Annotated in this window: 49 protein-coding genes and 1 tRNA gene; 31 read left to right on the top strand and 19 right to left on the bottom strand. The window is 62.0% G+C overall.

Annotation, left to right across the window (positions count from 1 at the left end):
• Nucleotides 1-16: 16 nt before the first annotated feature.
• The 7 genes from KHO31_RS15855 to KHO31_RS15885 form a co-directional block, all read right to left on the bottom strand.
• Complete coding sequence (locus KHO31_RS15855; RefSeq protein WP_211623688.1) at nucleotides 17-637, bottom strand: histone H1-like DNA-binding protein; 621 nt, start codon at nucleotides 635-637, stop codon at nucleotides 17-19.
• Nucleotides 638-667: 30 nt separating this feature from the next.
• A complete protein-coding gene (locus KHO31_RS15860) occupies nucleotides 668-994 on the bottom strand; it encodes a hypothetical protein (protein ID WP_201139215.1) in 327 nt (108 codons plus the stop codon).
• Nucleotides 995-1,079: 85 nt separating this feature from the next.
• The gene (locus tag KHO31_RS15865; protein WP_074282160.1) at nucleotides 1,080-2,312 is read right to left on the bottom strand and encodes a ribonucleotide-diphosphate reductase subunit beta; all 1,233 of its coding nucleotides are present in this window, start codon (nucleotides 2,310-2,312) and stop codon (nucleotides 1,080-1,082) included.
• Nucleotides 2,313-3,001: 689 nt separating this feature from the next.
• Nucleotides 3,002-5,998, bottom strand: coding sequence for a ribonucleoside-diphosphate reductase subunit alpha (locus KHO31_RS15870; protein ID WP_211623690.1), 2,997 nt, complete (start codon nucleotides 5,996-5,998; stop codon nucleotides 3,002-3,004).
• Nucleotides 5,999-6,551: 553 nt separating this feature from the next.
• Nucleotides 6,552-7,148 (bottom strand): 1,6-anhydro-N-acetylmuramyl-L-alanine amidase AmpD, encoded by a 597-nt coding sequence (ampD, locus tag KHO31_RS15875; RefSeq protein WP_201076732.1) that lies wholly within the window; start codon nucleotides 7,146-7,148, stop codon nucleotides 6,552-6,554.
• On the bottom strand, nucleotides 7,145-7,462 hold the full coding sequence (locus tag KHO31_RS15880) for a PP0621 family protein (protein ID WP_201076733.1): 318 nt from the start codon (nucleotides 7,460-7,462) through the stop codon (nucleotides 7,145-7,147). The genes ampD and KHO31_RS15880 overlap by 4 nt, the downstream gene beginning before the upstream one ends.
• 10 nt (nucleotides 7,463-7,472) lie before the next feature.
• The gene (locus KHO31_RS15885; protein ID WP_201076738.1) at nucleotides 7,473-8,399 is read right to left on the bottom strand and encodes a cytochrome C assembly family protein; all 927 of its coding nucleotides are present in this window, start codon (nucleotides 8,397-8,399) and stop codon (nucleotides 7,473-7,475) included.
• A gap of 81 nt (nucleotides 8,400-8,480) precedes the next feature.
• Between KHO31_RS15885 and ffh the strand changes: the two genes are divergently transcribed.
• Together ffh and KHO31_RS15895 are read left to right on the top strand one after the other, a co-directional pair.
• Nucleotides 8,481-9,848 carry a signal recognition particle protein gene (gene ffh / locus KHO31_RS15890; protein WP_074282155.1) on the top strand — a complete coding sequence of 456 codons (1,368 nt, stop codon included), beginning with the start codon at nucleotides 8,481-8,483 and terminating at the stop codon, nucleotides 9,846-9,848.
• A gap of 143 nt (nucleotides 9,849-9,991) precedes the next feature.
• The gene (locus KHO31_RS15895; RefSeq protein ID WP_120347512.1) at nucleotides 9,992-10,543 is read left to right on the top strand and encodes a hypoxanthine-guanine phosphoribosyltransferase; all 552 of its coding nucleotides are present in this window, start codon (nucleotides 9,992-9,994) and stop codon (nucleotides 10,541-10,543) included.
• A gap of 134 nt (nucleotides 10,544-10,677) precedes the next feature.
• Here the strand turns inward: KHO31_RS15895 and KHO31_RS15900 are convergent, their stop codons facing one another.
• Both KHO31_RS15900 and KHO31_RS15905 read right to left on the bottom strand, forming a co-directional pair.
• The gene (locus KHO31_RS15900; protein WP_201076740.1) at nucleotides 10,678-11,277 is read right to left on the bottom strand and encodes a MarC family protein; all 600 of its coding nucleotides are present in this window, start codon (nucleotides 11,275-11,277) and stop codon (nucleotides 10,678-10,680) included.
• Between the two features lie 12 nt (nucleotides 11,278-11,289).
• Entirely contained in the window at nucleotides 11,290-13,026 is a 1,737-nt protein-coding gene (locus tag KHO31_RS15905) for a proline--tRNA ligase (RefSeq protein ID WP_201076742.1), read from the bottom strand.
• Between the two features lie 349 nt (nucleotides 13,027-13,375).
• On the opposite strand from KHO31_RS15905, the gene KHO31_RS15910 reads away from it, so the two are divergent.
• Together KHO31_RS15910 and KHO31_RS15915 are read left to right on the top strand one after the other, a co-directional pair.
• Nucleotides 13,376-14,119, top strand: coding sequence for an RNA pyrophosphohydrolase (locus tag KHO31_RS15910; protein WP_201076925.1), 744 nt, complete (start codon nucleotides 13,376-13,378; stop codon nucleotides 14,117-14,119).
• A 76-nt stretch (nucleotides 14,120-14,195) separates the two neighbouring features.
• The gene (locus KHO31_RS15915; protein ID WP_201076744.1) at nucleotides 14,196-14,747 is read left to right on the top strand and encodes a CNP1-like family protein; all 552 of its coding nucleotides are present in this window, start codon (nucleotides 14,196-14,198) and stop codon (nucleotides 14,745-14,747) included.
• A gap of 112 nt (nucleotides 14,748-14,859) precedes the next feature.
• Here KHO31_RS15915 and proB read toward each other — a convergent pair whose 3' ends face one another.
• From proB to rplU, 4 genes are all read right to left on the bottom strand, one after another.
• Complete coding sequence (gene proB, locus KHO31_RS15920; protein WP_201076746.1) at nucleotides 14,860-15,978, bottom strand: glutamate 5-kinase; 1,119 nt, start codon at nucleotides 15,976-15,978, stop codon at nucleotides 14,860-14,862.
• 73 nt (nucleotides 15,979-16,051) lie between these two features.
• Nucleotides 16,052-17,173, bottom strand: a complete 1,122-nt coding sequence (gene cgtA, locus KHO31_RS15925; protein WP_201076748.1) for an Obg family GTPase CgtA — start codon at nucleotides 17,171-17,173, stop codon at nucleotides 16,052-16,054.
• A 230-nt stretch (nucleotides 17,174-17,403) separates the two neighbouring features.
• The gene (gene rpmA, locus KHO31_RS15930; RefSeq protein ID WP_007180330.1) at nucleotides 17,404-17,667 is read right to left on the bottom strand and encodes a 50S ribosomal protein L27; all 264 of its coding nucleotides are present in this window, start codon (nucleotides 17,665-17,667) and stop codon (nucleotides 17,404-17,406) included.
• A 25-nt stretch (nucleotides 17,668-17,692) separates the two neighbouring features.
• Nucleotides 17,693-18,004: a 50S ribosomal protein L21 gene (rplU, locus tag KHO31_RS15935; RefSeq protein ID WP_007180329.1), complete on the bottom strand. Its 312-nt coding sequence runs from the start codon at nucleotides 18,002-18,004 to the stop codon at nucleotides 17,693-17,695.
• A 227-nt stretch (nucleotides 18,005-18,231) separates the two neighbouring features.
• On the opposite strand from rplU, the gene KHO31_RS15940 reads away from it, so the two are divergent.
• The 26 genes from KHO31_RS15940 (at nucleotide 18,232) to yacG (ending at nucleotide 49,234) form a co-directional block, all read left to right on the top strand.
• Nucleotides 18,232-19,224 (top strand): polyprenyl synthetase family protein, encoded by a 993-nt coding sequence (locus KHO31_RS15940; RefSeq protein ID WP_120289437.1) that lies wholly within the window; start codon nucleotides 18,232-18,234, stop codon nucleotides 19,222-19,224.
• 38 nt (nucleotides 19,225-19,262) lie between these two features.
• Nucleotides 19,263-19,339 (top strand) — tRNA-Pro (locus KHO31_RS15945).
• An 873-nt stretch (nucleotides 19,340-20,212) separates the two neighbouring features.
• Nucleotides 20,213-21,271 carry a type VI secretion system protein TssA gene (tssA, locus tag KHO31_RS15950; protein ID WP_201076756.1) on the top strand — a complete coding sequence of 353 codons (1,059 nt, stop codon included), beginning with the start codon at nucleotides 20,213-20,215 and terminating at the stop codon, nucleotides 21,269-21,271.
• A gap of 50 nt (nucleotides 21,272-21,321) precedes the next feature.
• Nucleotides 21,322-21,882: a type VI secretion system contractile sheath small subunit gene (gene tssB / locus KHO31_RS15955; protein ID WP_211623691.1), complete on the top strand. Its 561-nt coding sequence runs from the start codon at nucleotides 21,322-21,324 to the stop codon at nucleotides 21,880-21,882.
• A gap of 87 nt (nucleotides 21,883-21,969) precedes the next feature.
• Entirely contained in the window at nucleotides 21,970-23,448 is a 1,479-nt protein-coding gene (tssC, locus tag KHO31_RS15960) for a type VI secretion system contractile sheath large subunit (protein WP_236060675.1), read from the top strand.
• Nucleotides 23,449-23,483: 35 nt separating this feature from the next.
• A complete protein-coding gene (locus KHO31_RS15965) occupies nucleotides 23,484-23,966 on the top strand; it encodes an Hcp family type VI secretion system effector (RefSeq protein ID WP_201076775.1) in 483 nt (160 codons plus the stop codon).
• Nucleotides 23,967-24,056: 90 nt separating this feature from the next.
• Nucleotides 24,057-24,590 carry a type VI secretion system baseplate subunit TssE gene (gene tssE / locus KHO31_RS15970; protein WP_201076783.1) on the top strand — a complete coding sequence of 178 codons (534 nt, stop codon included), beginning with the start codon at nucleotides 24,057-24,059 and terminating at the stop codon, nucleotides 24,588-24,590.
• Nucleotides 24,590-26,491: a type VI secretion system baseplate subunit TssF gene (gene tssF / locus KHO31_RS15975; RefSeq protein ID WP_211623692.1), complete on the top strand. Its 1,902-nt coding sequence runs from the start codon at nucleotides 24,590-24,592 to the stop codon at nucleotides 26,489-26,491. The genes tssE and tssF overlap by 1 nt, the downstream gene beginning before the upstream one ends.
• Nucleotides 26,455-27,567: a type VI secretion system baseplate subunit TssG gene (tssG, locus tag KHO31_RS15980; protein ID WP_236060623.1), complete on the top strand. Its 1,113-nt coding sequence runs from the start codon at nucleotides 26,455-26,457 to the stop codon at nucleotides 27,565-27,567. Before tssF ends, tssG begins: the two co-directional genes overlap by 37 nt.
• Before the next feature lie 10 nt (nucleotides 27,568-27,577).
• Complete coding sequence (locus tag KHO31_RS15985) at nucleotides 27,578-29,758, top strand: type VI secretion system Vgr family protein (RefSeq protein ID WP_201076801.1); 2,181 nt, start codon at nucleotides 27,578-27,580, stop codon at nucleotides 29,756-29,758.
• 6 nt (nucleotides 29,759-29,764) lie between these two features.
• Nucleotides 29,765-32,266 (top strand): DUF2169 family type VI secretion system accessory protein, encoded by a 2,502-nt coding sequence (locus tag KHO31_RS15990; protein WP_201076808.1) that lies wholly within the window; start codon nucleotides 29,765-29,767, stop codon nucleotides 32,264-32,266.
• Nucleotides 32,263-33,357: a pentapeptide repeat-containing protein gene (locus tag KHO31_RS15995; RefSeq protein WP_201076814.1), complete on the top strand. Its 1,095-nt coding sequence runs from the start codon at nucleotides 32,263-32,265 to the stop codon at nucleotides 33,355-33,357. The genes KHO31_RS15990 and KHO31_RS15995 overlap by 4 nt, the downstream gene beginning before the upstream one ends.
• On the top strand, nucleotides 33,354-34,004 hold the full coding sequence (locus tag KHO31_RS16000) for a DUF3540 domain-containing protein (RefSeq protein WP_201076816.1): 651 nt from the start codon (nucleotides 33,354-33,356) through the stop codon (nucleotides 34,002-34,004). Before KHO31_RS15995 ends, KHO31_RS16000 begins: the two co-directional genes overlap by 4 nt.
• A gap of 9 nt (nucleotides 34,005-34,013) precedes the next feature.
• Nucleotides 34,014-34,403, top strand: a complete 390-nt coding sequence (locus KHO31_RS16005; protein ID WP_201076818.1) for a DUF4150 domain-containing protein — start codon at nucleotides 34,014-34,016, stop codon at nucleotides 34,401-34,403.
• Between the two features lie 23 nt (nucleotides 34,404-34,426).
• A complete protein-coding gene (tssJ, locus tag KHO31_RS16010; protein ID WP_201076827.1) occupies nucleotides 34,427-34,939 on the top strand; it encodes a type VI secretion system lipoprotein TssJ in 513 nt (170 codons plus the stop codon).
• A complete protein-coding gene (tssK, locus tag KHO31_RS16015; RefSeq protein WP_201076834.1) occupies nucleotides 34,936-36,303 on the top strand; it encodes a type VI secretion system baseplate subunit TssK in 1,368 nt (455 codons plus the stop codon). Before tssJ ends, tssK begins: the two co-directional genes overlap by 4 nt.
• Nucleotides 36,304-36,334: 31 nt before the next feature.
• Nucleotides 36,335-37,639 carry a type VI secretion system protein TssL, long form gene (tssL, locus tag KHO31_RS16020; RefSeq protein ID WP_211623693.1) on the top strand — a complete coding sequence of 435 codons (1,305 nt, stop codon included), beginning with the start codon at nucleotides 36,335-36,337 and terminating at the stop codon, nucleotides 37,637-37,639.
• Nucleotides 37,636-41,220 carry a type VI secretion system membrane subunit TssM gene (gene tssM, locus KHO31_RS16025; RefSeq protein ID WP_211623694.1) on the top strand — a complete coding sequence of 1,195 codons (3,585 nt, stop codon included), beginning with the start codon at nucleotides 37,636-37,638 and terminating at the stop codon, nucleotides 41,218-41,220. The genes tssL and tssM overlap by 4 nt, the downstream gene beginning before the upstream one ends.
• A gap of 27 nt (nucleotides 41,221-41,247) precedes the next feature.
• Nucleotides 41,248-42,375: an FHA domain-containing protein gene (locus KHO31_RS16030; protein WP_201076850.1), complete on the top strand. Its 1,128-nt coding sequence runs from the start codon at nucleotides 41,248-41,250 to the stop codon at nucleotides 42,373-42,375.
• 96 nt (nucleotides 42,376-42,471) lie between these two features.
• A complete protein-coding gene (locus tag KHO31_RS16035; protein WP_201076852.1) occupies nucleotides 42,472-43,776 on the top strand; it encodes an HlyC/CorC family transporter in 1,305 nt (434 codons plus the stop codon).
• Nucleotides 43,777-43,906: 130 nt separating this feature from the next.
• Entirely contained in the window at nucleotides 43,907-45,214 is a 1,308-nt protein-coding gene (locus KHO31_RS16040) for a GspE/PulE family protein (RefSeq protein WP_201076860.1), read from the top strand.
• Nucleotides 45,211-46,440: a type II secretion system F family protein gene (locus KHO31_RS16045; protein ID WP_201076862.1), complete on the top strand. Its 1,230-nt coding sequence runs from the start codon at nucleotides 45,211-45,213 to the stop codon at nucleotides 46,438-46,440. The genes KHO31_RS16040 and KHO31_RS16045 overlap by 4 nt, the downstream gene beginning before the upstream one ends.
• A 28-nt stretch (nucleotides 46,441-46,468) precedes the next feature.
• Nucleotides 46,469-47,410 carry a prepilin peptidase gene (locus KHO31_RS16050; protein ID WP_201076864.1) on the top strand — a complete coding sequence of 314 codons (942 nt, stop codon included), beginning with the start codon at nucleotides 46,469-46,471 and terminating at the stop codon, nucleotides 47,408-47,410.
• A 3-nt stretch (nucleotides 47,411-47,413) separates the two neighbouring features.
• Nucleotides 47,414-48,016, top strand: a complete 603-nt coding sequence (gene coaE / locus KHO31_RS16055; RefSeq protein ID WP_201076866.1) for a dephospho-CoA kinase — start codon at nucleotides 47,414-47,416, stop codon at nucleotides 48,014-48,016.
• Between the two features lie 151 nt (nucleotides 48,017-48,167).
• The gene (zapD, locus tag KHO31_RS16060; protein ID WP_091798841.1) at nucleotides 48,168-48,923 is read left to right on the top strand and encodes a cell division protein ZapD; all 756 of its coding nucleotides are present in this window, start codon (nucleotides 48,168-48,170) and stop codon (nucleotides 48,921-48,923) included.
• A 113-nt stretch (nucleotides 48,924-49,036) separates the two neighbouring features.
• Nucleotides 49,037-49,234, top strand: coding sequence for a DNA gyrase inhibitor YacG (yacG, locus tag KHO31_RS16065; RefSeq protein ID WP_201076868.1), 198 nt, complete (start codon nucleotides 49,037-49,039; stop codon nucleotides 49,232-49,234).
• A gap of 93 nt (nucleotides 49,235-49,327) precedes the next feature.
• On the opposite strand, the gene KHO31_RS16070 is transcribed toward yacG, so the two are convergent.
• The 4 genes from KHO31_RS16070 to secA form a co-directional block, all read right to left on the bottom strand.
• Entirely contained in the window at nucleotides 49,328-49,750 is a 423-nt protein-coding gene (locus tag KHO31_RS16070; protein WP_201076935.1) for an NUDIX domain-containing protein, read from the bottom strand.
• Nucleotides 49,747-50,616, bottom strand: a complete 870-nt coding sequence (locus KHO31_RS16075) for an ATP-binding protein (protein WP_211623695.1) — start codon at nucleotides 50,614-50,616, stop codon at nucleotides 49,747-49,749. Before KHO31_RS16075 ends, KHO31_RS16070 begins: the two co-directional genes overlap by 4 nt.
• A 54-nt stretch (nucleotides 50,617-50,670) precedes the next feature.
• Nucleotides 50,671-51,912: a bifunctional glutamate N-acetyltransferase/amino-acid acetyltransferase ArgJ gene (gene argJ, locus KHO31_RS16080; protein ID WP_201076871.1), complete on the bottom strand. Its 1,242-nt coding sequence runs from the start codon at nucleotides 51,910-51,912 to the stop codon at nucleotides 50,671-50,673.
• Nucleotides 51,913-52,063: 151 nt separating this feature from the next.
• The gene (gene secA, locus KHO31_RS16085; RefSeq protein ID WP_201076942.1) at nucleotides 52,064-54,868 is read right to left on the bottom strand and encodes a preprotein translocase subunit SecA; all 2,805 of its coding nucleotides are present in this window, start codon (nucleotides 54,866-54,868) and stop codon (nucleotides 52,064-52,066) included.
• A 290-nt stretch (nucleotides 54,869-55,158) separates the two neighbouring features.
• Here secA and KHO31_RS16090 point away from each other — a divergent pair, with 290 nt between their 5' ends.
• Nucleotides 55,159-55,644 (top strand): DUF721 domain-containing protein, encoded by a 486-nt coding sequence (locus tag KHO31_RS16090; protein WP_201076873.1) that lies wholly within the window; start codon nucleotides 55,159-55,161, stop codon nucleotides 55,642-55,644.
• Nucleotides 55,645-55,724: 80 nt separating this feature from the next.
• On the opposite strand, the gene lpxC is transcribed toward KHO31_RS16090, so the two are convergent.
• Together lpxC and KHO31_RS16100 are read right to left on the bottom strand one after the other, a co-directional pair.
• On the bottom strand, nucleotides 55,725-56,642 hold the full coding sequence (gene lpxC, locus KHO31_RS16095) for a UDP-3-O-acyl-N-acetylglucosamine deacetylase (protein WP_201076875.1): 918 nt from the start codon (nucleotides 56,640-56,642) through the stop codon (nucleotides 55,725-55,727).
• Nucleotides 56,643-56,931: 289 nt separating this feature from the next.
• Nucleotides 56,932-57,435, bottom strand: a complete 504-nt coding sequence (locus KHO31_RS16100) for a peroxiredoxin (protein WP_074282120.1) — start codon at nucleotides 57,433-57,435, stop codon at nucleotides 56,932-56,934.
• Between the last annotated feature and the right edge of the window lie 236 nt (nucleotides 57,436-57,671).

Here is a 57,671-nt window from a genome sequence, read left to right on the forward strand (position 1 = left end):
CAGCTTACCGGCCAAATTACGGACGGCTGCCCGTCGGGAACGGCCATGCCGCTGCCGGGTTCAGCGCGGTCTTCACCGTCGCCGCCGGTGCGCTCGAGACAGAAGTCGCAGCGGGTGCAGGAGCCGCCTTCTTGGCGACAGCCTTCTTCGCAGGAGCAGCCTTCTTCGCAGGAGCAGCGGCCTTCTTCGCGGCAGCCTTCTTGGCAGGCGCAGCCTTTTTAGCAGCAGCCTTTTTCGCAGGCGCAGCTTTCTTGGCAGCAGCCTTCTTAGCAGGCGCAGCCTTCTTAGCCGGTGCGGCCTTCTTTGCTGCGGCCTTCTTAGCCGGCGCTGCCTTCTTTGCTGCAACCTTCTTCACTGCGGCTTTCTTAGCCGGCGCTGCTTTCTTTGCCGGTGCGGCCTTCTTTGCTGCAACCTTCTTCACTGCGACTTTCTTGGCTGCAACCTTCTTGGCCGGAGCAGCTTTCTTCGCTGCAACCTTCTTAGCCGGTGCTGCCTTCTTCGCTGCAACCTTCTTCACTGCGACTTTCTTTGCAGCGACTTTCTTCGCCGGAGCGGCCTTCTTAGCCGGTGCAGCCTTCTTTGCTACAACCTTCTTGGCTGCGGGTTTCTTAGCTGCGGCTTTCTTAGCAGTTGCCATCATTTTCTCCTTCAGGTTTTCAGATGAGAGTCAGTTCAAACTACACCCTTCGTCAAAACCCGCTTCCCGCGGACGCTTCTCAGGGCGCGCGCTACGAAGCGGGCTATTCATCGGCGTACGCAGGTGCTGCGCGCTTACGCTAATGAATGCGGTAAGGCGCGCGGTGCCAATGGGCACCGCGCGCCAGATCAGGTCGATGCTGGATCTCAGCACCGGCAATTGCTTGATCGGGCCGCCGACGCTAACGCCAGCGGCTTTTTCCGGGGGGAAGTTTGCCCATCCCACTGAAGGGTTCGCAAAGTGCCAGCCATGTTTGTGGGCCGCGAAGGCACGCGGCGCACCGGGCACAATTTGCATCAGGCGGTTCTGCTCCTAACTAAATTGCCGCGGCCGAAGCCCGCCGGCATCCCCAAAATGAATGCATCTGCGACACGAACCCGGATCACTCCCAGGTCAGCGCGCCGCCAGTCTGATATTCGATCACTCGCGTCTCGAAGAAGTTGCGTTCCTTCTTCAGGTCGATCATCTCGCTCATCCACGGGAACGGGTTTTCCTCGTTCGGGTACAGCGGATCGAGACCGATCTGCTGGCAACGGCGGTTGCAGATGAAGCGCAGATAGCTCTTGAACATCGACGCATTGAGGCCGAGCACCCCGCGCGGCATCGTATCTTCTGCGTAACGATATTCAAGTTCGACCGCTTGCTGGAAGATCTCGCGGATTTCCGCGCGGAACTCAGCCGTCCAGAGTTGCGGGTTTTCGAGTTTGATCTGGTTGATCAGGTCGATGCCGAAGTTGCAGTGCATCGACTCGTCGCGCAGGATGTATTGGTACTGTTCCGCCGCGCCGGTCATCTTGTTCTGGCGGCCGAGCGCCAGGATTTGCGTAAAGCCGACGTAGAAGAACAGGCCTTCCATCACACAGGCGAACACGATCAGCGAGCGCAGCAGCGTCTGGTCGGTCTCGAGCGTGCCGGTCTTGAAGCCCGGATCGGTCAGCACGTTGATGTACGGAATCAGGAATTCGTCTTTCGCGCGGATCGAGGCAACCTCGTGATACGCGTTGAAGATCTCGCCTTCGTCGAGGCCCAGCGATTCGACGATGTACTGGTAAGCGTGCGTGTGAATCGCCTCTTCGAACGCCTGGCGCAGCAGGAACTGGCGGCATTCGGGCGCCGTGATGTGGCGGTAGGTGCCCAGCACGATGTTATTGGCGGCCAGCGAGTCAGCCGTCACGAAGAAGCCCAGGTTGCGCTTGACGATGCGGCGCTCGTCTTCGGTCAGACCGTTCGGGTCTTTCCAGAGGGCGATGTCGCGCGACATGTTCACTTCTTGCGGCATCCAGTGATTGGCACAACCAGCCAGATACTTTTCCCAAGCCCACTTGTATTTGAACGGCACCAACTGATTGACGTCGGTCTGGCCGTTGATGATGCGCTTGTCGGCGACATTGACCCGCGCTTCGGAAACCGCAGCCGTTCCGGCAGCGTGAGCAGCGGCAATGCCTTTTTCGAAAACGTCTTGAGACGCGAAGACGTTTCGGTCCGAGGGAGCGTGAGGAGCGGAACGCGTTCCGACTTGCGAACCGACAGCCGATCCCGCAGCGTTGCGCAACACATTCTGTTGCGTAGCGCTCGAGGGAGTTACGGCAGTGATCTCGTCATCCCAGTTGAGCATAAATGTCACCATCAATTTAGAACGGTTTGTACCATCTTTTCACGAGCGATAAAAGAGTTCGCTGATGAAAAATCCTGTTTTCGATTCGCGTTGCTACGTTCATACAACACTTTGTTCAACAGACTGTGTGTGTCGCCTCATGTGAAGCGTGTTGAACGAGTGTCGTCGAGGTGCTTCACGAGCTCGAAGAGCAACGTGTCGAAGCGACGTTTCGCTGCTCTATCTATCTGTATTGCGGAGTGTGCTTGCAGCGTTTTGCGATTGCTTCCTGCTGCCTCGCTGACGTGGCGGTTGCCTCGTGGTTACCGGTTCGTCAGTGCTAGCGAGGTGGAGTTCAATGCAATGTCGAGCGATGCATCTGGCCGGCTGTGTCGATCGATCTTCGGCCGGAGCGTTTGCTGAGCGCTTCATGTCGAGCGCTTCGTCTGTGCTGCCGATTGCTGACTGCGTCATCTACCACTTGCTTACCGCTTGTCTACCGCTTCACGACTTCAGTCGCTTGCCATGCTTCGCTGCTTTTCGATGAGCGGCGCAACGTCGATTTCGCTTCGCAGCGCCGCTCATCCATTTCACTTCTGCATCACTTCTATCAGGCTCGCTGATCGCTGCATGCGGGTCTTTACCTACAACCCTTAGTCAAGCAGCGATCCTGCTGCCTGCTTCGTGCTCGCCAGGCAATTGCCAGGCGCTTACTGACAAGCCTCGCACTCGTCGAAACCAGCATCGCCCGGACGCATCATGCACACCGGACCATCCGCTTCCGGCGCTGCTTCGACGACTGCTGACGTGGCCGCTGCAGCCTGAAAGCCGCCCGGCGTTGCGCCGCCTCCGTTCGCGCCGAAGCCACCCGCTGCGCCGCCTGCCGCGCCACCCGAACCTTCGCCTCCGCCCGAACTCACCGCGTTCAGTTGACCGTGCGCCACCGTCGACTTCTCGACGTGCGTCGCCGCCATCGTGCGGAGGTAGTAGGTCGTCTTCAGGCCGCGCACCCATGCGAGCTTGTAGATCTCGTCGAGCTTCTTACCCGACGCGCCGCCCATGTAAATGTTCAGCGACTGCGCCTGGTCGATCCACTTCTGACGACGCGACGCCGCCTCGACCAGCCACACCGGATCGAGTTCGAACGCAGTGGCGTAGATCGCGCGCAGGTCGGCCGGGATGCGGTCGATGCGCGACAGCGTGCCGTCGAAGTACTTCAGGTCGGCGACCATCACTTCGTCCCACAGACCGCGTTCCTTCAGGTCGCGCACCAGGTAGTCGTTGACCACCGTGAATTCGCCCGACAGATTCGACTTCACATACAGGTTCTGGAACGTCGGTTCGATACAGGCCGACACGCCGATGATGTTCGAGATGGTCGCCGTCGGTGCGATTGCGACGCAGTTCGAGTTGCGCATGCCGTAGGTGGCGATGCGCGAACGCAGTTCGGTCCAGTCCATCGACTCGCTCGAATCGACTTCGACGTAACCGCCGCGCGCTTCGGCCAGCAGCTTCACCGAGTCTTGCGGGAGGATGCCGCGATCCCACAGCGAGCCGCGGTAGCTCGAGTAACGGCCACGTTCCTGCGCCAGTTCCGTCGACGCGTAGTAAGCGTAGTAGCAGACCGCTTCCATCGACGTATCGGCGAACGCAACCGCCTCTTGCGACGCGTACGGCGTGCGCAGCAGGTGCAGGCAGTCCTGGAAGCCCATGATGCCCATGCCGACCGGGCGATGTTTCAGGTTCGAGTTACGTGCCTTGGCGACCGCGTAGTAGTTGATGTCGATCACGTTGTCGAGCATGCGCATCGCGACGCTGACGGTGCGCTTGAGCTTGTCGTGGTCGAGCGCCAAGGTGCCGTCGGCCTGTTCCTTCAGGTGAGCGACGAGGTTCACCGAGCCCAGGTTACAGACGGCGATTTCGGCGTCGCTGGTGTTCAGCGTGATTTCCGTGCACAGGTTCGACGAGTGGACGACGCCGACGTGCTGTTGCGGCGAGCGCACATTGCACGGATCCTTGAACGTGATCCACGGGTGGCCGGTTTCGAACAGCATGCCCAGCATCTTGCGCCACAGTTGCGCCGCCGGCAGCGTCTTGAACAGCTTGATCTCGCCGCGCGCGACCTTCTCTTCGTAAGCCGTGTAAGCCGTTTCAAATTCGGCGCCGAACTTGTCGTGCAGGTCCGGGCAGGTGGACGGCGAGAACAGCGTCCAGTCGCCGCCTTCCATCACGCGCTTCATGAACAGGTCGGGAATCCAGTTCGCCGTGTTCATGTCGTGGGTGCGGCGACGGTCGTCGCCGGTGTTCTTGCGCAGCTCGAGGAATTCCTCGATGTCCAGGTGCCACGTTTCCAGGTACGCGCAGACCGCGCCCTTGCGCTTGCCGCCCTGGTTGACCGCCACCGCCGTGTCGTTGACAACCTTCAGGAACGGCACCACGCCTTGCGACTTGCCGTTGGTGCCCTTGATGTGCGAACCGAGCGCACGCACGCGCGTCCAGTCATTGCCGAGGCCACCGGCGAACTTCGACAGCAGCGCGTTTTCTTTCAGCGCTTCGTAGATGCCGTCGAGGTCGTCGTCGACCGTGGTCAGGTAGCACGACGACAGTTGCGAGCGATGCGTGCCCGAGTTGAACAGCGTCGGCGTGGACGACATGAAGTCGAAGCTCGACAGGATGTTGTAGAACTCGATGGAGCGCGCTTCGCGGTCGATCTCGTTCAGCGACAGGCCCATTGCGACACGCATAAAGAATGCCTGCGGCATTTCGATCCGCACGCCGTCGTGATGCAGGAAGTAGCGGTCATACAGCGTTTGCAGACCGAGGTAGCCGAACTGCAGGTCGCGGCTGTTGTCGAGCGCCGCGCCCAGGCGCTTCAGGTCGAACTGCTGGAGCTTGTCGTCGAGCAGGCCGGCGCCGATGCCGCGCTTGATGAACTGCGGGAAGTACTCGGCATAGCGGTCGGCCATTTCCGTTTGCGTGACTTCCTCTTCGAGGATCTCGCGGCGGATCGTGTGCAGCAGGATGCGTGCGGTGACCTGGCTATATGCCGGGTCCTTTTCGATCATCGTGCGGGCAGCCAGAATCGCCGAGTCGTAGACCTGGCCCATCGGCACGCCGTCGTACAGATTCTTCACCGTTTCCGCGATGATCGGATCGGCGCTCACGGCGTCGCCCAGGTTCGAGCAAGCCAGTTCGATAATGCCGCGCAGCGCAGCCATGTCGAGCGGACGCGTCACGCCGTTGTCGGTGACGTTCAGACCCGGAGTGTTGGCGACGATCTGGTCGTCGTGACCGCGCGCCTGGGTGCGCTTCTCGCGATACAGCACGTAGGCACGCGCGACGTTGTGCTCGCCGCCGCGCATCAGCGCGAGTTCGACCTGATCCTGGATGTCTTCGATATGGAACGTGCCGCCGTTCGGGCGGCTGCGCACGAGCGCGCGCACCACGTTCTGCGTGAGTTGCTCGACCAGTTCGCGCACGCGAGCCGACGCCGCGCCTTGACCACCGTTGACGGCCAGAAATGCCTTCGTCACAGCGATGGCGATTTTCGACGGTTCGAACGACACCACGCTGCCGTTACGACGGATCACCTTGTAGTCGGCGTAGGTCACTTGCGGCGCGAGCGCTTGTGCGCCTTGTGCCTGGCTGAAAGCCTGGCCAGTCGGTGAGCCCTCATAGCGGGTCGTCGCGTTGTCGGTGGTTTGCATGTGCAAAGCTCCTGGTCTTGGAAATGTTGCGGAGAAAGCCGCGGATTAAAACGAACGCTGCGCCGCCGCGTGCGCAAGCGATGGGGTGCAGGAAAAAGGCCGGCAGAGCCGGGTGGCGGGATGCGACAGCGATGAAGCCTGGTTCGAATTGATAACGGTCTTCATCATGTGTGTCGCGATCACTTGCTATGCCCTTTTCCTGAATGTTTCTGGACGCTGCCGATTCTCTCTACCGGCCACGCCGCAGGAATATTTTTTCGCTGCCTGAAATGCTTGCGGCGCCATGCTCGGAGAGCGGACGCCGCTGACTTATGCACCCAGTTGTGCACTTGGTTATTCACATGGTTATGCACAACACAACACAAGATATAGTGCAAAACTGGATTTGTGGCACCAAGTATAGTGGAGATTCGAGACAGGTCAAATCGATTTATTTGCTTTCGAAGTCTTGACTTTTGCATCGCGTGGCGCGAATGCAGCGCGAAGCCGACTCCCCGGAGAACAAGGCGGCGCCTTGTTCTCCTCGCATCACGCGAACTCGCGCGAAGGGTCGTTACGGCGTTTTGGAAAACTTGAGATAGGGGAAGTACTGATCCGCTAACGCGGTGTCGCGCTGCAGACGCGGCCACTCGAAATGGGGACCTGGATCGGTCTTGCGGCCGGGGGCAATGTCCGAGTGACCGGCAAGCCCTTCGACCGGATAGCGGGCCTTGAGCGCCGTCACAAGTGCGCCGAGCGTGCGGTATTGGGCCGCTTCGAAAGCAGTCGTGTCACTGCCCTCCAGCTCGATGCCGATCGAGAAATCGTTGCAGCGTTCGCGGCCGAAAAAATTCGACGGGCCGGCGTGCCATGCGCGCTCGTTGCAGGACACAAATTGCTCGAGCGCGCCGTCGCGATGGATCACGAAGTGCGCCGACACCCGCACGCCGCGCAAATGCGCGTCGTAGTACGGGTGAGCGTCGCAGTCGAGCGTGTTCAGGAACAGTTCGGCGATCGCCGTGCCGCCGAACTCGTTCGGCGGCAGGCTGATGTTGTGGACGACGATCAGCGTCGGCACAGCCCCTTCGGGCCGTGCTTCGAAATTCGGCGATGGCAGTTTGCGTGCGGCGGCGACCCAACCGTCGGCATCGACGGCGAACTCGACGCTCATCGAGCGTCGCGGCCCGTGGGTCGCGCGCCGTGACGCTGTGCGTGCGCGGCGCTGCAGAATGGCTGCCCGCCTACCACCACGGAGTCGCTCTTCGGCGCGTGCACGCCGCACTCGGCACAACGGATCATCGGCTCGGCGAGCTGCGGCTGCGCTTGCGCCGAGGCGGCCCCACGCGCGCCACCATTCGGGCCGCTCTGGCCTTTTGCATCGGCGCCTCCCGTGCGTTGCGACGCTTGCGCGTCATGACGACGAAGCGCCTTGACCAGCCATTGGCCGACGATGAACAACAGGATCAGCAGAAAAATTTGTCGCATAGCAGGGGACTCACACTACAGCACGGTGCAACAGCACCTCGAATACAAAACGGCTGCCGACGTACGCCAGCAACAGCGCGACGAACGACGCCAGCACCCAGCGCAATGCCGCACGGCCGCGCCAGCCGGAAACCTTGCGCGCGGTCAGCAGCGCGCCGAACATCACCCAGGAAAGAATCGCGAAGACAGTCTTGTGATCGAGCTGCAATGCGCGGTCAACCAACTGCTCGCTGAACATGATGCCCGAGAGCAGCGTCAGCGTGAGCAGCACGAAACCGGCGCCGATCAGACGGAACAGCAGTTTTTCCAGTGTCAGCAGCGGCGGCAAGGTATCGAGCCAGCTCGACAGCCAGCCGTTGCCCGCCGCAGCCGCATTCCGTTGCGCCGCACCGCCGCGCATTGCGTGCAGACGCCGCTCGACCAGCAGCATCAGGATCGCGTGCAGCGCCGCGATCGCGAACAAACCGTACGCAATATTGGCGATCAGGAAGTGCAGCTTGAACATCGGCGCAGCCGAATACGGCAGCACGCGCACGCCGTTGAAGGCCAGCGGCAATAAAGAAGCGACGAAGGCAAGCGGCAACACCAGAAGGCGCAGCCCGTCGAGCGGAAAGAAAAAGCTCTCGATCCAGTAGATGCCGGCGCCGAGCCAGAACATGGCCGACAACGCGAACGCGAAACCGAACACCATCGCGTTTTGCGGGAAGATGGTGGTATGCAGCAGCACGCCGTGGGCGAGCAGCGCGACGAACAGCAGCGCGCGGCCCGGCGTGCTCATGCCCGAGGCGGCCGACGAGGCCGGCATGCCCGCGGCGACAGGCACCGGCGGCACGCTCTCGAGCATGGGGCGCACGGCGGCGTGCCGGTGCGAGCGCCAGCCAGCCACGGCGAGACCACCGTAGAGGAGCGCAGTGAGGGCATACAGTACAATATCCATATTCGAAGTTTACACTAGGCCCCTGCTCCGCGACGTCTCCCGCATCGCGCCCCGCTCCGGCCGCACTGTTCATCGCTCCCCATGCTCGACAATCTGACTCAACGGATGGCGCGCGTCGTCAAGACGCTGCGCGGCGAAGCCCGGCTCACCGAGGCGAACACCCAGGAAATGCTGCGCGAAGTGCGCCTCGCGCTCCTCGAGGCGGACGTGGCGCTGCCCGTCGTGCGCGAGTTCATCGCCAAGGTGAAGGAAAAGGCGCTCGGCGAGGAGGTCATCAGCAGCCTGTCGCCGGGTCAGGCGCTGGTCGGCGTGGTGCAGCGCGAGCTGACCGCGATCATTGGCGGCGACTATGAAGGCAAGGCGGTCGAGCTCAATCTCGCCGTCACGCCGCCGGCCGTCATCCTGATGGCGGGTCTGCAAGGCGCCGGTAAGACGACCACCGTCGGCAAGCTCGCCAAGCTCCTGCGCGAAAAATACAAGAAGAAGGTCCTGACCGTTTCCTGCGACGTTTACCGCCCGGCTGCTATTGCGCAGTTGAAGATGGTGACCGAGCAGGTGGGCGCGGACTTCTTCCCATCGGAACCGGATCAGAAACCGGTCGATATCGCGATCGCCGCGGTGGACTGGGCCAAGCGCCACTACCACGACGTGCTGCTGGTCGACACGGCCGGCCGTCTGGGTATCGACGAAGCGATGATGGCCGAAATCACCGCGCTGCACAGTACGCTGAAGCCGGCGGAAACGCTGTTCGTGGTCGACGCGATGCTTGGTCAGGATGCGGTCAACACCGCGAAGGCCTTTAGCGACGCATTGCCACTCACCGGCGTCGTCCTCACCAAGCTCGACGGCGATTCGCGCGGCGGTGCCGCGCTCTCCGTGCGCCACGTGACGGGCAAGCCGATCAAGTTCGTCGGTGTCGCCGAAAAGCTCGACGGTCTCGAAGTCTTCTATCCGGATCGCATGGCGAACCGGATTCTCGGCATGGGCGACATTCTCGCCCTCGTCGAGGAAGCGCAACGCGGCGTCGATGTCCAGGCCGCGCAGAAGCTCGCCGACAAGGTCAAGAAAGGCGGCGACTTCGATCTGAACGATTTCCGCGCACAGCTCACGCAAATGAAGGGTATGGGTGGCCTGTCGTCGCTGATGGACAAGCTGCCGGCCCAGTTCCAGCAAGCAGCCGCCGGTGCCGACATGGGCCAGGCCGAAAAACAGATGCGCCGCATGGAAGGCATCATCAATTCGATGACGCCGCTGGAACGCGCCAAGCCCGACCTGATCAAGGCCACCCGTAAGCGCCGCATCGCCGCCGGTGCGGGTGTACAGGTGCAGGAAGTCAACCGCATGCTGAATCAGTACGACCAGATGCGCACGATGATGAAGAAGCTGAAGGGCGGCAATCTGCAGAAGATGATGCGCGGCATGAAGGGCATGATGCCCGGCATGCGCTAAGCTTTAGCAAGACGGCGGCGCGCGTGCTTCCATGCACGAAGAACGGCACGCGCGGCTGACTCCGGATTTGTGCGGGTTTATTCTGTACCGCACGCCGCCGTTCTCACCCACACTATGTATACAGTTACCGCCCGTCAGACGTCATGAACCGCGAAGAAGCTCTCCACATTTTTAGCCACTCCGAAGAAATCGTTTCGGCCGACGACGTCAACGCGTCGATCAGTGGCATGGCCACTGCCATCCGCAACGAAATGAGCGAGGATTTCCCGCTCGTGCTGTCGGTGATGGGCGGCGCGGCGGTGTTCACCGGCATGCTGCTGCCGCACCTCGATTTCCCGCTTGAGTTCGACTACATCCACCTGACCCGCTACCGCAACACCACCAAGGGCGGCAACGAGATGCAGTGGCGCGTGGCGCCGGCTGAGTCGGTGAAAGATCGCGTCGTGCTGGTGCTCGACGACATCCTCGACGAAGGCGAGACGATGGCCGCGATCCGCGACCGCATTCTCGCGATGGGTGCGAAGCGCTTCCTGAGCGCGGTGCTGTGCGAGAAGATCATTCCGAAGGCGAAGCCGCTGCGTCCGGATTACTGCGGTTTCGAAGTACCGGACCGCTACGTGTTCGGTTGCGGGATGGACGCCAAGGGCTACTGGCGCAACCTGCCGACGATTCGGGCGTTGACCGAGGGCGCTTAAGCCTTGGTCGCTTTAGCCGCGCCATTCACGGCGCGCATCGGCGTAAAAAAAGCGGCCCGCGGGCCGCTTTTTGTTTGTCAGGCTTGTTGATAGCACTACTGCGCTGCTGCGCTGTCCACCGCCTTGGATCTCACTCAAAGTTGATGCACAAAAGAGCGGATACCGCCGAGCATCATTTCGACCGAGATCGCCACCAGCACCAATCCCATCAGCCGTTCGAAGGCCATCATCGCGCGCTCGCCGAGCCACGCCTGAATGCGCTCCGCCAGCATCAATACGATCGCGCAGACGACCATCGTGACGGTCAGCGCGCCGATCCACTCGAACATCTTGCCGGGCGCCTGCGACGTCAGCAGCATCACCGTCGCGAGCGCCGACGGTCCCGCCAGCGCCGGAATGGCGAGCGGCACGATAAGCGGCTCGCCGCCCCGCGTGTCGCCGCCGAACGGACCGTCCGGGTGCGGGAACACCATTCTGAGCGCGATCAGAAACAGCACGATCCCGCCGCCGATGCGCAACGACTGGTCGGTCAGACTCATCATGCGCAAAAAGCCATCGCCGACCACCATGAAGACCAGCAGAATCGCGAAGGCGATCGCCACCTCACGGAGAATGACGATCGTGCGCCGCTTCGGCGACACGGTCCGCAGGCAACTGACAAAGAGCGGAATATTGCCGAGCGGGTCCGTGATCAGAATCAGCAGGATGGTCGCGGACAGGAAGGTGTACTCCACCGTCCGCTCCGCTTATTGCGCCAACGCGGCGCGAACTTTACCGATCACCGTTTGCGCGGCGTCTTCGACCGGCAGCAGCGTCGCCTCAGCGTCGCGGCGGCCCTGATACTCGAGCTTGCCGTCCTTGAGTCCACGATCGCCGATCACGAGACGATGCGGCACGCCGATCAGCTCCCAGTCGGCGAACATCACGCCAGGGCGTTCGCCGCGGTCGTCGAGGATCACGTCGATGCCCGCTTCAACCAAAGCCGCATACAGCTTGTCGGCCTGCTCACGCACCGCTTCACTGCGGTCGTAACCCATCGGGCAAAGCACAACTTCGAACGGAGCGATCGATTCCGGCCAGATGATGCCCTTGTCGTCGAAATTCTGTTCGATCGCCGCGCCCAGAATACGCGTGATACCGATGCCGTAGCAGCCCATTTCCATCGGCTGCGGCTTGCCGGTCTCGTCGAGACAGGTCGCGTTCATCGCTTCCGAATATTTCTTGCCGAGCTGGAAAACGTGGCCGACTTCGATGCCGCGGCAGATGTCGATCACGCCCTTACCGTCCGGCGACGGATCGCCTTTCTTCACATTGCGGATATCGGCAACGACCGGCTCCGGCAGATCGCGACCCCAGTTCACGCCGGTGGTGTGGTAATCCACTTCGTTCGTGCCCACCACGAAGTCGCTCATGTTCGCGACCGTGCGATCCGCGACGACCTTGATTGGCTTCTTCGTGTTGATCGGGCCGAGGTAACCCGGCGGCGTGCCGAAGGTCTCGATGATCTCAGCTTCGGTCGCCATGCGGAAGTCCGCCAGACCCGGCAGCTTGCTTGCCTTGATCTCGTTCAGATCGTGATCGCCGCGCAGCATCAGCAACCAGATGGTCGGCTCGGCGCCTTCGTTTTCCGTGGCGAGGATGATCGACTTGATGGTTCGCTCGAGCGGGATGTTCAGCAGCTCGGCCACGGCCTCGCACTTTGCTTTGCCCGGCGTTGCGGTCTTCTTCATTTCCTCGGTCGGCGCGGCACGTTCTTTATAGAGCGGCAGCGCTTCGGTCGCTTCAACGTTCGCGGCGAAATCCGAGGTCGGGCAATAGGCAATCGCGTCTTCGCCGGTGTCGGCGATCACGTGGAATTCATGCGAACCGCTGCCGCCGATCGAACCGTTGTCCGCCACCACAGCGCGGAAATCCAGACCAAGGCGCGTGAAGATACGCACGTACGCGTCATACATCTTGCGATACGACTCGCGCAGGCCTTCTGCGTCTTTGTCGAACGAGTACGCGTCTTTCATGATGAACTCGCGACCGCGCATCACGCCGAAACGCGGACGGATCTCGTCGCGGAACTTCGTCTGGATCTGATAGAAGTTCACGGGCAACTGGCGGTAGCTCTTGATCTGGCCGCGCGCGATATCCGTGACCACTTCTTCATGGGTCGGTCCGATCACGAAATCGGATTGTTTGCGATCCTTGAAGCGCAGCAACTCAGGACCGTACTTTTCCCAACGGCCCGACTCCTGCCAAAGTTCCGCCGGCTGCACCGCCGGCATCAGCAGCTCGATCCCGCCTGCCCGGTTCATTTCTTCACGCACGATGGCTTCCACCTTGCGGATCGAACGCAGGCCGATCGGCAGGTAGTTATAGATACCACCGGCGACGCGGCGGATCATGCCGGCGCGCACCATGAGCTTGTGGCTGACGATCTCGGCGTCGGCGGGCGCTTCTTTCAGTGTGCCGATAAAGAAACGGGAAGCTTTCATTCAGATTTTCCAAAAGCGGCGGCTCCGGAGGGACCGCCCGAAAGGTGAAAACGGTGGGGAAATCGACACAGACCCGGCACGGACTCGCCGACCACCCGGCCAAAGTCTGACCAAGCCCCGGCAAACACCCTGCGCACACCAGGTTAAACCCCGGCAAAACCGGCCCGATCGCGGCGCTGAAGCCACCGCGCAAAGCCTTTGCAGCAAGGGATAAGGCACGGAAAGACTGACAGGCTACCGCAAACGCGGGCGTTTTGCGGCGAATCGTTCCAATCTGGTGCGAATCGGTGCGTCGGGTCCGTTATCTGTTTATAATCAAAGCAATTTTAAAGGATTCGAAGGTGGTTGTATGCTGGATCGTGAAGGCTTTCGCCCGAACGTCGGCATCATCCTCTTGAACGCGCACAACGAGGTGTTTTGGGGCAAACGGCTCCGTGAACATTCCTGGCAGTTTCCGCAAGGGGGCATCAAGTACGGAGAGACCCCCGTGCAAGCGATGTATCGGGAGTTACACGAAGAAACCGGGCTGCTTCCTGAGCACGTCAAGGTGATCGGTCGCACGCGCGACTGGTTGCGTTACGAGGTGCCTGACAAGTTCATCAAGCGCGAAGTACGCGGTCATTACCGCGGCCAGAAGCAAATCTGGTTTTTGCTCCGGATGGTTGGACGCGACTGCGACATATGCTTGCGCGCCACCGACCACCCTGAGTTCGATGCGTGGCGCTGGAACGAGTACTGGGTGCCCCTCGACTGTGTGATCGAGTTCAAGCGGGATGTGTATCAGTTGGCGCTGACGGAGCTATCCCGTTTCATGCGCCGAGCTGCGCCGCGTGCGGAAAAACCTGGCGGGCACCATGGGCCGCGTTATCCCCGGATAGCGTCGTCAATGGAAAGTCCGCCGGATTCGACGATGATGACGGTCACCACCTCGGTGACCACACTCAGCATCGAAACGTCGGTTCACACGACGTTCGCGTCTGATTGCGGTCCGGGCTCCGGGTCGGTAGCCGAAGTTGGCTCCGCGTCGGAACACGAAGACGAATCGGAGCGCGAAACCGCCGGCTCGCTGTTCCGCCCTGGCGTGCGCAATTAACAACTCTGTGCGGCTGTCCACGCCGCCTCTGCTGGTGCGGCTCAATGAGCCGCACCAGTGTTTCGAGGAAACCATATTGAAAGCACTTGCTCTCGTCGTGGCGTGCGTCGCCACCGGCGCCCTGCTGGCTGGCTGCGCCAGCAAACCCACAAATAAAGACGACAGCGCGTTTACCTACCTGCTGGACCGGCCGACCAACTGGGTGGAAAACAAGGTGGACACATTGCCGCCGCTGCCGCAAGACTCGAACCTTCTTCCTTTCGAAGTATCCGGCAACACGCCGTTGCAGTTTTCCGTCGATAGAAATTCGCTCTCCGTCGGCACCGATGGCGTGGTGCGCTACACGGTGGTTGTGACAAGCCCAAGCGGCGCGCGCAACGTGAACTACGAAGGGATTCGCTGCGACACATATGAATGGCGCCAGTACGCGGGGCTGAACGCCGATCACGACGGCTGGGATCAAACCGTCGCCAACGACTTCAGGCGCATCGAGAATGGCGCCCTGAACGCCTATCAGGCAACGCTGTATCAGGATTACTTCTGCGCGAACAAGATGCCCATAGGCAACGCGAAGCAGATTGTCGAGAACATCCGCTACAAGCGTACGCAGACCTCGCTGATTCACTAAGGCAGTTTTCGCGAGCGCACTTCGAATCGGGAAGCCGCCGCAGATGTGAAAAAGCCGTTCCAGCTCACGCGGGAACGGCTTTTTTGTCGTTGGCGCATACCCTACCAGGAAATCAGACCAGCACGAGGTTGTCGCGGTGGATCAACTCTGGCTCCAGCATGTAGCCCAGCACCGATTCAATCTCGCCGCTCGGACGCCGCTGGATCAGCTTGGTTTCCGCGCTGCTGTAGTTCGTCAGGCCGCGCGCCACTTCACGCCCTGCCGCGCTTAGGCAAGCGATCACTTCGCCGCGCGCAAACGCGCCCTGCACACCGACAATGCCGATCGGCAGCAAGCTCTTGCCGCCCTCGGTCAGCTTTTCGACTGCGCCGTCGTCGATCACGACATGACCACGCACCTGAAGGTGATCGGCCATCCACTGCTTGCGCGCCGCCATGCGTGCGGTGCGAGCGATCAACTGCGTGCCGATCGCCTCGCCCGAGGCCAATCGTGACAGCACGTCCGCTTCACGCCCACTCGCGATTACCGTATTGGCGCCGCTGTGTGCCGCGCGTTTGGCCGCGAGAATCTTGGTCAGCATGCCGCCACGGCCCAGGCTCGAACCGGCTCCGCCCGCCATTGCTTCGAGCTCCGGCGCACCGGCGTCAGCCTGCTGAACGAGCGTTGCGTTCGGATCCTTGCGCGGATCGGCGGTAAAAAGGCCTTGCTGATCGGTGAGGATCACGAGCGCATCGCCTTCGATCAGATTCGCGACCAAGGCGCCCAGCGTGTCGTTATCGCCGAACTTGATTTCGTCGGTGACGACCGTGTCGTTCTCGTTGATGATCGGCACGACGCCGAGACGCAGCAGCGTCAGCAACGTGGAGCGCGCGTTCAGATAGCGTTCGCGGTCAGCCAGATCGGCGTGGGTCAGCAGAATTTGCGCGGTCTGGATCGAATGCTCGGCAAAGCGGCTTTCGTAGACTTGCGCGAGACCCATTTGACCGACAGCCGCGGCTGCCTGCAATTCGTCGATTTCGCGTGGCCGCTTGGTCCAGCCGAGCCGCTGCATGCCTTCCGCAATGGCACCCGAACTGACCAGTACCACTTCCTTGCCTTGCGCGCGCAGTGCGGCAATCTGAGCGGCCCAGCGGCCGATCGCAGCATGATCGAGGCCGCGCCCGTCATTCGTGACGAGGCTCGAACCGACTTTCACCACCAATCGCCGTGAATCTGCGATGACTGAACGCATTGTGCGCGGTCTCCCAAGATGACGCGTGATGCATGCCGGCGGCCCTCGCAGGCGCCGGCGCTCAGGCTTGTTATTACTGCGGGTCGGCGCTGGAGTCGTCCGGCGCAGCAGCCGGCGCGTCCGGTTTCTCGCGGAAACGCACGTCAGCGGCGAGATCTTCAGCTTCGGCCGCGCGCTGCGCGTCCGAATGCGCGGCGATGTGGTCATATATCGCGTAGCAAAGACTCTCGCAGCCCTGGCCGGTCAGCGCCGAGATTTCGAACACCGGGCCATCCCAGCCGAAGCCTTCGAGGAATGCCGACACGCGCGCTTCGCGCTCGTCTTCGGGCACCATGTCGAGCTTGTTGAGCACGAGCCAGCGCGGCTTCTCATAGAGCAGCTCGTCGTACTTGCGCAGCTCGTTGACGATCGCCTTGGCTTCCGCGACAGGATCGACGGCTTCGTCGAACGGTGCGAGGTCGACAATATGCAGCAGCAGGCCGGTACGCTGCAGGTGACGCAGGAACTGGTGACCCAGCCCGGCACCTTCTGCCGCGCCTTCGATCAAACCAGGAATGTCGGCGATCACGAAACTGCGGCTCGGCCCGACTCGCACCACGCCGAGATTCGGCGCGAGCGTCGTGAACGGATAATCCGCGATCTTAGGCCGCGCGTTCGACACCGACGAAATGAAGGTCGACTTGCCAGCATTGGGCATGCCGAGCAGACCGACGTCGGCCAAGACCTTCAATTCGAGGCGCACCATGCGGCGCTCGCCAGGCTTGCCATCGGTTTTCTGACGCGGCGCACGGTTCGTGCTGGATTTGAAATGCAGGTTACCGAGGCCGCCCGCGCCGCCTTGCGCGATTTGCACACTCTGGTTGTGCTCGGTCAAGTCGGCGATCAGCTCGCCGGTTTCCATATCGCTGATGGTCGTGCCGACCGGCATGCGCAGCGTGATGTCGTCGCCGCCCTTACCGTAGCAGTCCGCGCCGCGGCCGTTTTCGCCGTTGCGCGCCAAATGTTTTTTCGCGTAGCGGTAGTCGATCAGCGTGTTGATGTTGCGGTCCGCGACCGCGATCACGCTGCCGCCCCGCCCGCCGTCGCCGCCATCCGGGCCGCCGAACGGAACGAATTTCTCGCGGCGCATCGACGCGCTGCCATCCCCTCCGTCGCCGGCGATGACTTCAATCCTCGCTTCGTCAATGAACTTCATGCGTAACTCCGTCCCGTGGTGTGCTGCTAGATGGTGCTGCTTGGGTTGATGCTATCTGATGCTGCTATTTTGCCGCGCTCGCTGTGTGCTGATCAATCGACCAATCGGCTAACCACGCCGACATGACGATTCAATCCGCCAATCCTTCGGACAAAAAGCGCCGCAATAAAAAGGGCCCCGCGAACTTCGCGGGGCCCTTTTCCGGTCCTGAAGCCCGTGCCTGAGTAAACTCAGACTGCTGCCGGGACGACGTTGACCATGTGCTTCTTCGCTGCGCCCTTCGTCGAGAAATTGACGTGGCCGTCCGTCAGCGCGAACAAGGTGTGATCCTTGCCGATACCGACGTTTTCGCCCGGGTGCATGCGCGTGCCACGTTGACGCACGATGATGCCGCCAGCGTTGATGGCTTGACCGCCGTAAACCTTGACGCCGAGACGCTTCGATTCAGAGTCGCGGCCGTTGCGGGATGATCCGCCTGCCTTTTTGTGTGCCATTTGATTTGCTCCTTAACCGTTGCGCTTACGCGTTGATCGCGTCGATGCGCAGTTCGGTATAGTTCTGGCGGTGGCCGCCATGCTTCTGGTAGTGCTTCCGGCGACGCATCTTGAAGATGGTCACTTTTGCGTGACGACCTTGCGACACGACGGTAGCCTTGACGGAAGCCCCACTGACCAGCGGCGTACCGAACTTAATCGATTCGCCTTCGCCCACTGCGAGAACCTGGTCGAGCGTGATTTCAGCGTCAATGTCTGCCGGTATCTGTTCTACTTTAAGTTTTTCGCCGACGGCAACCTTATACTGCTTGCCACCGGTTTTTATGACCGCGTACATTGAGAACCTCACTCTGTGTTCATTTTTCCCACGCACCGCGCGCGGAAACCCGTGATTATACATAGAGTTAGCTGCTCGGTCAAAACTCATTGAGAGTCCCCGTGCGCCTTGCCGTCAGGCCCCGGCACGCGGCGCTGCCGCTGCCTCCGTCGCGCCGTGCCGCAGCCTGCACCCCGGAACTGCCACGATTCGCCTTATAATTCGCGGCACTACCCAATTCAGCCACCATGTCGTCGACCGCCACCCCCTCCTCCAACGCCGCCAGCCTGCTCGCTCCGATCGCCGAAGACATGCAGCAGGTCAATCGCGTCATACGGCACCGTCTGGCGTCCGACGTGATGCTGATCAATCAGATCTCCGAGTACATCATCAGCGCCGGGGGCAAACGGCTGCGGCCCGCGCTGCTGCTGCTGGTGGCAGGTGCGCTGGGCGAAACCACGGGGCATCGGCACGAGCTGGCCGCGGTGGTGGAATTCATCCACACGGCCACGCTCCTGCACGACGACGTGGTCGACGAATCCGATCTGCGGCGCGGCCGCCAGACGGCCAACGCGCTGTTCGGCAACGCCGCGAGCGTCCTGGTCGGCGACTTCCTGTACTCGCGCTCGTTCCAGATGATGGTCGGCGTGGGCAAGATGCGCGTGATGGAAATCCTGTCGGAGGCGACCAACATCATCTCCGAGGGCGAAGTGCTGCAGTTGCTGAACATGCACGACGCCGACGTCGACGAAGCGCGCTACATGCAGGTGATTCGCTACAAAACCGCCAAGCTGTTTGAAGCTGCCGCCCAACTCGGCGCGGTGCTGGCCGGTTCGGACGCGAAGACGGAAGCCGCCGCGGCGGAATTCGGCCGCCGCATCGGCACGGCGTTCCAGATCATGGACGACTGGCTCGACTACACGGGCACGGCCGAATCGATGGGCAAGAACGCCGGCGACGATCTGCGCGAAGGCAAACCCACGCTCCCGCTCATTTATCTGATCGAACGCGGCACGCCGGAGCAATCGGCGCTCGCCCGGGAAGCCATCGAGCAAGGCGGCACGGACCGTTTCGACACGATTTTCGAAGCGATCACGCGTTCCGGCGCTTTGGATCACACGCTTGAGTGCGCGAAGCAGGAAGCGCTGGCCGCAGCTGCAGCAATTTCTTCATTTCCCGATTCCATTTTCAAAGATAGCCTGCTAGAATTATGTTCTTACTCGACGGCAAGACAGTCTTGAACGAGACTGAAACACCGTAAGAGTCCAGCAGTACAGATCGGGGTGTAGCTTAGCCTGGTAGAGCGCTACGTTCGGGACGTAGAGGCCGGAGGTTCGAATCCTCTCACCCCGACCAGATTTGCCTTGTTAGTTCAAGGCTCGAAAAACCGCCCAGCTTGCTTGGCGGTTTTTTGTTTTGGGCCGTCGGTTTGGGCGCATTCGACTATCTGCGTCAGAGCGCGTGGACATCCATCAAATTGCCGAGCGATACCACAGCCTCGCGCGTCTCTGGAAATTCTGGCCGCCTGCTGCTCCGCCCCCCCTCCTGAAAGGCCCCCGGCCTGCTCTGGGTTTGCCGCCCGCCGCTGACCAATGCGGCCGCAAGCACTCACGCATCCGAACAGAACCGCACTGCTCGGGATGTCGGCTCGTTGATTGGGTGCGGGGCGCAAGCCGCGCCCCGCGCCTAGTCCCATCCGTGCAAACTTCGGCTCGAGAAATTTCTGGATAATGCGATTTTTCTATCGCATTAATCCGTTAATATTTTTTACAAGTCAAATTTTATCTTTAAATCGCAACACATCCGCATTGATCTCAAAGCGTTTTACATCAACGCCACGCCACACTTATCCCATCTTGATAATTTTTAGCGCAAGTTCTTTTAAAAAAACCAACTGACCGACTTGCCATTGCGATGGAAGCCGAATAACATCGCATCCATCAAATCACCCTCACCATATATTTTGGCATCCTTATGAATATGCGCCCGTCCACACATGTCATTTGCGCGCCCATAGCGGCTGCGTCAAACGCATAAGGATCAATCCGGGCAACCGACACACGAGCACCCGCTCCAAGAAAAAGTCTGAATTTTTCTTAAATAAAGCCGCGCCGATTAAGACGATTCAAGAACAGCCTTAAAACCGTTATTCATCGAGTCAAAGCGACCTAATCGACATTAATTTAATACTGATTCAGATCAATTATCACACTGCTCAGGAGCATCCATTTGACAAACACGCTCTCACTCGATCAAATCGACTCCCTTAATCCTGAGCAGCCATGTGGAATCGATCTGGAATATGACGCCGCATTCACGGCGTTACAGCAAGCCGCCACCGGCGCTCGCGAGCAGCAGTTCGGCGACACCCTGATTCCTGCCGTCGCGCCGGACTGGCATCACGTCAAAACGCTGGCCGTCGATCTGCTTGGGCGCAGTGTAGATTTGCGAATCATCACGCTGTTGACTCAGGCGTGGACTGAAATCGACGGTTTGCCCGGTTACGCGAAAGGTCTCGCCCTTGCCGCGGAAACACTTGAACAGCAGTGGGACAACGTCCATCCACAGTTGCGGATCGAGGGAGAGTTCGATCCGCTGGTCCGTGTCAACGCTGTCGCTGCGCTGACCGACTCGAAGGGCGCAGGACGCGCCGCCCGCGACGCAACCTTGCTGCGCTTGGGATCCGGCGATCTATCGTTGCGCGAAGCCGCGGCGATCCTTGAGGGCAATCCGGGCGCCATTTCGGGAAACGGGCCGTCATCGCCCGGCGGTATTCAGAAGACGGCATTACGTGCAGCACTTGCCGCTGAGCAAACTCAACTGACCGCTGTCCCGCAACTGCTCGATTCGATCGAGCGAATCCGCCAGCAGATCACCACGAAGCTCGACATCTCCTGGGTTCCCTCGGCAAGCGCGGTGGAAGACCCGTTACAGACCGTGCAAAGAGCGATTCTTGCGTCAAGGGTCCGAGGCGATCCGCAGACCCCGAGCGGAGTCGAGCCTGCCGTGAAGCAAGCCCATTCAGTCGCCGCACATGTTGCGCGCGCGCCCGTCGTGTGCACGCCAATCGGGTCACGCGAGTCTGTCATGCGCGCACTGGAAGACGCTTGCGTCTATCTGGAGCAAACAGAGCCGAGTCATCCCGCACCGCTGCTGATCCGGCGCGCCCAGCGTCTGATGCAAATGAACTTCTACGACATTGTCCGCGATGTGGCGCCCGCAGCATTACCTCAGCTGGATGTGCTGGCCGGCCGCGCACAGAGCACCTCGGACAACCTGAACGGCTAGGGCGGCACGCACCGGCTAGTACGCCAATCAAATTAAGCGGAGAACTTCAGATGGGCAATTCGAACGCTTCAAGAGCAAAAGCGACCGGACAAAAATTCATCGCACGCAATCGCGCGCCGCGGGTTCAGATCGAATACGACATCGAGACCTACGGCAGCGAGCGCAAGGTGGAAATACCCTTCGTGATGGGCGTGATCGCCGACCTTGTCGGCAAATCGACGCAGCCGCAACCCGATCTCGAACAGCGCAGATTCTTCGAGATCGATATCGACAACTTCGACGGCCGCCTGAAATCGATCAGGCCGCGCGTCACGATGCAGGTCCCGAACAGCATCTCAGGACAAGGGTTGCTAGCCGTGGATCTCAGCTTCGAAAGTCTTGGTGATTTTTCGCCCGACGCCATCGCGGCCCAGGTCCCTGCGCTCAATCAGTTGCTGCAAGCGCGTTCGCAACTGTCGAATCTGCTGTCGTATATGGACGGCAAGAGCGGCGCGGCGGAACTGATTACCCAGGCACTGAAAAGTCCGTCGTTGCTCAAGGCGCTGGCGGACGCCCCGAGTTCGCCGAATGCCGGGGATGCGGCCGGAACCGCAGGCGCCGAGCGCCAATAACGTGAATAACGCGAGGCATTCCTTCCTCTCAGGATCGTTCGAAAGACTGCAATGAATCATACAGAGTCCCCCTTGCCACAACAGTTCATGCCGACGCTCTCGGCTGAGCGCTTTTCCGCTTCTCTAATCAAGGAGTTCAATCCGCGCACCGAACAGGCGCAGCAAGCCATCGACGGAGCGATGAAAACGCTCGCGTTGCAGGCACTGGAAAACGCGGTGGTCATGTCCGACGACGCGTACCAGACGATTCAGACCGTGATCGCCGAGATCGACCGTAAGCTCTCGGAGCAAATCAACGCCATCATTCATCACGAGGATTTCCAACAGATCGAGTCCTCCTGGCGCGGGCTGCACTATCTGGTCAACAACACAGAGACCGACGAACTCCTGAAAATTCGCTGCCTGCCAGTGACAAAGACAGAGTTGAGCCGGGTGCTCAAGCGCTACAAGGGTGTCGCCTGGGATCAAAGCCCGATCTTCAAGAAGGTCTACGAGGAAGAGTACGGTCAATTCGGCGGGGAACCACTCGGTTGCCTCATTGGCGATTACTACTTCGATCACAGTCCGCAGGACATCGAGACGCTCGGAGAAATGGCGAAGATCGCGGCAGCCGCTCATTGCCCATTTATCACCGGCGCGTCGCCCGCAGTCATGCAAATGGAGTCGTGGCAGGAATTGTCGAACCCACGCGATCTCAGCAAGATCTTTCTGAATTCCGAGTACGTCGGCTGGCGCCATCTTCGAGACATGGAAGACTCCCGCTATCTCGGCCTCACCATGCCGCGCTTTCTGGCTCGCCTGCCCTACGGCGTTCGCACCAATCCGGTCGATGCTTTCAACTTCGAAGAAGACACCGACGGCGCCAACCATGAGCGCTACGCATGGATCAATTCTGCCTATGCCATGGCGACCAACATCAACCGTTCGTTCAAACACTACGGCTGGTGTACATCGATTCGCGGCGTCGAATCCGGTGGCGCCGTCGAGGACCTACCCGCTCACTCGTTTCCAACCGACGACGGTGGCGTCGACATGAAGTGCCCCACGGAAATCGCCATCAGCGACCGCCGCGAAGCGGAACTCGCGCGCAACGGCTTTATGCCTTTCATTCACCACAAGAACTCCAACCTTGCGGCGTTTATCGGCGCCCAGTCATTGCAACGGCCCGCGGAGTATCACGACGCCACGGCCACGAACAATGCGAGGCTCGCGGCACGACTGCCCTACCTGTTCGCGTGCTGCCGCTTTGCGCACTATTTGAAATGCATCGTGCGCGACAAGGTCGGCTCGTTCAAGGAACGCAGCGAGATGGAAACATGGCTCAACAACTGGATCATGAATTACGTGGACGGCGATCCGGTCAACTCATCGCAGGACACCAAGGCGAGAAAGCCACTCGCAGCAGCGTCCGTCGTGGTCGAAGATATCGACGACAACCCAGGCTACTACAGCGCGAAATTCTTTTTACGACCGCATTATCAATTAGAAGGGCTAACCGTATCACTACGCCTCGTTTCACAATTGCCCGCGCTCAAACACGGTGATTCAGCAGCGCATTCGTTTTGATCATTGCAGTCGCTTCAATCAATAGGAAGGTGGAAATGTCAGTTGATATGTATATGCGGGTGGACAGTGTAACGGGCGAGTCCAAAGACGCCAACCATAAGGGATGGATCGACATCCAGTCCTATACATGGGGCGCAACGCAACCCGGCAGCATGGCGACCGGCAGCGGCGGCGGCATCGGCAAGGTGAGCTTCAACGATTTGCAGGTCGAAACCTTCATGGACAAGGCCGCGCCCGCAATCCTCAAATACTGCGCCAACGGCAAGCATCTGCCGAAGGTCGAGATTTCCGTGTGCAAAGCTGGCGGCTCACAAATCGAGTATCTGCGCATCACCTTGTCCGAGGTGTTGGTGACGACCGTACAGCAAGGTGCGGCGAAGGGGTCCGAGGCTGTCAGCATCACCTACTCGTTCCAGGCCGCGAAAGTGCGCAAGCAATACTGGGAGCAAACGGACCAGGGCACCAAAGGTGGAGAAAGCGTGCTCGCCTGGGACATCAAGGAGAACCGCGAGGTCTAGCCGCACCATCAACCGGCACGACGTGCGGGCACGGCAGCAAGCGCCTCCCCCGCACTCCCGTGAACCAACCCGAGCCTTTTTGTGAGCCCAATGCTTCCTTCCGTCCCACTGCGAGATCACGCCACAAGCCGCACGCGTGCGCAGGTCGAGCCGCTGCCCAACCTGCTTGATAGGCTGATCGGCCAGCGGCCGCAGTCATCAGGTGAAGGCAACGCTGCATTTGCGTCTTCGCGTGTTGAACTGCGCGACACCGTACTGCGCGACTTGAGCTGGCTGCTGAATTGCGACAACCTCGAAGCAACCGACGATCTCGCCGCTTACCCGCACGTGCGCAATTCCGTGTTGAATTTCGGCGTGCGCGCATGGGCAGGCGGTCGAGCGTCAACGATCGACTGGGACGAGATGGAAAGTTCGATTCGCGAGGCGATCGTTCAGTTCGAGCCGCGCATTCTCGCGGAAAGCGTCGAGGTGCGTTGCCATGTACGCGCTCAATCCTATTCCGTCCTGTCGCTGGAAATCACCGGCCGGTTGTGTCCGGCCACGGCACCCCAATCCTTCCAGTTTCGCTCGGACGTCGACATTGAGAGCAGCCACATTGCACTGCGTCCGCAGGAAGCCACGTAATGGACGCTCGCCTGCTCGACTACTACAACCGGGAGCTTGCGTACCTGCGCGAACTCGGCGCTGAATTCGCGGCCGAATTCCCCCAGGCCGCCGGACGCCTGGGCATGCGCGGTATCGAAGTGAGTGATCCGTATGTCGAGCGGCTGCTCGAAGGCTTCAGCTTTCTCACCGCGCGCATCCAGTTGAAGATGGACGCCGAGTTTCCGCGCTTCTCCCAGCGCCTGCTCGACGTGGTGTATCCGAACTATCTCGCCCCGCTACCGTCCATGACGATCGTCGCCATGCAGCCGAACCTGCGCGAAGGTAGTCTGGCATCTGGCTATACGCTGCCGTCAGGTACGTCGCTGCGCGCCAACCTGACGCCTGGCGAGCAGACCGCGTGTGAATTCCGCACCGCGCACGACGTCACGTTGTGGCCGCTGCGTATTACCGATGTCAAACTCGGCGGCGTTCCCGCCGATCTGCCGCTGCCGCGTGGCGATGTGGCTGGCCGCGTGCGTGGCGCGCTGCGTATCGGACTGGAAACCAGCGGCGTCGGCAATCTGAGCGAGTTACCGCTCGATTCGTTGACGTTTTTTCTCAGCGGTGCGGACAATCAAGCACTGCCGCTGCTGGAACTGGTGCTTGGACATGGGCTTGGCGTTGTCTGCCGCGGGTCCTCGGCTGCGGGAGGCACTTGCACACCGCTTGATAGCCAAGCAATCCGCCAGGAAGGTTTCGATGCGGCGCAAGCGTTGCTGCCGTATGGTTCGCGCTCGTTCCAGGGATACCGGCTGCTGCACGAGTATTTCGCCTTCCCGCAACGCTATCTGTTTTTCAGCATCGGCTCGCTGCGACGCGCACTGCAAAACGTCGACGGCACCACATTCTCGCTGACCGTCCTGCTCGACGAAGCATCACCCGAACTCGAACGTTCGGTCGATCTGCGCAGTCTCTCGCTGTTCTGTACGCCGGCCATCAACCTGTTCCCGAGGCACACCGACCGCATCGCCGTCACAAGCCAGCGGTATGAACATCATGTCGTGGTCGATCGCACTCGGCCACTGGACTATGAAATCTACGGCATCGAGAAAGTTACGGGGCATCGACAGCGTGACGGCGGGAACTGTGAGTTCCACCCTTTCTACGGCCGCCTCTCCAACGACATCGCCGATCAAGGCCGCTACTTTTCGATGCGGCGCGAAGCGCGGCTGGTCGCCCCGCGCGTCCACGCGGCCAGCGACGCGGCAAACCGCGCGCCGCGCAGCAGTACAAGGTCGGCGTATGCGGGCAGCGAGGTGTTCGTATCGCTGGTGGACCAGTATGAGGCGCCGTTTTCGGACGACTTGCGGCACGTGTCCGTCGATGCCCTGTGTACTAACCGCGATCTCGCGCTGCTGATGCCAACCGGCGGTACGAGTGATTTCAGTCTGCGCACGTCAGCCCCTGTCACCGCGATCCAGGCACTTCGAAGACCTACACCGCCACAACCGCCCCTCGCCGAAAACGAAATTACGTGGCGGCTCGTCAAGCATCTCGGACTCGACTACCTCACGCTGACCGATCTGGACGGCGTGCAGGGCGCGCAGGCTTTGCGCGAATTGCTCGAACTGTATGCCGGCTCAGCCGAGGCGGGTGTTCTGCCGGAAATCGGCGGTTTGCGCAGCGTTCGAGTTGAACCGGTCTGCCGTCAATTGCCTCAGGCGGGTCCGCCGATGTTCGGCCGTGGCGTGGGTGTGACCGTGCTGTTCGACGAAGCCTCTTTCGTGGGCGCGAGCACGTATCTGTTCGGCGCGGTGCTCGAGCAATTTTTTGCGCGTCACGTGTCATTGAACAGCTTCAGCGAACTCGCGGTAGCAACGCTGCAACGAGGAGAAGTGAAGCGATGGCCACCCCGCGTCGGACGCCGCCCAACAGCATGAGCAGCGCAATCGCCCATTCATTGCCGGCGCCGCACGGAAGTCAATTGATCGAGCACTTCTGGCAACGCGTCGCCGAAGCGCCACACAACTACGACCTGTACAACCTGTTGCGCTGGCTGGATGCACGTGCCGCCGGTCCGGCGCCGCTGGGACGCGCATCGCATCCCGCCGACGAACCGTTGCGGATCGGCCAGTTGCCCTCGCTTGCGTTCGCGCCGGCCACGCTCGCCGCCGCAACTGGCCCAGCAGAAAACACGAAGCCGCGCGTCCTGATTCACAGCTTCGGGCTATTCGGACCGAACGGCCCGCTGCCCCTGCACCTGACCGAATTTGTGCGCGAGCGCGCCCGACATCACGACGACCACGCGCTGACCGCTTTCGCCAATCTGTTTCATCACCGGCTGATCCTGCTGTTCTACCGCGCCTGGGCCGATGCGCAACCTACGGTCAGCCTCGACCGTGGCGACGGCGGGCGTTTCGATCGCTATCTGGCGAGCCTCATCCATCTGGCACGGCCGTCGGCCCGCCGGCCCGACACGCTGTCCGACCACGCCAGATATTTCATGGCGGGTCATCTGGTGCGGCAAACGCGCAACCCTGAAGGGCTGCGGAACATTCTGCGCACCTGCCTTGGCGTACCGGTCGAGATCGTCGAATGGATTCCGCAGTGGCTGCCGGTCGAAGAGTCTGAACGCACCACGCTGCGCACTCGCGCGAACACCCGCCGACTCGGTGCAAACGCCATGCTCGGTACGGCGGTTCGCGACGCACAGACGAAGTTCGAGATCCGACTCGGACCCTTGTCACGCGAGGAGTACGCAGCTTTGTTGCCCGGCACCCGCTGCGCGCAGCAGTTGACGGATTGGGTACGCCACTACGCCGGTGTGGAGTGGTCGTGGGACGTGCGCCTGCTCATGGCCGCGAATCAGGTCGCCGGCACCGTACTCGCCGCCAGCCGTCCTCTCGGTCTCGCCACTTGGCTCGGCACGCGGACCAGCACGCTGGCGGCCGGCGATCTCGTCTATCAACCCGAAGCCCGAGCCGCCCGTGTGGCGAACGCTCAGCCCGATCTTTGAAGAAGCCGCCATGAACCACATCATCACCGCGCACACACCGCTCGATCCGCAGACGCTTCGATTCCGTTCGCTACGCGGCGAGGAGACGCTGTCGGCGCTGTATGAATTCAACGTGGAACTGGTGAGCCCGTCCGCTTCGCTCGATATGAACGCGCTGCTCGGCAAGCCACTGACGCTCCACATCACCACACTCAACGGCCGTACGCGCTACCTCGGCGGCCAGATCGTGCGTTGCGAATTCGCCGGGCGCGAGACCAATACGCCGCGCACCTACATCTATGCCGTCACGCTGCGGCCGTGGTTGTGGTATCTGACGAAAACCACCGACTGCCGCATTTTCCAGAACCGCACAGCGGTCGAGATTCTGCGCGAGGTCGTCGACAAATATGGCTTTACCGTCGAAGAACGCCTGCTCGCAAGCTATCGCCGCTGGGACTATTGCGTACAGTACCAGGAAAGCGACTTCAACTTCGTTAGCCGGCTGATGGAGCAGGAAGGCATCTATTACTACTTCCGCCACGAAGCCGGCCAACAGGTGCTGGTGCTTGCCGACGACACCAGCGCGCACGACCCGTTGCCGGAGCACGCAACACTGCCGTATCAGTCTCCCGACCGCCTCGCGCTACCGCGCGAAGAAGGCATCGACCTGTGGCGCCCCGCCACCCAGATGAGCGCGGGCGCCTACGCCGTCGACGATTACGACTTTCGCAAGCCGCGAGCCGATCTCTCGCAGATGCGAGCCCAATCTTCGAGTGCCGAGCATGGCGGCTACGCCAGGTATTCGTGGCAAAACGGCTACATCGAACCGGAGCAGGGCGAGCATTACGCGCGCATGCGTCTCGAAGAGGAGCAGGCACAAAACGCACGCGTGCAGGCTCACACCCGCTTGCGTGAAGCCGCGCCGGGTTATCGCTTCACGCTGCAAAACTGCCCGCGGCAAGCCGAAAACCGTGAATATCTGCTTGTAGGCGTGAGCTACCGCCTGCAGGAAGGCGGCTATGCAAGCGGCAGCGGCCACGCGCAATACGAATTCGATCTCGTCGCTCAGCCCTCGTCGCTGCCGTTTCGAGCGCCGAGCACCACGCCGGTGCCCAAGGCCACCGGTCCACAGACCGCCGTGGTGGTAGGCCCTGCAGGCCAGGATATCTGGACCGACCAATACGGCCGCGTGAAAGTGCACTTCCGCTGGGACCGCTACGGCACGGGCGACGAAAACAGCTCGTGCTGGATTCGCGTGTCCGACGCGTGGGCCGGCGCCGGCTTCGGCAGCATTCATATTCCGCGAATCGGCCAGGAAGTGGTGGTCGATTTTCTCAACGGCGCACTCGACCGTCCGGTCATCACCGGGCGCATTTACAACGCCGATCAGATGCCGCCTTTCGCGCTACCCGAGGCGGCCACGCAAAGCGGCTTCGTCACGCGTACACCAGGCGGCAGCAGCGCCAACGCGAACATGCTGCGCTTCGAAGACAAACAGGGCGCGGAGCAAATTGCACTTCACGCTGAACGCAACTACGACGTCTCGGTCGAGAACAACGCGACGCGTCAGGTCGGCGGTAACGAAGCCGTCACCGTGAACAACGATGCCACGCGCGGCGTCGGCCGTGACTACACCGTATCGGTCGGCAACGACCTCGCCGCGTCGATCGCCAGCAACGAGACCCGCAAGGTCGGCAACAACTACCAGGCGGAGGTTGTGAACGACGAGACGCATGCCGTCGGTCGCAACTACAACCTGAAGGTCGCGAACGATTCGATCCACACCGTGGGCAACAACCACGCGCTTGAGGTCACCAGTAACCTGACGCAAAGCGTGGGCTGCGACCACAGCCTGAGCGTCGCCAGCAACTCGACAACCAGCGTGGGCGCCAACTCCACAAGCACCGTCGGCGGCAACTCGGCCGTCACGGTCAGCGGTAGTTCCACTTCGATCGTGATAGGTACCCAAACGCTCATCACCACGGATCAGATCGCGCTGACCGGCTCGGTCGTCGCGGTGACCGGGTCGAGCATCGCAGCTATCGGCTCGAGCGTCAGTGCGACCGGATCGAACGTGAATGCGACGGGGTCGATGGTCGGTGCCACCGGCAGCGCGGTGTCCACGACCGGATCGTCGGTCAGCAGCACGGGATCGAGCGTTAGCGCGGTCGGCGTGTCATTCACCACCGTCGGATTTTCGGTGACCTTCTGATATCCGATGAAAATCATCAAACCCACTCCCGTCGGCATCCTGACCCGCGCGTACCGTTCGGCCGGCAGCGAACATCTTGGTATCGCGATACCGGTGATGGTGACGCTCGGCGATGCGCCTCGCCTCGTAAGCGAGTCGGAGTTGTGGAATACCGTTGGCGAAGAACTGTACGGCTATGCGCTCGACGCCGCATTGCCCAAGCAGCATGCCGAGTTTCTCGTAGCGGGACGCGCCTACGGCAAGTATTGCGACGCGGCCAATACGTGCCGTGTCGACGTTCGCTTTGCAGGTCTAAGCAAGCAATTGCGGGTGTGGGGCGCGCGTGAGTGGAACGGCGATGTACCGTCGCAAGCCGCGCCTTTCGAATGCTTGCCTGTCGACTGGCCACTCGCCTATGGCGGCCCGGGCTGCGCCGACAATCCACGCGGAATCGGTTTTCCCCCAAGGTCGCCGGAGGGAGCCTCGCCGCCTGCTCAGATCGAGCACCCGGACACGCCGATCAGCACGCGCGAGCGCCGCGCCACGCCGGCGGCTTTTACGCCGATCGCCGCTGACTGGCCGCAGCGCCGCGCGCTATACGGCGAGATGGACCCGCAGTGGCTCGAAGAGGACTGCCCCGGTTTTCCGCGCACGATGGATCCGAGCTATTTCAACGTTGCGCCTCCGGATCAGCAATTCCCCCACTTCGCTTCGCTGCCGCCAGGCGCTGCGTATGAATTGATCCATCTGCACCCGGATCGCCCGAGGTTGGCCGGCACCTTGCCGCCACTGCGCGCGCGCTGCTTCCTGCAGCGCACACACGAGTCTGAATTGTCCGAAATCGTCATGCGGCTAACGACTGTGTGGTTCATTCCGCACCGGGAACGGGCCATCATGATTTTTCACGGCACGGCCCGAATCGAAGAATTCGACGCGCAAGACGTCGCGAATCTGCTGCTCGCCGCCGAATACGACCACGACGCGCGCAGCGAGACGCACTATCGGCGCGTGTTCGATCTTCGCATGGACAGCAAACGCGGCGCATTGCACGCCCTGCGCGACCATGACCTCGCGCCACAAGCACTGCTAGTTGCCACGGACGGCACACACGCCGAACCATCGATCGGCGCATTGCAACGCAATCTGCGGCAGCGCGCCCTTGAGCAGACCAAACGCGCTGCCGCGAGCGGCGTCGTCATCCCTTCAATGGAACCGGCCGCCGCACGGACACCACGTCTCGACGAACTGGCCGAGTTCGTCGAGCGCAACGAACAACTCGCCGAGGCCCAGTTGGCTGCGCTCGAACAGACGCGTCAGCGAATCGAGGCCGAGCACCCCGGATTCGAGGCGGACCGCAACGCGTCTGCAAGACGCGGGCCGCCCCGTTCTTTCGCGAGCCATCGCGCCCCGCACGATGCGCCGTCTGGCATGCAAGAGCTGGAACGGGAGGCAGAGCGCAAACTGCGCGCGGCCTACCTGCAGGCAGCCCACTATCAGGAAGCCGCACCGCGACTCGACAGTGCGGCGTCCACCGTGCTGCGCGAACGCGTCGCCGCCTGCCGTGGCCGCGGCGAATCGCTTGCCGGCCTCGATCTCACCGGCGCCGATCTGAGCAGAATGAATCTGCGCGGCGCTGACCTAGCCGGTGCGCTGCTCGAAAGCGCCGACCTGAGCGGCACCGACCTGACTGGCGCTAACTTGCGCGACGCGGTTATTGCGCGCGCCGCCCTCACCGGGACCGTGTTCGCCAAGGCCGATCTGACAGGCGCCAACCTGGCGCTCACCGATTGTGAAAGGACCGACTTCAGCGAAGCCGTCCTCGACCGCTGCCTGTTCGAACGCGCAGTCTGGCGGCACTGCAACGCGAGGCGTGCATCGGCGAAACAAGTTCAGTTCAGCGGCTGCCGCTTCGACACCGTTGACTTCAGCGAAGCCAGGCTGAGCGAACTAGTCTTCATCGACCAGTCATTCGTCGACGTGATCCTGCGGGCGGCGAAGCTTCGCAAGCTCGCGTTCATCCAATGCCGGCTCGAGCGCGCCGCTTTCACATCCGCAGACATCGAAGGCTTTGGTTTCGTCGAGACCGTCGCAGATCAGATTCGTTTCGACCACGCGCACCTTCGCAAGGCGTGTTTCGCGAAAAACACCGTGCTGGAACGCGCGGACTTCTCTCAGGCGTTGCTGATCGAAGTTAACTTGCGGCAAACACAGGCCCGGAACGCGTCTTTCAGCGCTGCAACGATCTCCCAATGCGACTTCTCGGATGCCGATCTGCAGCATGCAGACCTGCGCGATGCGAAGTTCGACGGCGGCTATATGGTGCGCGCCGACCTGACGGGCGCCAGCCTCACGGGCGCCGACCTGATTGGTGCGCAAATGCGCCGCGCGGTGCTGCACGGCGCCAATTTCGACGAAGCAAACCTGTTCCGCGCCAATCTCGCCGAAGCCGGGATCAGCAAGTCCACACGACTCGATCGTGCCTATCTCGAACAGACCATATTTCATCCGTTGCGCAAGGCGACCCCATGATGTCCGAGCGCGAACAATTGCAGCGGGCGGTACGCAACGGCGAGACGATAAGCAACCGGTCGATCGGCGCACTGGCTCTGGAGCAGTGCGACCTGTCGGGCGGCATCTTCGAGAACGTTGTATTCGACGGCACACGGCTTTCGCAAGCCCGCTTCGCCGAGAGCATCTTCAACGAGTGCGTGTTCACCAACGTCGACCTGCACGGCGCGGATCTGTCGAAAAGCGTGTTCATCAACGGTGCGCTGATCCGCTCGGATCTGTCCGGCAGTCTGCTCGACGAATGTCGTCTGAATGGAACGTGCGCCAGCGGGACTCGCTTCAGTGACATGCGCGCCAGAGGCTTCGTGTGTCTGCATACCGACCTTCAGGCGTGCCGGTTCGACGGCGCGCAAATTGATCGAGGCTTCTTTGACGAGACGCCGTTGCGTGGGGCTGATTTCTCCCAAACCCGTCTACAACGGTGCTTCTTCTACCGGCTCGATCTGCGAGACGTCGCCTTTGCACGCACGGGATTCGATCGTGTCGTGTTCACGGAATCGAACCTCGGCGGGCAGCATCTGAGCGGCCAGACGTTCGTCCGCTGCCAGTTCGTCGCCGTCGACCTGAGCGGGGCCGATCTCACGTCGGCCAGTCTGGCCAACTGCAATTTTCAGGGCGCGAGGCTCGAACACGTGGTGCTTGAGCATGCGCAAGCGTCATCCGCCATTTTCTTCGACGCGGACGTCAGTCATGCACGGTGTGGCCACGCGCGATTGGACAACAGCATCTGGGTCGATGCACGTGTGCGACACACCGACTTCTCAGACGCCGATTTATGCGGCGCTGTATTTCAACGTGCCGATGCCGCAGGCGCGCGCTTCGTTCGAGCGCGCCTGAGTGCGGCTGACTTTTCATACGCCGAACTAGCCGGTGCGGATTTTCACGAAGCGGCATTCGCACGCACTGCCTTTCACGGCGCCAAGGCCGCCGAACCAGCGAACCATCCCGGCCGGCCAGGCGTAATCGACCATGAACCCGCCTTGGCCGCCGCGCAGGAATGGTCGAAACACCGGGACGCTCGCCGACGCACATTCCCCAAGGAGCAGTCATGACAACAACCGCAGCGCAACGGCGCGTGCCTGCGCCGGACACCGGTTCCGAACGCACCGACAACAGTATTGGCACGGTAATCGCCGTCCTGCATGACGACGTATTGCTGGTGACCGGCGACGATGGCGCACTGCAGACATGCAAGCGAGCGTTCAGTTGCCTGATTGCGCCGGTCATCCGCGATCGCGTGGTGGTCTGCAGCAATGGTCCGCGGCACGGCTACGTGCTCGCAGTACTTGAACGTGTGACGGGCAGCGAGACGCGCATCCACATCGAAGGCGACCTGCGCATCGACGCAGCCGGCGACGTGCACCTCAGTGCGGCGCGCAACATTGCATTGAACAGTGAGCGCTTTGCCGTCACGACGCACGACGCAGAACTCTCGTCCGCAAAAAGTACGTTCGTCTGCGATGAACTCGAAGGGCGCGTCGGCCTCGTGCGTCTGCTCGGCAAAACCATCGAAGCAGTGGTCGAGCGCGTCGTGCAAATCAGCAAGACCAGTTTCCGCTCGATTGAAACCATCGACCATCTGCGCGCCGCACATATCGACTACGCAGCGTCCGAAAGCGTGCGCCTGCACGGCAAGAACACCCTGCTGAGCGCCGAGCACCTGTCGAAGCTGGATGCCGAACAGATTCACCTGGGATAGGAGAAAACAATGGTGATGGTCAACTCGAGCGCAGGCGGCGCCAACGACGCCGTATGCGTGAACCTGACGCCGCCTGTCGGCGTCCCGATCGCTTACGACAACAACGCGCAGCGTCCCCAGGCAATTCCCAATGTCAGCAATATCCTGATCGCCGCCGCTCCAGCTCACAACCTCGCCACCATCATCCCCGTCACGAGCGGCGATGCACCGGGCTCGATGGGCGGCGTCATCTCGGGCACCGTATGCGCGAGTTCGCGCAACATCAACGGCGCCAACACGGTGTTGCTGCACGGCATGCCGACCACTCGCATGACCGACCCCACCCAGCAGAACGCGACCAACGCGATCGGCACCGGCACATCGCCGAGCCAGACGCACATTCTGAATCTGGCCGGCTAAGCGCCTCACAGGATCGCACCTCGATGAAGCGCTTGCGCCTTTTTCTCGCCTTAAGCGTCGCCCTTCTAGCCGGCGCATGCGCAACGCAGCCCAAGCCTGAAGCGCGTGCCTGCGACCTGTATTTCGAAGCGGCATTCAACGTAAATCCTGACGGCCAGGGCCGGCCTGCGCCGATTCTGGTCGGCCTTTACACGCTGAAATCGACCGCCGCATTCGAAGCGAGCGACTTCCCGTCCTTGCAGGATCGCGCCAAGGCGGTGTTGGCCGACGACCTCGTCTCGTTCGAGCAAATCATCCTGCTGCCGGGAGAGCGCAAGCTGATCCAGCGAATCGCCGACCCCGGCGTGCGGGCGCTCGGTGTCGTCGCAGGCTATCGCGAACTCGACCGGCACACCTGGAAAGCAACCTACGCACTCCCCGCCGACGGCGCGGGCAGCACGTTTTCATTCTGGCCGTTCACTCACGAGCGGCTTGTCGTGCAAGTGAAACTCAGCAACGGCCTGATCGTTAGAACCATGGACTGGGCACACCGATGAAGTACGAACACTCGCCACTCAAAAACGGCGGCGCGGCCCGCAGCAAAGTTGTCTGGTCGGAAGGCATGTTTCTGCGGCCCCAGCATTTCCAGCAGCTCGAACGTTACGTCGAAGCCTATGTACAGCAGCGCTGCCTGGCATCTCAAGGCGCGTTCTGGGGTTTCCATAGCGTCGAGATCGATCACGATGCACTGGCGCTCGGCAAAGTGGCGCTCTCGAACGCGCAAGGGGTGCTGCCCGACGGCACACCGTTTCTGCTGATCGAGCCCGACGACTTGCCGGCGCCGCTCGACGTCCCACCCGACGCAAAAGACGTCACGGTGCTGCTCGCACTTCCACGCAGGCGAGCCGGTGCCGACGACACGATCTTCGAAGAGCATGCCGGATCGCTCGCGCGTTACGCCGTGTATTCGCGCGACATCGCCGATAGCAACGCGGTTGCGCTGGGGCCTGCCGCCGTGCAACTGGCCCGGCCGCGCATGCGTCTCATACTCGCCTCCGAGCTCGACAGCCAATGGCATGCCATCGGTTTGCTGCGCGTACTGGAGCGGCGCAACGATCGTCAACTGGTGCTCGACAAGCACTACATTCCACCGATGCTGAGCGCGGACCAGCACCCGGTGCTTGGCCAATACCTGCGCGAACTGCACGGGCTGCTCGAACAGCGGGGCGAAGCGCTCGCGCAGCGTCAGTCCCGGCCTGGCCGCGGCGGTGTGGCCGAGCTCGCGGAGTTTCTGCTGCTCGCGCTGATCAACCGTGCGCAGGCCGAGACATGGCACGCGCTGCATACGCCCCACCTGCATCCGGAGCACCTCTTTCTGCAATGGCTGCGCCTTGCGTTCGAGCTGTCCACCTACACCACCGACGAGCGGCGGCCGGCGCTATATCCCAGCTATCAACACGACGATTTGCAAGGAAGTTTCGGGCCCCTGATGGCCGAGTTGCGTCGCGCGCTGTCGACCGTTCTCGAACAGAACGCCATTGCACTCGAATTGCAGGAGCGCGCGCACCGCGTCTGGGTCGCACAGATTCCTAGTGTCGAGCTTCTGCACCATGCCGGTTTCGTGCTTGCGGTGCATGCGGATCTGCCCGCCGAGACCGTGCGTACACGCTATCCGGCTCAAGTGAAGATCGGCCCGGTCGAGCGGCTCGCGGAACTGGTGCACCTGCAGTTACCCGGCATCGCCATGCGCAGCTTGCCGGTCGCGCCGCGGCAGATCCCCTACAACGCGGGCTATCACTATTTCGAACTCGACGGCGGGGGCGAACTCTGGAAACAGCTCGAACAGTCCGGCGGCCTCGCTTTGCACGTGGCCGGCGACCTGCCGGGATTGACGATGGAATGCTGGGCAATTCGCACCTGATCTCATGTATGCAAAAGAAAGGCGAATAAACATGTCATCCGTTGCAGCCGCGTCAGCGCAATACACAGGCACACCGCAGTCATCGCCGGCTTCCGCGTCAGCGCCCGGGTCCCGGCTTGAGCCACCGTTCGCGCCATCTGTTGCGCCCTCCTCGTTTTATGCATCCAACCCGCTGGTCGTCGCCGCGCAACCGCTGCTCGACGCGCTTGCGCAGATCCGCCTCAACCCGAAGGTGACGCCGGAGCGGCTGCGGGCATTTCTGGTCGCGGAAATCAGTCGCTTTCAGACGCGTGCCCAGCAGGCGGCTGTATCGATCGAAACGATCGTCGGTGCGCGCTATTGCCTGTGCACCGCGCTCGACGAAGCCGCCGCGCTCGCGCCTTGGGGCGGCAGCGGCGCATGGTCCGCGCACAGTCTGCTCGTCGCGTTCCATAACGAAACGTGGGGCGGTGAAAAGTTCTTCCACCTGCTCGCTCGTCTATCGACGCAGCCGCGTGAGCACCGTGACCTCATCGAACTGCAATTTTTCTGTCTCGCGCTGGGATTTCAAGGACGCTATCGCGTGATTCAGAACGGCGCCGCGCAACTCGAAACGCTGATGCGGCGGCTGCACAAGTTGCTGCACGAGACGACAGGTGGATACGCGCAGCCGCTATCGCCACATTGGCGCGCCACCGACCGCACGCCGTCGCGAGCACTACGCCGCGGGATGCCGCTATGGATGTGGCTGGCAGGCGCCGCCTTACTCGGCTGCGCGAGCTTCATCGCATTCCTGCTCGCAACCAATGCATACGGCGATCGCACGTATGCGGCGGTCAATGCGATACGCCTGCCCGAGGTGACGTCGGAGCGTGCGCTCAGCCGCGGCCCGTCACTGACAGCGTTGCTCGAAGCCGACGTGCGGAGCGGCGCCCTTGCGGTGCGCGACGAAGGCGATCGCAGCGTCATCGCCCTGCGTGGCGACGGACTGTTCGACTCCGGATCGGCTGTCGTGAACGAGGCCGCGTTGCCGGTGCTCAGTCATATTGCCACCACCCTCGATCGCGTTCCGGGGGACATTCTGATCACTGGACACACGGACAACCAGCCGATCCGCGATCGCCGCTTCCAATCGAATCTCGCGTTGTCACTAGCGCGCGCCGAAGCCGTGCGGCAATGGCTGACGTCGGCCGGTCTCGACACACGCCGCGCCGTAAAAGTCGCCGGACGTGGCGACCAGCAACCGATCGACAGCAACATGACGATGGCCGGCCGTGCTCGCAACCGGCGGGTCGAGATCGCGGTATATCCCACCTTGCCCGCGCGCCAGGACCTTGCCCCGACGGCGGACCGATGAATCTCTTGAAACGTATTTCCGGATGGCTCGCAGGGCTGCTGCGCCAGCTCGATTGGGCAAGTCTGGTGTGGATCGCGCTCCTCATCGCGCTGATCTGGGTCGTGGGTTCGATGCTGGCGATCGGCGATACACGTCCTTTGGAGACAGAAAGATCCCGTTACGCGCTGATCGCCCTAGTCCTGCTCGCCTGGGCCTGGCGGCTGGTCCGGCGCATGCGCCAGTCAGGACTGCCTGCCCCGTTGCGTCGCGCACCTTCGGCGCCGCAGACCGACCCCGCCGACGACGCGCAACGCCAGCGCCTCGACGACCTGCGCGCGCGCTTCAATCATGCGCGCTACGTGCTGCGGCACGCCGCCGTCCCCGACGGCCGGCCAGTCGAATGGTTCGACAGACTGACCGGGAGGCACCTGTACCGGCTGCCGTGGTACCTGGTCGTGGGCAGCGCCGGAGCGGGTAAAACGGCCGCACTGCTCAATGGCGGCCTCGAACTGTCGATCGCCGAGCAGGCCGCGCGCGCAGCCCGCCGGCGCGCGGAGCCGACCCGCGAGTGCGACTGGTGGTTCAGTAACGATGCGATTCTCGTCGATACGCCCGGCGCCTATCTCGACGCGGCCGATACCACAGAGACCCGCGACGCCGAATGGCGCGAGTTGCTGACCTTGCTCAGGCGGCATCGTCCACGTCAGCCGTTGAGCGGGGTCATCCTTGCAGTCGGCATAGACGCGTTGCTGACACTCGACGAAGCCGGGCGCGCAGCCTACGCAACGCGCCTGCGAAAGCCTCTGCAAGTGATGCAGCACACGCTCGGCATGCGCGTACCCGTCTATCTATGCATCACCCGGATGGATCGTCTCGACGGTTTCCGCGCCTACTTTTCCAGTCTGAATCGCGACGGCCGTGCGCAGGCGTGGGGTGCCGCATTTGAATCCGGCGACGGTTCGCCGGCTGAGACCTGCCGTCACGCTTTTCAAGCGCTGTTGCAACGCGTGGCCGATGGCTTGCGCGACGTGCTGATCGTCGAGCCCGACGCCGACAGCCGGGCGCGCGCCTTTCTCTTTCCGCAACAGTTCGCGAGCATCGAGACACCGCTGGTCGATTTCTATGAGGTGCTGTTTCGACCGTCGTCGCTTGAAACCAATCTGCTGTCGCGTGGCGTCTATTTCACGAGCGCGCAGCAAGGCGGCCTTTGTATCGATCGCGCGCAGCCGGTGACAAAGCTGCAGATGGGCATAGCCGATTCGCCACCTGCGCCCGCCGAGCCGCCGGGACAGCTGAGCTACTTTCTGAAGCAATGGCTGCGCGATGCCGTGTTCGCCGATGCAGGATTTGCAGGTCCAAGCCGTGGCTCGCAACGCCGGCGTCTCATTGTCCACTCGGTTATCGCTGCGGTGGTCAGTGTTGGGCTGCTCGGACTGCTGGCCGTCTGCGCAATCAGTTATGCGCACAACCGCGCCTACCTTGATGATGTCTCCGCGCACGTGCTCGCGTTCAATCAGCAGGCTGCGCGGCCCATTACGCTCACGACCGGCGACTTGCAACCGTTATCGCCGATGCTCGACGCGCTGCGGGCCTTGCCGCGCAGCGAACAGGTCGACCCCGACGCACCGACTGGCTGGCGTTACGGTATGGGCCTTTATCAAGGCGCCAGGATCACCGAAGCAAGCAACGCGCTCTACCATCGCGCACTCGACGAAAAACTGCTGCCGCAGGCCGCTGCACGCCTCGAGCGCATGCTGGCCGACGCAGCACCCGACGACACCGACTATTCGTATGAAGCGCTCAAGGCCTATCTGATGCTTTACGACGCATCCCACTACGACGCCGGGTTTCTCACTGCGTGGCTGACCCTCGACACCGCCGGCGCGCTGCCCGCCGATTTGACACAAGACGAGCGCACGCGTCTGGAAGCGCATCTCGCGAACCTGTTCGCGTCGCGCGTCGTCGTATCGCCTTACGCGTTCAACGCACCGCTTGTCGACGCGGTACGCGCAAGGCTCGCGCGCGAATCGCCCGCGCAACGCGCGTACCACCAGCTACGCCGCGAACTGCTGCGCACCATGCGCAACGCACCCGTCTCGGTGGCCAGCGCCGGCGGTCCGCAAACGGCGTTGGTATTGACACGCAGAAGCGGCAAGCCGCTTACCGACGGCATTGCGGGCCTCTACACCTATCACGGCTACTGGGATGTGTTCGAGCCGCGCGTTACCTCGGCGACTGCCCGCTTGCAAAGCGAAGACCCATGGGTTCTCGGTACGCGTTCGTCGCCGGCAATGGATAACGCACACGTCGCATTGGAAATCCGGCGCGCCTACCTGAACGACTACATCCAGGTGTGGGACGCTTATCTGAACGACCTCAGCATCGTGGATAGCCAGTCGCTTGCGCAAAGTATGCAGATCGCGCGCACCTTGTCGGCGCCCGACTCGCCGCTCAAGCAATTCCTGCAAGCCGCCGCCGATGAAACAACTTTGCTTCGGACGCGCGGCGACAGCGAGCTGCCCGCTCCGGGAGCATTACAAAAACGCATCGGTGAAGCGAGGGAATCGCTGAGCGCAATGTTTGGCCGTGCTTCGCCGGCGTCGTCGTCGCCTCCTGCCGACGACAAACCGGAAGGCATCGTCGACAGTCACTTCGAAAACTTGCGGCGTCTGATGGCAGGCGGCAGCAATCCGGCGGGTGGCACGCCGCTGGAAAGCAATCTGCGTGTGCTCGACGAGCTGTATAGCTATCTCACAGCCGCCGACGCTGCCCTGGCGAGCGGCAGTCCGCCACCACAAACCGACGTCTTCAATAAGTTGCAGGCTGACGCAGGGCGTCTACCCATACCGCTAAGAAAGATTTTTAGTGATCTGTCACAGGCGAGCGCGGCGCAGGTGAGCGGTGGAGCACGGCGCAATGTAGCGTTGGATGCACAAGGCAGCCTCGGCCCGGCGTGCCGTCAGGCCATCGCCGGGCGCTATCCGTTTGCGCGTGACTCGAGCCGCGACGTCGCTCTGAACGATTTCACGCGGTTGTTCGCATCGGGTGGGCTAATGGACAGTTTCTTCCAGAAGAATCTGGCGTCGCAGATCGACGTGCGCGACGGCCGCTGGACCTTCCGGCGCGACACCAGCGGCAGAGCCATTGCGGACAGCCGTCTGATCGGCGCTTTCCAGAACGCGGAGACGATTCGCAACGTTTTTTTCGCCGCAGGCGCGGCGACACCGTCGCTGCAGATCGAACTGACGCCGTTGGAACTCGACCCGGGCATCACACAATACACGCTGGATGTCGACGGGCAGACGATGCGCTATGCGCACGGACCACCGCTGCCGATGGCGGTCAAATGGCCGGGGGGGCGCGGCGTAGGCCTTGTCAGCCTGCAAATCAGCACGCAAAACGGTTCCGACGGCGTGCAGACTCAGGGGCCGTGGGCGCTCTATCGACTCTTCGACAAGGCGCGCATCGCACCGGGCGCCGCGCCCGAAAGCTTCACTGCCACCTTCGATTTCGGCGGCCGGAAACTGGCGCTTCGCGTGACCGCAAGCAGTAGTTACAACCCGTTCCAGCTACCTCAAATGAAAGCCTTCTCATGTCCGTGAGAATCGCTCGCTGCAGGAAACACGAAGATGCTCCAGCCAACTCTTAAGCTCACTATTCTCGCCAGCCACGGCAAAGCGTTTGCGAACGGCGCGTGCGCAAGCTTCGATGCACAGGGCGGCAACATCGGCCGCGCAGCCGGCAACGTACTCAGACTTCCGGACGACCATGCCGTCGCGGACCGCCACGCGGCCGTGCGGGCGCACGAGGACGCGTGGCACCTGCTCAACACCAGCGGGCACGCAACGCTGACGGTAAATGGCAAGCTCGTCGCCGCGGGTCAGGAAACCCGCGTGCGGTCAGGCGATATCGTCAATATCGGCGGTTATGTCTTGCAGGCAGCCGAGACGTTGCCGCCGACATGGGACCTCCAGCTGCAAAGGCCCTCGAGCGCCGCTTCTCAGGACTTGAACCCGTCACGAGCAGACAGTGCGGACAAGCCGGGCATGCGAGGAACGCCGCCCCTGGATCCTTTAGGATTCGGCCGCCTGAACGGCCTGACGGACGACGAGCCGCCTTCCGCCGGCCTGGACGGGCTACTGGATATGCCAGTCGACCCGCTTGCGCTGTTTGGTTCTCCGCGGAGTGGATGGAGTCACGCGAACGATACGAATTCATCGGACTTATTCGCCGACGTTGCCGGCAGCTCGCCAGCCAGCGGTTTTGAAGCCCCTCTCATGGACGGACTACGCGGTTTCGCCATGCGGGACGATGCACCGGGACAAGGTTCGCCTCTGCGCGTAAAGATCGCAAAGGCGCATTCGCCCGACCAAACGAACAGCACGCCAGCCAAGATCGCAATCGCAGCAACGCCCTCTGTCCCGGCGTTCGACGACCCTGCTCAAGCGATCGAACGTACCGCTCGGGTAGCGCCGATGGCGGTTCCGCAATACGGCGAACATTCGCAAGTAAAAGCCGCGTTTCGCCACGGTGAGCCAGTCAAACTCACCCCGGCGAGCGTGCCTGAGGGTTTGACGGACTTAGCGCAGGCACCGCGACGGGACAGCCGCGACGGTTCGGCGCCCATGCTGCTCGCGCTAAGCGAGGCATTTCTGGAGGGTGCAGGCGTGCGCCCCGACGGGCTCGCCGAAGCGACCTTCACGCCCGACTTCATGCGCGCCCTAGGCGTGTTCGTGCGCACGCTGAGGGAGCGGTAGGCGCACCGCCGCCGCGTTTCGGGCCACCCAAGCGGGCGGTTCGTCCAGCCCCCTCTGCTATATTCTCTCCATCCCGTCCTCTATCCTTCGCTACGCGTGGAACAACTTCCCTTATGGGCGCAGATCTGCGCCGTCTTTCTGCTGCTTATCTGCTCCAGCTTCTTTTCGATTTCCGAAACGGCGATGATGGCGATCAACCGTCATCGTCTGAAACACCTTGCCAACCAGAATGCGCTCGGCGCAAAGACCACTCAGGGTCTTCTGGCGCACACCGACCAGCTGCTGAGCGTGGTACTGATCGGCAACAATCTCTTCAACACGATCATTCCGGTGCTCACCACCTCGATCGCACTGCATACGTTCGGCCGCAATAACGTCGTGCTGTCGATCGCGACCGGCATCGTCGCGTTCCTGATCATCGTATTCGCGGAAATCACGCCGAAAATCGTCGGCGCGACGTTCCCTGAGAAGATCGCCCTACCGGCCAGCCTGCTGATCGCACCGATGATGCGGATCGGCAAGCCGCTCGTCTGGTTCGTCAATCTGTTCGCGAACGCGATCTTGCGCGTGCTGCATATCAATACCAAAGGCGCGCACGATCAGCGGCTCTCAACCGAAGAGTTGCGCACCATCGTGCTCGAATCAGGCAGCTTCATGCCGACCAAGCACCGCAGCATTCTGTTGAACCTGTTCGACCTCGAGAACATCTCCGTCGACGACGTAATGATCCCGCGCCGCCGCATCGAAGCGCTCGACTTCGACGCGCCGTTCGAACAGATCCTGCATCAGCTGGAAACCTGCTATCACAACAAGCTGATCGTCTATCAAGGCGACATCGACCGGGTGCTCGGCGTGCTGCACGTGCGCAAAACGCTGGCTGCCCTGCACAACCAGGAACTGGAGCGCGAGACGCTGCGCGAGTTGCTGGCCGAGCCGTATTTCGTGCCGAGCGGCACGCCGGTATTCCAGCAACTACAGTACTTCCAGGAAAGCCGTCACCGCACGGCGCTGGTTGTGAACGAATACGGCGAGTTGCAAGGGCTGGTCACGCCGGAAGACATCATCGAAGAGCTGATCGGTGAATTCACTACGTCGATTCCGCGTAGCGCCAATTCGCGCGGCGGCTGGAACGAGAGCGGCGAATGTATCGTTGCGGGCAGCATGCCGTTGCGCGAACTGAACCGCTGGCTGCATCTCACGCTGCCGACCGACGGACCGAAGACGCTCAACGGGCTGATTCTCGAAATACTCGAAGAGATTCCCGACGGCGACGTGTGCGTGCAGATCGGTGAGATGAAACTCGAAGTGATGCGCAGCGACGACCAGGCGATTCGCACCGTCAAACTGTTCAGACCACCCGCTCGCGCGGGCGCAAAAGCCGTCAAGGCCGCGCGCAGCTAAGCCCTGCACGGCGCAGCATTACACATGGGCGCAGCGTGCGCCATTAGCCGATTGGCTGAATGGTGGTGCCAGCGGGCTTACCGGATGATCGAGTCGTCATGTTCTACAGGCGGCTCATCACCGGTCTCTCATGCAAGATCCATTTCAACACGCGGCGTCTTTGCGGCCCGTCGTCTTCGATAGCGAAAGCCCGCCCAGACCCAGGCACAATGCCTTTGCGGCCGATGCCAGTGTCAGTGCCAACCTCAACCCGAGTCTCGCCGATTCCGACAACGCGCCTGCCGTGCGCCTGCTGACCGACACGCTGCAGGAGGCAACCCGCCGCAATGCGTCGGACCTGCACATCGAGCCGGCGGAGCATGGCTGGCGCATGCGTTTGCGCATTGACGGCGTGCTGCATGAAATCCCTCAACCCCCTGCGCATCTGCGCGACGCGTTCATCACGCGCGTGAAGGTGCTGGCGCGCATGGATATCGCCGAGCGGCGCGTGCCGCAGGATGGCCGGCTGCGCATTGCCACGTCACCCGGCCGCGTCGAAGACTATCGCGTCAACTCCCTGCCTACCCTATTCGGTGAAAAGCTGGTGTTGCGCCGACTCGACGCGCTACCCACCGATCTTTCGCTCGACTCGCTCGGTCTCGATCTGCAGCAACGCGAAGCCGTCGATGCCGCGATTCGCGCGCCGCACGGCCTTGTGCTCGTCACCGGACCTACCGGAAGCGGCAAGACGCTGTCGCTTTACTGCTTCCTTCACATGCTCAACGACGAGGCGCGCAATCTTTGCTCAGTGGAGGATCCGGCGGAAATTCAGCTGGCGGGTATCAATCAGGTCAGCGTCCGCGAAAAGGCCGGCCTGACATTCGCGGTGGCGCTGCGCGCGTTTCTCCGTCAGGACCCTGATGTGATCATGGTTGGCGAAATCCGCGACGACGAAACCGCTGATGTTGCCGTGAAGGCCGCGCAGACCGGCCACCTCGTCCTGTCGACCTTGCATACGAATGACGCGCCCGCTGCCGTCGCGCGCCTGATCGACATCGGTGTCGAGCCGTACAACCTGGCCGCCGCGCTCAGGATGGTGACGGCACAACGGCTTGTGCGGCGGCTCTGCCTGGCGTGCCGCGCACCCGCGCAGCAATCGGTGGCGGCGCTGCGAGCAGCCGGTTTCGCCTACGATCAGCTCGACGGCTGGCAACCATTCGCCGCGACCGGATGCACGGCCTGCCACGATATCGGCTATCGGGGCCGTGTCGGGGTCCATCAGGTGATGCCTGTCTCCGATGCGATGCGTGAGTTGATCGTGGCACGCGCAGGCACCCATGAGCTGGCCCGGCTCGCGCAAACTGAACAGGTCGCCACCTTGCGCGCCGCCGCTTTGGCGCGTGTGCGCGACGGCACCACGAGTCTCGCCGAAGCACTGGCGGCAACCGAGGTCGCATGAGCATCGCGACGACTCATTCACCGCCAGCGGCCGAGATGCGTTTCAGATGGCGCGGCGTCGATGCCGACGGCGTACAGAAAACCGGTGCGCTCATTGCGCCGGACGTCAGCACCGCGCGAGCCATGCTCAAGCGCGAAAAGCTGTTCATCGTAGAACTCGCGGCGCGCGGGCCGGCGCCGCGGCCCCGAACCCGCGCCACCGACGTCACGGTGTTCACCCGCCAGCTTGGCAGCCTGCTACGCGCCGGTTTGCCGCTCGCACCTTCGCTGGAACTGCTGGCGCAGGCGCAGGGTTCACGCCGGCAAGGCATGCCTCGGATCGTCGGCGCGCTGGCGCGCGACATCACCGGTGGCCTGCGCTTCTCCGCGGCATTGCAGCGGCATCCTCGGCAGTTCAATGCGTTGTACTGCCAGCTCGTCGAAGTCGGCGAAGCAGCCGGCGCGCTGCCGGCCGTCCTCGCCCGGATCGCCGACGACCGCGAACGCGCCGCCGCGCAGCGTGCCAAGGTGCGCGCGGCGCTAACCTATCCGGTCGCGATCCTGTTGCTAGCGATTGCAATTACCGCGGCGCTGCTGGTGTGGGTCGTGCCGACCTTCAAGCAGATCTTCGACGGCTTCGGCGCGCAATTGCCCGCCCCCACGCAGTTCGTGCTGGCTTTGTCCGCGGGAGCAGCGCGATGGAGCATTCCTCTAGTCGTCGTGATCGTGGCAGCGAGCTCGGCGGTGACATTTCTGCTACGACGTTCCGAAGCAGCGCGTATCCGGTTCGCGCGCTTATCGCTGACAATGCCGGTCGCCGGTCCGTTGCTGCGCACCTTGTGCGCGGCGCGCTGGAGCCGCGCGCTCGGCACCTTGCTGTCGGCCGGCACACCGCTCGCGGACGCGTTCGACTCACTCACTCACGCCACAGGCAACGCTTTCTTCGATCGTGCCACCGTGGAAATTGCCGCCCGGCTGCGGCGTGGCGAACGGCTCGCCGCTGCAATGCGCGCGGCGCACTGCTTTCCACCGGAGGTCGTGCAGCCGGTTGCGGTTGCCGAGGAGTCCGGGGCGCTCGACACGATGCTGATCGATGTGGCATCGCTTGCCGATCGTCAGGTAGACGAAAAGATCGGCACGCTCTCGAGCCTGTGCGAGCCGCTTGTCATCATCGTCCTGGGTTCGCTGGTCGGCGGCCTGGTGATCGCGATGTATCTTCCCATTATTCAACTCGGCAACGTGGTGTAGCATCGCAGCCGAATCCCACCCTTTTTATATGCAGGCCACTATTCCGCTCGTGTCAGATACTTCTTCCAGCGTGCTTTCGGGCCTGCTGCCCGGTCACTTCGCAACCGGCCTCGGGGTCGCGTTCGGCAGCTTGCCCAGCGGCGTGCAGATCGCATTCGCGATCGTATTCGGTCTGGTGATCGGCAGCTTCCTGAACGTCGTCGTGCATCGGGTGCCGATCATGCTGGAGCGTGCGTGGCGCGAGGAGGTCAGCGAAGCCACCGAACAACCACTCGAAGGCGACGGCTTGCCTGCACGATACAACCTGTGGGCGCCGCGCAGCGCATGCCCTCACTGCGGCCATGTGCTCGGCGCGTGGGAGAATCTGCCGGTGCTGAGCTACATGCTGTTGCGCGGGCGCTGCTCCGCCTGCAAAACACGCATAAGCTTGCGCTACCCGCTGCTCGAAATTGCCAGCGCTGCTTTCGCGGCAGGAGCGCTCGCGCTGTATGGGCCGACCGGCATGGCACTCGCCGCCTTCGGACTTTGCGCCGCACTGCTCGCGATGAGCGCGATCGACATCGATACGCATCTGCTGCCTGACTCCATGACGCTGCCGCTTCTGTGGGCCGGCTTGATCGTGAACTTCAACGGCATGTTTGCGAGCCTCCACGATGCCGTGCTGGGCGCGATCTTCGGCTACCTGGTGCTGTGGGCCGTGCATTGGCTGTTCCGGCTGGTGCGTGGTGTCGAAGGTATGGGTTATGGCGATTTCAAGTTGCTGGCCGCGCTTGGCGCATGGCTTGGCTGGGCGGCGCTACCGCAGATCGTGCTGATCGCAGCGGTCGCTGGCGCGGTAGTCGGTCTTCTGGCGACGTGGCGCGGCCGCATGCGCTTCGAAGAGCCGCTGCCGTTCGGGCCATTTCTCGCGGCGGCCGGTGCTGTTACGCTATTTCTCGGCACACCGCTTTACTTGGCATTGGGAGGCTGAGGCATGTTTGCTGTGGGATTGACCGGTGGCATCGGCAGCGGCAAATCAACCGTGGCCGAGCTGTTCGCCGCGCACGGCGTACCGCTCGTCGACACGGACCTGATCGCGCACCGCATCACGGCGCCGCATGGCATTGCGATGCCGCAGATCGCCGCGGAGTTCGGCGATTCGTTCGTTGCGGCAGACGGCTCGCTCGACCGCGCCCGCATGCGCACGCTGGTGTTCAGCGACGACGGCGCGCGCAAACGCCTTGAAGGCATCACGCATCCGTTGATTCGTGCGGAGACTGAGCGCGAGCAGCGTGAGGCGCAAGGGCCGTATGTGATCGTGGTGGTCCCCCTGCTGGTGGAGTCCGGTAGCTGGAAGACTCGCGTGAATCGTGTGCTGACGGTCGATTGCAGCGTCGAAACGCAAATCTCGCGCGTAATGAGTCGCAACGGGTTCAGCCGCGAACAGGTGCTGGCGATCATCGCCCGCCAGGCAACGCGCGAAGCACGCCTCGCCGCAGCCGACGACGTCATCGACAACGACAACGCGCCGTTCGGCGCGCTCAAGGCGCAAGTCGATGCGCAGCATCGCGTCTATCTGTCGCTAGCGGGTGCATGACGATACGCGGACCGAAGCACGCAAAAAACCGCCCGAAACACGTGAAAAAAGTTGCAAAAGTGCGCTGAAAAAGTGTGTGATTGCTAGGGTAGTCTCACGGCATTAGAATGTTCTGCATTCCCGTCACCGACCACGCCCGAGGCGAGCCCGCTTGATCCTTTACGAGTATCCCTTCAACGAGCGAATCCGGACGCTATTGCGCCTCGAAGATCTGTTCGAGCGCTTCACGTTCTTTCTAACTCAGGAAGACGCCAGGGAACATCACGTCGCACTGACAACGCTGTTCGAAATCTCAGAGGTTGCGGGTCGCGCGGATCTGAAGTCCGATCTGATGAAGGAGCTCGAGCGCCAACGGCAAACGCTGGCGCCGTTCCGGGGCAATCCGGGCATCGAGCAAAACGCGCTGGAGGCAGTGCTAGGAGAGATCGAGCAGACCTTGGCAGGGCTTTCACAGATGCAAGGCAAGACTGGCCAGCATCTGGCAGACAACGAGTGGCTCGCCAGCATCCGCAGCCGCGCGATCATCCCGGGCGGCACCTGCAAGTTCGATTTGCCTTCGTACTACGCATGGCAGCAGATCCATCCCGATCAGCGTCGGCAGGACATCGCCAAATGGGTCACGCCGCTGCTGCCGTTACGCGATGCGGCAACCATCGTGCTGCGCCTCGCACGCGAATCGGGTCAGGCGTCCAAGGTCATGGCGATGCAGGGCAGCTATCAGCAGATGCTGTCTGGCCGTTCTTACCAGTTGATGCAAGTACGCGTGGCACCTGAATTGCGGGTGATTCCGGAGGCCAGCGCAAACAAGTACATGCTCTGGGTGCGATTCACGGTGCAGGACGGTGATCTGCGGCCGCGCGCGGTGGATGTCGACGTGCCGTTCCAGCTCACGCTTTGCAGCCTGTAGCCAGCCTGTAACGCTCATCTCGCAGAACCGAATCATGGGGCCGCGCCTTTAAAGCGGCGAAAAAAGCCCCTATATTCGTTACTTGTTCCGTTTCCGATTGAATGCCTGACCGTATGCCTACCGTCGTCAAATGCCCCACTTGCGGGAAGGATGTCCGCTGGACCCCTGAAAACCGCTTCCGCCCGTTCTGCTCCGACCGCTGCAAGCAGATCGACCTCGGCGCCTGGGCCGCTGAGAAGTACAAGATTGGCGGCACGGATGAAGAAGCGCCGTCGGATGAATCACCAGCCGGGGATTACAACCCCCACTGAGCACTGCCGGCTGCAGACGCACGCAGCGGCATGCTGCAGTCGCTCGGGACGACGCTGTGCATGCAGCGCCGCCTGCAACCACGCGCCATTTTTCTAGTTTTTCTCAGCTGCGAGCCATTCCAGCACGGGAATCGTTGCCGGCAACAACGGCGAGACGTCAGCCGGCAGTGTCTGCCACACAAGCGCTTGACCTTCCCGGCCATGCGGTTCGCCGGTCCACTCCGTCACCTTGCAGAAAAACAGTCGTACATAGGCGTGCGGGTAATCGTGTTCGAGCGTGTGCCAAAGATGGCTCGCCTTGACGTCGATGCCCAGTTCCTCGTGCAACTCACGGGCTAGTGCGGCCTCAACCGACTCGCCCGCTTCCAGCTTGCCGCCCGGAAACTCCCAGTACCCTTCGTACGGCTTGCCGGCCGGGCGCTGCGCCAGCAGATAGTGTCCGTCCGGCTGAATCAGCACGCCGACGGCGACTTCAGTCACCGGGCGACCCGCCGTGTTCTTCTGCGCGTCGCTCATGCCGGGGTCTTCCGGCCGGACCAGTCGCGCGCAAATTGCCACGCGACTCGCCCGGAGCGCGAACCTCGCTCCAGCGCCCACACCAGCGCATCGCCGCGTGCCGCTTCGACTTCTGCGTCGTCGCAGTCGAAATGCCGCAGCCAGTGGCCGACGATCGACAGGTAGTCGTCCTGCTTGAACGGATAGAAGCTGACCCACAACCCGAAGCGCTCGGATAGCGAAATCTTTTCTTCAACCAGTTCGCCCGGATGGATCTCGCCGTCGGACGTGTGCTTATACGTCTCGTTGTCGCTCATATATTCGGGCAACAGATGGCGGCGGTTGGACGTTGCATAGATCAGCACGTTGTCTGACTGCGCAGCGACTGAGCCGTCCAGCGCAACCTTCAGCGCCTTGTAGCCCGATTCTCCGTCTTCGAACGACAGGTCGTCGCAGAACACCACGAAGCGCTCCGGCCGCTGCGCGATCAGATCGACGATGTCGCCGAGATCATGCAGATCGTCTTTGTCAACCTCGATCAGGCGCAGGCCGTCTTTCGCATAGGCGTTCAGGCAAGCCTTGATCAGCGACGACTTGCCGGTGCCGCGCGCGCCCGTTAGGAGCACGTTGTTGGCCGGCTGCTTGTGCACGAACTGACGCGTGTTCTGCTCGATCAAGCCTTTCTGGCGATCGATGTTTTGCAGGTCGTCGAGCGTGATCGACGAGATGGCGGGGACCGGCTGCAGGTAGCCACGCCCTTGACGCTTGCGCCAGCGAAAGGCAATCGCCGCCGACCAGTCGATCTCCGGTGTTGCGGGCGGAAGCATCGCTTCGAGGCGGACGAGCACGGCTTCGGCCCGGGTCAGAAACTGTTCGAGTTTGTCCATGGCTGTGAGATAAGTGGCCAAAGCGGCGGCCAGAAAACCGCGTAATGAACCTGGTTACGAACGATAGTCGGCGTTGATGCTCACGTAGTCGTGCGACAGATCGCAAGTCCAGATCGTGGCTTGCGCATTGCCGCGGCCGAGTACCACGCGAATGCCGATCTCGCTCTTTTTCATGACGCGCTGGCCGTCTTCCTCACGGTAGGCCGGATTGCGGCCACCGGCGGTGGCGACCAGCACGTCGTCCAGATACAGATCGATCTTGCCGACGTCGAGATCGTCCACGCCGGCGTAGCCGATGGCCGCGAGAATGCGGCCGAGATTGGGGTCCGATGCGTAGAAGGCCGTCTTCACGAGCGGCGAGTGGCCAATCGCGTAAGCGATCTGGCGGCATTCGCCCACGCTCGAGCCGCCTTCGACATGCACGGTCATGAATTTGGTCGCACCTTCGCCATCGCGCACGATCAGCTGTGCGAGGGCTTGCGCGACTTCGGTCACCGCGTCGCGCAGCGCTGCATAAGCGGGCGAGTCAGTGGAGGCGATCACTGGCAGGCTCGATTTGCCCGACGCGATCAGGATGAACGAATCGTTGGTCGACGTATCGCCGTCGATCGTGATGCAGTTAAACGAGCGGTCCGCCACGTGCTTGACCAGTGCGTCGAGCACCGGTTGCGCGACGGCGGCGTCGAACGCCAGGAAACCGAGCATGGTCGCCATGTTCGGCTTGATCATGCCGGCGCCCTTGCTGATGCCGGTGAGCGTGACCGTGTGGCCGTCGATCGTGACCTGGCGCGAGGTGGCTTTCGGCAGCGTGTCCGTGGTCATGATCGCCTGGGCGGCGTCGTACCAGTTGGCTTCCTTGCGGTTCGCCAGCGCGGCCGGCAGACCTGCCTTCAGACGATCGACCGGCAGCGGTTCCAGAATCACGCCCGTCGAAAACGGCAGCACCTGTTCCGGTGTGATGTCCGCGAGGCGCGCGAGTTCGGCGCAGGTTTCGCGTGCCGCTACGAGGCCCGGTTCGCCCGTGCCCGCGTTCGCGTTGCCCGTGTTGATCACGAGTGCACGAATCGGCTTGCCGCCCGCGCGCACGCGCTCCAGATTCTCACGGCACACCGTGACGGGCGCCGCGCAAAAGCGGTTCTGCGTGAACACACCGCCAACCGTCGCGCCGTCGCCGACGGAAATAACCAGCACGTCCTTGCGGTTCGGCTTGCGGATATTCGCCTCTGCCCAGCCCAGCGTGACGCCGGCGACGGGGTGGAGTTGAGCGGGATCGATCGAAGGGAAATTGACAGCCATGGTCGCGACCTGTCGAAGAAAATGCCGGCAGGCGCCGGCATCGATGGAAACGGAAACTGATGGTTCGAGCGCGTTGCCGAACCACCGCGAAATCACCAGCAAAGCACTGTGTGAAACGAAGCGGCGCGCTTAAAGCGCGCCGCTTTCGGCATTATGCGATCTTGCCGTGACACTGCTTGTACTTCTTGCCGCTGCCGCACGGGCACGGGTCGTTGCGGCCGACCTTCGGCACGCTGTCCGCGCTCAGGTCCGACGCGACGGCGTGCGAAGAGCCGTGGCTCATCGCGTCGCCGATCATTGCGGCGGTAGCCGCTTCCGCAGCCGCAGGCGCCGCTACTTCGGCGAATTCGGCGTGACGGAACTCGACGTTTTCGAGGTGGCTGCCTTGTTCTTCGTACTGCTCCGCGGCCTGCTCCAGTTGTTCCGGCGACTGGATCTGCACGTTCATCACCACGCGGGTGACTTCGAGCTTCACCGCGTCGAGCATGGCGGCGAACAGTTCGAACGCCTCGCGCTTGTATTCCTGCTTCGGATTCTTCTGCGCGTAACCGCGCAAATGGATACCCTGGCGCAAGTGATCGAGAGCGGCCAGATGTTCGCGCCAGCTGCGGTCCAGCGTTTGCAGCATGATCGAGCGTTCGAACGCGCTGAACGATTCGCGGCCGACCTGTTCGACCTTCGATTCGTACGCTTCGTCCGCGGCGGCTTCAACGGCTTCGAGAATTTCGTCCGCGCTGATCGAGTTCGATTCGTTGATCATTTCCTGGATCGCGAGGTCAAGCTGCCACTCGTTGCGCAGCACTTCCTCCAACTCGGGCACGTCCCACTGCTCTTCGATGCTGCCGGCCGGCACGAACTGGTGAACGATATCGGCGATCACACCATGACGCATGGCGCCGATGGTTTCCGTGATGTCGTTCGCTTCGAGCAATTCATTACGCTGCTGATAGATCACCTTGCGCTGATCGTTCGACACGTCGTCGTATTCGAGCAATTGTTTGCGAACGTCGAAGTTGCGCGCTTCAACCTTGCGCTGCGCCGATTCGATCGAACGCGACACGATGCCCGCCTCGATCGCCTCGCCTTCCGGCATTTTCAGGCGGTCCATGATCGCGCGCACGCGGTCGCCCGCGAAAATGCGCAGCAGCGGATCTTCCAGCGACAGATAGAAGCGCGACGAACCCGGATCGCCCTGACGACCCGCACGGCCGCGCAACTGGTTGTCGATCCGGCGCGATTCGTGACGTTCAGTGCCGATAATGTGCAGACCGCCCGCGGCCTTCACCTGATCGTGCAGTGCTTGCCATTCGTCGTGCAGTTTCTGAATACGGCGTTGCTTCTCGTCGTCAGAAAGCGTTTCATCCTTTTCGATGAAAGACGCCTGCTTTTCGGCGTTGCCGCCGAGCACGATGTCGGTACCGCGGCCGGCCATGTTGGTCGCGATCGTGACGCGCTTCGGACGGCCCGCTTCAGCGACGATCTCAGCTTCACGCGCGTGCTGCTTGGCGTTCAGCACTTCGTGCGGCAACCCGGCCTGCTTCAGCAGATGCGACAGCAGTTCCGAGTTTTCGATCGATGTCGTGCCGACCAGCACAGGCTGACCACGCTCATGGCAATCGCGGATGTCGCGGATCACCGCGTCATAGCGTTCCTTGGCGGTCTTGTAGATCTGATCCTGCTTATCGATCCGCTTCGGCGGACGGTTGGTCGGGATCACGACCGTTTCGAGACCGTAGATCTCGTTGAATTCGTACGCTTCAGTATCGGCCGTACCGGTCATGCCGGAGAGCTTCGCGTACATACGGAAGTAGTTCTGGAACGTGATCGACGCGAGCGTCTGGTTCTCGCTCTGAATCTTGACGTGTTCCTTCGCCTCAACCGCCTGGTGCAAGCCATCCGACCAGCGGCGGCCCGACATCAGACGGCCGGTAAATTCGTCGACGATCACGACTTCGCCGTTCTGCACGACGTAGTGCTGATCCTTGAAGAACAGCGTGTGTGCGCGCAGCGCGGCGTACACGTGGTGCATCAGCGTGATGTTCTGCGGCGCGTACAGGCTTTCGCCCTCGCCGATCAGGCCCCATTCGGAGAGCAGACGCTCTGCCTTTTCGTGACCCGATTCCGTCAGGAAGACCTGGCGGCCTTTCTCGTCGAGCGTGTAGTCGCCCGGCTTTTCCACGCCGGTGCCGTCCGCCTTCTCTTCACCGATCTGACGTTCGAGCAGCGGCGGCAGCGCATTCATGCGCACGTAGAGTTCGGTGTGGTCTTCGGCCTGGCCGGAGATGATCAGCGGCGTGCGGGCTTCGTCGATCAGGATCGAATCGACTTCGTCGACCACCGCGAAATTCAGGGCCCGCTGCACGCGCGCGTCGGTCTCGTAGACCATGTTATCGCGCAGGTAGTCGAAGCCGAATTCGTTGTTGGTACCGTACGTAATGTCAGCGGCGTACGCTTCCTGCTTCGCGCCATGATCCATCTGCGACAGATTGATGCCGACCGACAGACCGAGGAAGTTGTACAGACGCGCCATCCATTCGGCGTCGCGCTGTGCAAGGTAGTCGTTGACGGTGACGACATGCACGCCACGGCCGGACAGCGCGTTCAGGTACACCGGCAGCGTGGCGACGAGCGTCTTGCCTTCACCCGTGCGCATTTCGCCGATCTTGCCGTAGTGCAGGACCATGCCGCCGATCAGCTGCACGTCGAAGTGACGCATTTTCAGCGTCCGCTTGCTGGCCTCGCGGCATACCGCGAAGGCCTCCGGCAGGAGCTTGTCGAGCGACTCGCCACTCGCGACGCGCTGGCGGAATTCACCCGTTTTGGCGCGCAGTTGGTCATCCGTCAATTGCTCGATCTGCGGCTCGAGCGCATTGATCGCCGTGACGGTCTTTTGATATTGCTTGACTAGCCGCTGGTTGCGGCTGCCAAAAATCTTCTGTAGAAAACCGGTGGTCATCGGATCGGTGTCTGCGTCGCGGCTTCGGCTGGTTCGCGGCGTGCAGTTCATGCACGTGCGCTCCGGGGTCAGAAGGGCCTCGGCGGCTTAGTCCAAGAGTGAATTCGAATCGGGCATTTTAGCACGCGCCCCCGCCCGCGCCTGTGTCAGCGGTGCGACGGCGGCAAGGCACAGGAAGCCCGCCGCAGCGACGTCCGACGGTACGGATTGAGGCGGGTCCGCGTGCATCCCGCGCGGTACAATCGCGGTGTGAGCGCACATAGGGTGCGAACACACCGTCACGATCAAACATGAGCCGTTTTCCGTCCTTTTCAAGGCCGCCGCCCAAGCAGTTCAAAGCGCGCCGCCCGCAGCCCGTTGCCGAAGTGCTGAATCGCACCGACGCGTTCGCGGCCCTGCGCGCGGGCGTCGAGCAGATTGCGGCGCTGGAAAAGGATCTGCGCGAGCTGCTGCCGGATTATCTGGCCACGAGCGTGGAGCCGAGCTTCATCAAGGAAGGCGTGCTGACCCTGTTTGCCGCACACAACGCGCTGGCCGCCCGACTGCGCCAGATTGAACCGCGCTTGCTGTCGGATCTGCAGCAGCGCGGCTGGCCGGTCAATGCGCTGAGGATTCGCGTGCGTCCGCAGCCTTTGAAGGAGCCGCCGCCGGTCAAGCAGGCGCGCATGACGCCAGTCGGTGCGGACGCGCTGCACGCGCTGTCCGAATCGCTCGCGCCGTCGCCGCTGCAGGAGGCTTTGGCGAAAATGGCAGCGCGGCATCGGAAAAATCGCTGAACAAAAAATAAGCGGCCCAGATGGGCCGCTTATTTTTCATCCATTTGCCTCGGATATTTCATCCGAAGGTGCTACGCCGATTACGCGAATGCCGTCTGCGTTTCGTACGCGAAGCCGCGCGGCGCCTTCTGCGTGTCGTCGAACGTGACGACTTCGTACGCATCTTCATGCGCCAGCAACTCGCGCAGTAGCGCGTTGTTCAGGCCGTGGCCCGACTTGTACGCGGTGTACGAAGCCAGCAACGGATGGCCGATCACGTACAGATCGCCGATCGCGTCGAGCATCTTGTGCTTCACGAATTCGTCGTCGTAACGCAGGCCGTCGTTGTTCAGAATGCGGTATTCGTCCAGCACAATGGCGTTATCCATGCTGCCGCCGCGTGCCAAACCGAGTTCGCGCATCATTTCCACTTCATGCGCAAAGCCGAACGTACGCGCACGAGCGATTTCCCGCACATACGACGTATTGGCGAAATCCACTTCCAGCGCCTGGCCGGTCTTATCCACAGCCGGGTGACGGAAATCGATGGTGAATTTGAGCTTGAAACCGAAATACGGATCGAGACGCGCGAATTTATCGCCGTCGCGGATTTCGACCGCCTTGGTGACCTTAATGAATTTCTTCGGTGCGTTCTGTTCTTCAATACCGGCAGACTGAATCAGAAACACGAACGAGCCAGCACTTCCGTCCATGATCGGAATTTCTTCAGCGGTGACGTCGATATAAAGGTTATCGATGCCAAGGCCTGCGCATGCGGACATCAAATGCTCGATGGTCGACACGCGCGCGCCGTCTTTCTGCAGTACCGAGGCCAGACGCGTATCGCCAATCGCCATCGCCGATGCGGGGATATCCACCGGCGTGGGCAAATCCACGCGCGAAAACACGATGCCGGTGTTTGCCGCCGCCGGGCGGAGCGTCAGTTCGACTTTCCGGCCGGAGTGCAGGCCGATGCCGACTGTCTTGACGATTGATTTGATAGTGCGCTGCTTCAACATTGTGATCTTCTATTCGATTGAAAATCCCAATCGGGACTTTTTATTCCATAGCGCGAAGTATACTCCAATACCCTAAGGTGCGTCGTTGCAGGGAACGTATCAATCTGTTTCGCTGCATTACCCAATAGGCGTCCGTCAGGAAAGCGTGACGGGCCGATGTCCGGAACGGAGGCGTTTCCGGTCATCGGCCCGCGTAACGGCCTGTCACAAAAGCGTCTTATGCGCCGTTGCCCTTATACAACGCGGTGACCGCGCAGGTTCGAGGCAAAGGCGTCGCACGCAAGCGTGACTAGCTCAACGTAGCGAGGATACTCCCTGCATCGCTGACTTCGAATTTGCCGGCAGCCTCGACGTTCAACGTCTTGACCACGCCGTCGTCGACAACCATCGCGTAGCGCTGGGAACGGATTCCCATGCCGCGCGCCGACAAATCCTGCTCCAGACCGAGCGCCCGCGTGAAAGCCGCGCTGCCGTCCGCCATCATGCGCACCTTGCCCGAGGCGTGCTGATCGCGTCCCCACGCGCCCATTACGAACGCGTCGTTGACGGACACGCACCAGATCTCGTCGATGCCAAGCGCGCGCAACTGCTCGGCGTGCTCGACGTAACCCGGTACATGTTTGGCCGAACAGGTCGGCGTGAACGCACCCGGCAACCCGAAGATCACCACGCGCTTACCCGCCGTCTGCTCGCGCACGTCGAAGCTGTTGGGCCCCAGCGTGCAACCCGCCCGCGCGTCTTCGACGAACTCGAAGAGCGTCGCGTCGGGCAGCTTTTCACCTGTTTGAATCATGCTCAGTCCTTTGCATCGATGCGAAGCACGCTCGCACGTCGTCGTGTCGCAGTGAATTCAGCGTCTGCCTAACGACAGGCTCCGCCGTCCGGCGACAGTCGCCCCTTCCGCTTCGCGAATCCGAAGAGGGCACTTGTCCTTGCCGCGAATCAGACGATACGCGGCTTGTTCGCCGTTCACCCGCCACGCTCGTGCATTCGTCCGCCAGCGCTGCTAAAGACAGCGCGGCAACGAAA

The organism is Paraburkholderia domus (assembly GCF_905220705.1).
GTDB lineage: Bacteria > Pseudomonadota > Gammaproteobacteria > Burkholderiales > Burkholderiaceae > Paraburkholderia > Paraburkholderia domus.

Excerpts from the sequence above, each read along its gene's own strand:
- tssB (WP_211623691.1), top strand. The coding sequence starts at position 21,322 with ATGGGCAATTCGAACGCTTCAAGAGCAAAAGCGACCGGACAAAAATTC.
- yacG (WP_201076868.1), top strand. The coding sequence starts at position 49,037 with ATGCCTACCGTCGTCAAATGCCCCACTTGCGGGAAGGATGTCCGCTGG.
- KHO31_RS15885 (WP_201076738.1), bottom strand. The coding sequence starts at position 8,399 with ATGGATATTGTACTGTATGCCCTCACTGCGCTCCTCTACGGTGGTCTC.
- KHO31_RS15990 (WP_201076808.1), top strand. The coding sequence starts at position 29,765 with ATGAAAATCATCAAACCCACTCCCGTCGGCATCCTGACCCGCGCGTAC.
- tssF (WP_211623692.1), top strand. The coding sequence starts at position 24,590 with ATGGACGCTCGCCTGCTCGACTACTACAACCGGGAGCTTGCGTACCTG.
- KHO31_RS16075 (WP_211623695.1), bottom strand. The coding sequence starts at position 50,616 with ATGGACAAACTCGAACAGTTTCTGACCCGGGCCGAAGCCGTGCTCGTC.
- KHO31_RS15880 (WP_201076733.1), bottom strand. The coding sequence starts at position 7,462 with ATGCGACAAATTTTTCTGCTGATCCTGTTGTTCATCGTCGGCCAATGG.
- KHO31_RS15895 (WP_120347512.1), top strand. The coding sequence starts at position 9,992 with ATGAACCGCGAAGAAGCTCTCCACATTTTTAGCCACTCCGAAGAAATC.
- secA (WP_201076942.1), bottom strand. The coding sequence starts at position 54,868 with ATGACCACCGGTTTTCTACAGAAGATTTTTGGCAGCCGCAACCAGCGG.
- tssE (WP_201076783.1), top strand. The coding sequence starts at position 24,057 with ATGCTTCCTTCCGTCCCACTGCGAGATCACGCCACAAGCCGCACGCGT.
- ffh (WP_074282155.1), top strand. The coding sequence starts at position 8,481 with ATGCTCGACAATCTGACTCAACGGATGGCGCGCGTCGTCAAGACGCTG.
- cgtA (WP_201076748.1), bottom strand. The coding sequence starts at position 17,173 with ATGAAGTTCATTGACGAAGCGAGGATTGAAGTCATCGCCGGCGACGGA.
- tssM (WP_211623694.1), top strand. The coding sequence starts at position 37,636 with ATGAATCTCTTGAAACGTATTTCCGGATGGCTCGCAGGGCTGCTGCGC.
- tssJ (WP_201076827.1), top strand. The coding sequence starts at position 34,427 with ATGAAGCGCTTGCGCCTTTTTCTCGCCTTAAGCGTCGCCCTTCTAGCC.
- KHO31_RS15940 (WP_120289437.1), top strand. The coding sequence starts at position 18,232 with ATGTCGTCGACCGCCACCCCCTCCTCCAACGCCGCCAGCCTGCTCGCT.
- KHO31_RS16005 (WP_201076818.1), top strand. The coding sequence starts at position 34,014 with ATGGTGATGGTCAACTCGAGCGCAGGCGGCGCCAACGACGCCGTATGC.
- KHO31_RS16090 (WP_201076873.1), top strand. The coding sequence starts at position 55,159 with ATGAGCCGTTTTCCGTCCTTTTCAAGGCCGCCGCCCAAGCAGTTCAAA.
- KHO31_RS15865 (WP_074282160.1), bottom strand. The coding sequence starts at position 2,312 with ATGCTCAACTGGGATGACGAGATCACTGCCGTAACTCCCTCGAGCGCT.
- coaE (WP_201076866.1), top strand. The coding sequence starts at position 47,414 with ATGTTTGCTGTGGGATTGACCGGTGGCATCGGCAGCGGCAAATCAACC.
- KHO31_RS16050 (WP_201076864.1), top strand. The coding sequence starts at position 46,469 with ATGCAGGCCACTATTCCGCTCGTGTCAGATACTTCTTCCAGCGTGCTT.
- proB (WP_201076746.1), bottom strand. The coding sequence starts at position 15,978 with ATGCGTTCAGTCATCGCAGATTCACGGCGATTGGTGGTGAAAGTCGGT.
- tssC (WP_236060675.1), top strand. The coding sequence starts at position 21,970 with ATGCCGACGCTCTCGGCTGAGCGCTTTTCCGCTTCTCTAATCAAGGAG.
- rplU (WP_007180329.1), bottom strand. The coding sequence starts at position 18,004 with ATGTACGCGGTCATAAAAACCGGTGGCAAGCAGTATAAGGTTGCCGTC.
- KHO31_RS15860 (WP_201139215.1), bottom strand. The coding sequence starts at position 994 with ATGCAAATTGTGCCCGGTGCGCCGCGTGCCTTCGCGGCCCACAAACAT.
- KHO31_RS15985 (WP_201076801.1), top strand. The coding sequence starts at position 27,578 with ATGAACCACATCATCACCGCGCACACACCGCTCGATCCGCAGACGCTT.
- lpxC (WP_201076875.1), bottom strand. The coding sequence starts at position 56,642 with ATGTTGAAGCAGCGCACTATCAAATCAATCGTCAAGACAGTCGGCATC.
- tssL (WP_211623693.1), top strand. The coding sequence starts at position 36,335 with ATGTCATCCGTTGCAGCCGCGTCAGCGCAATACACAGGCACACCGCAG.
- rpmA (WP_007180330.1), bottom strand. The coding sequence starts at position 17,667 with ATGGCACACAAAAAGGCAGGCGGATCATCCCGCAACGGCCGCGACTCT.
- KHO31_RS15855 (WP_211623688.1), bottom strand. The coding sequence starts at position 637 with ATGGCAACTGCTAAGAAAGCCGCAGCTAAGAAACCCGCAGCCAAGAAG.
- KHO31_RS16030 (WP_201076850.1), top strand. The coding sequence starts at position 41,248 with ATGCTCCAGCCAACTCTTAAGCTCACTATTCTCGCCAGCCACGGCAAA.
- KHO31_RS16070 (WP_201076935.1), bottom strand. The coding sequence starts at position 49,750 with ATGAGCGACGCGCAGAAGAACACGGCGGGTCGCCCGGTGACTGAAGTC.
- KHO31_RS15910 (WP_201076925.1), top strand. The coding sequence starts at position 13,376 with ATGCTGGATCGTGAAGGCTTTCGCCCGAACGTCGGCATCATCCTCTTG.
- ampD (WP_201076732.1), bottom strand. The coding sequence starts at position 7,148 with ATGAGCGTCGAGTTCGCCGTCGATGCCGACGGTTGGGTCGCCGCCGCA.
- argJ (WP_201076871.1), bottom strand. The coding sequence starts at position 51,912 with ATGGCTGTCAATTTCCCTTCGATCGATCCCGCTCAACTCCACCCCGTC.
- KHO31_RS16040 (WP_201076860.1), top strand. The coding sequence starts at position 43,907 with ATGCAAGATCCATTTCAACACGCGGCGTCTTTGCGGCCCGTCGTCTTC.
- KHO31_RS15995 (WP_201076814.1), top strand. The coding sequence starts at position 32,263 with ATGATGTCCGAGCGCGAACAATTGCAGCGGGCGGTACGCAACGGCGAG.
- KHO31_RS16100 (WP_074282120.1), bottom strand. The coding sequence starts at position 57,435 with ATGATTCAAACAGGTGAAAAGCTGCCCGACGCGACGCTCTTCGAGTTC.
- KHO31_RS15965 (WP_201076775.1), top strand. The coding sequence starts at position 23,484 with ATGTCAGTTGATATGTATATGCGGGTGGACAGTGTAACGGGCGAGTCC.
- tssK (WP_201076834.1), top strand. The coding sequence starts at position 34,936 with ATGAAGTACGAACACTCGCCACTCAAAAACGGCGGCGCGGCCCGCAGC.
- tssG (WP_236060623.1), top strand. The coding sequence starts at position 26,455 with ATGGCCACCCCGCGTCGGACGCCGCCCAACAGCATGAGCAGCGCAATC.
- KHO31_RS15905 (WP_201076742.1), bottom strand. The coding sequence starts at position 13,026 with ATGAAAGCTTCCCGTTTCTTTATCGGCACACTGAAAGAAGCGCCCGCC.
- KHO31_RS15870 (WP_211623690.1), bottom strand. The coding sequence starts at position 5,998 with ATGCAAACCACCGACAACGCGACGACCCGCTATGAGGGCTCACCGACT.
- KHO31_RS16000 (WP_201076816.1), top strand. The coding sequence starts at position 33,354 with ATGACAACAACCGCAGCGCAACGGCGCGTGCCTGCGCCGGACACCGGT.
- KHO31_RS16045 (WP_201076862.1), top strand. The coding sequence starts at position 45,211 with ATGAGCATCGCGACGACTCATTCACCGCCAGCGGCCGAGATGCGTTTC.